Consider the following 57,671-nt stretch of genomic DNA (forward strand, 5'->3'; position numbering starts at 1 on the left):
GAATTACGGCAGAAATATGCCTTTTATGGTATCCTGTTATATATTATATCCACTGTGTTTGTCATAAATCTCATGATTGACAAACCCGAAGAGAAGATCTGGAATGCGCTTTTCTGGGTGGTACAGCTGTTTGTAGCAGTCAATGCCATTGCCAAAAGTTTTATGCAGGAGAACAGGGGGCGTTTATTATATTTTTATTCGCTGGTACATCCACGCAGTTTCATTGCGGCTAAACTGATCTATAATATCATCCTCATGTCGGTTATGACATTGATAACCATGGGATGTTGTATGTTGTTCCTGGGGAATCCGGTCACCAGTTTCTGGTATTTTCTTGGTGTGATCATGCTGGGAGGTGTGAGCTTATCCCTGCTTTTTACGATGCTGGCGGCCATAGCGGCACAGGCAAATCAGAATGCGGCATTGATGGCGGTGATGGGATTTCCTATCATGCTGCCCCTGCTCATGTTGCTGTCAAATATTGCCAAATCCTCCTTCATTACTGTATTCCAGCCGGGATTGCCGAAGATGTTCCTGATGATGGGTAGCATGGATCTACTGATTATTGCCCTTTCCTTAGTATTATTTCCTTTTTTGTGGAAAGACTAGGGACAGTTGTAAACATGACGGGAAACAGGTTACTGAATTTTGTGATTAGTGATAAAACCTGTAGGTTTGCCCCCAATATAGTTGGTAAAAAATGGGAAAACATTGGTGGAAAGCTCTAGCGGTAATAATCCTCGTATACGTCATTATAGCAGGATTTACTATTGAGATACCGATTATCGGCACGAACGGGCAGTCTTCCCGGGGCCTCTTCTTTCACGTTCCTATGTGGATATGCATGTACACCATGTTTACTATCTCCGTAGTCAATTCGTTACTTTATCTCTCCAAATATGATCTCCGCAGAGATGCCTACGCCAGCGCAGCTGCGAGTGTAGGTGTGTTTTACGGTATTCTTGGGTTTGCGACAGGTACACTCTGGGCCACGTATACCTGGGGCGGTTCCTTTACCCGCGATCCTAAACAGATGCTGACTGCTGTGGCGCTCATGATCTATATGGCCTATCTTGTGCTGCGTTTGTCCATTCCTGACATAGACAAGCGTGCGAGGATCTCAGCCGTGTTTAACATTTTTGCATTTGCTTTGTTGATTCCCTTAACGTATATCATCCCGCGTATGGTCGACTCCCTTCATCCGGGAAGCGCCACCACACCAGGATTTGCATCCAGTGACACCGACAACCATATGAAGTGGGTGTTATATCCTGCCTTCCTTGGATGGACACTGCTAAGTGTCTGGATCTACACCCTGCTTGTTCGGTACAAAAAATTAGAGCTCAAAAATATTTTTAAATGATCAACAAAGCGTTTTCTTTCTGCTGTACCTGTATGCTGCTACTCATTTCCCTGTTTGCTAACGCACAGGAAAATCAGAATCAGAACACAGAGACAGGACCTGTTAACGAATTATTCCGGAGTAATGGCAAGATCTATGTGATAGTAGGTGTACTGCTGATCATCTTTATCGGAATTGTTATATTTTTAATAGCACTGGACAGAAAGATCAGCAAGTTGGAGCAGCGGGAGAAAAACTAGGACAGCTAAAAAGTCCAACTACATATATATTACCAAAACAATTGTCTATGGCGCAAGAGCAACATTATGACTTCTTTCAGAGCGTTGAGAGAAGTTTTGACAAAGCCGCAAAATTCACGAAATGGGAAAAAGGCATTCTTGAGCAAATCAAGGCCTGTAACGCTGTGTACCGTATGAAATTCCCGGTACGCGTCGGAGACAGCATTGAGGTGATCGAGGCCTACCGCGTTCAACACTCTCACCACAAGCTGCCTTGTAAGGGCGGTATCCGCTTCAGTGATGCAGTGAACCAGGATGAAGTAATGGCCCTGGCAGCACTCATGACTTACAAATGCGCTATTGTAAACGTACCTTTCGGCGGAGCCAAAGGCGGTATTAAGATCAATCCACGTAACTATTCCCCGTTCCAACTGGAAAACATCACCCGTCGCTATACAGCTGAACTGGTGAAGAAGAACTTTATCGGCCCGGGTGTAGACGTTCCTGCTCCGGACTATGGTACCGGTGAAAGGGAAATGAGCTGGATCCTGGATACTTACATGAGCCTTCGTCCCGGAGAGATAGATGGTTACGGTTGTGTAACCGGTAAACCAGTTTCTCAGGGTGGTGTACGCGGTCGTAAAGAAGCCACCGGTCTTGGTGTATTCTATGGCCTGCAGGAGCTTTGTAATATCAAGGAAGATATGCAGCGCATCGGTCTGGAACCAGGTATCATTGGTAAAAGAGTGATCGTACAGGGTATGGGTAACGTAGGTTACCATGCTGCTAAATATTTCCATGAAGCAGGCGCTGTTATTGTGGGACTCATCGAGTGGGATGGGGCACTGTACAGTGAGAAAGGTATGGACCCGGATGCAGTACTGAAACACAGAAACGAAACCGGTTCCATTACTAATTTCCCTGGTGTAACTACATTGAAAAACAATGAAGAGGGCCTGGAGATGGACTGCGATATCCTTATTCCTGCTGCATTGGAAAATGTGATCCACAAAGATAATGCGGCACGTATCAAGGCTAAGATCATCGGTGAGGCAGCGAATGGTCCAATCACACCGGAAGCTGACGAGATCCTGAATAAAAAAGGTGTAATCGTTGTGCCTGATATGTTCCTGAACGCTGGTGGTGTGACCGTTTCTTACTTCGAATGGTTGAAAAACCTTAGCCACGTACGTTATGGCCGTCTGGGTAAACGCTTTGATGAAAACATGAATATTCACATCCTGAGCGTGATTGAAGATCTGACAGGTAAATCTGTTTCAGATAAGGAAAGAAAGTTCATTGCTCATGGTGCTGATGAGGTGGATCTGGTATATTCCGGGCTGGAAGAAACCATGCACGCCGCATTACATGAAGTACGTGCCATCATGATGAATCATAAAGATATCCATGATATGCGTACCGCTGCTTACGTATGTGCTATTGATAAAGTAGGTGCTGCATACGATCAGCTGGGTATTTTCCCTTGATGTTTATATTCGCATAATAGTTTTAGAAAGGGGACGCCATTATCAGGTGTCCCTTTTTTATTGTAGTATTTTCTCCTTTTGTTTTGTATTTGGCCTGCACCTGATTGCGTCATTCCATGGATTGGCTATTTGCTATTATTCGCCTAAAATAGGCATTTCGTAAGCGACAGGTGCGGGAAGAGAGGCGATTACAGATTGTAAAATTGATATTATACGTGCGTCGGCAAACGGGACATAAACTGCCAGTCCTGTTCGGAGGTCTCGTGCCGGCAGCAATAAGTATTCACACCATTGGTGATAACCAGGTATGTAGCAGGCAGCACCATATGGTATCTCAGGATCTGGGCAAGTGTTGCCTCTGTCAGTGGGATGTCCATTTCCTTACATTCAACTATCATCCATGGCTGCATAGACCGGTTATACACAATAATGTCACAACGCTTCTTCAATTCTCCCAGGTAGATCTCCTTTTCAACTCCTATCAGCGATTGTGGATAACCTAGTGTTTTAACCAGGTAACCTAGGAAATTCTGACGCACCCATTCTTCAGGTGTTAATATAACATACCGCTTCCGGTACCGGTCAAAGATCAGTGTCTTATCATTTTCCTTTACGATCTTGAAGTCAGGGGCGGGAAATTCTATGGAAATCATATCACAAAGATATTTATCCCCGGGGACTATCAGGATACACTGGAATACCTGTATTTACACAAGACTATTCCAGGGTACGGCATGGCACATCGGAGGAATTTCCGTATATTCGTTTGTCAAAAGGCTATGAAGACAAAAGAAGAAATTGTAGCTAACTGGCTTCCCCGCTACACGGGAGAAAAGCTGGAGAATTTCGGCTCCCACATTCTCCTCACCAACTTTAGCAATTATCTTAATTATTTCGCGGAATGGCATAATACCACCATCGTAGGTGAAGGACGACCTATGCAATGCGCTACCGCTGATGATATCACTATTATCAATTTTGGTATGGGAAGCCCGGGTGCGGCGACGGTGATGGACCTGCTGAGTGCTATTCACCCCAAAGCCGTTCTGTTCCTTGGAAAATGCGGTGGACTCAAAAAGAAGAATAACATCGGAGACCTCATTCTGCCGATTGCGGCTATAAGGGGAGAAGGTACTTCCAATGATTATTTTCCCGCTGAAGTACCTGCGCTGCCTTCCTTCGCGCTGCAGAAAGTAATCTCCACGACCATCCGGGAATACGGTTGCGACTACTGGACAGGTACCTGTTACAGTACAAACCGCCGCGTATGGGAGCATGATGTGGATTTCAAACGTTACCTGGAAAAGATCAGGGCAATGGCGATAGATATGGAAACAGCTACTATTTTCTCTGTCGGTTTTTATAACAAGATCCCTACTGGTGCTTTGTTACTGGTATCCGATCAGCCAATGATTCCTGAAGGGGTGAAAACAGAGGACAGCGATCGCCGTGTGACAACAGAATATGTGGAACGGCATATCCGCATCGGTATTGATTCCCTGAAAAATCTGATCAACAGTCACCAGACAGTGAAACACCTGCTGTTTTAAATAAACGATACTCCTCAATATGCAGCAACCGCTATTATCTATCCGGGACCTGAAGGTTTCGTTTGGCAGTACTACTGCTGTCAATGGTATTTCACTGGACATTCAGCCCGGTGAGATCATTGGTATTGTGGGAGAATCGGGATCCGGTAAATCAGTGACCTCCCTGGCACTGATGCGTTTGTTACAGCATCCTGGAAAAATAATGGGTGGACAATTGCTATACCAGTTGTCAGGCAGTAAAATGCCAGTGAAAGACATTGTGCAGTTGCCCGAAAACGAAATGCGTACCTGGCGTGGCAATGAGATTGCCATGATCTTCCAGGAACCAATGACTTCCTTAAATCCACTGCATACCTGCGGGAATCAGGTGATGGAAACGCTGCTGCTGCACAAACGGATGAACAGAGCCGAAGCCCGGCTGCAAACGCTGGCATTATTCCGGCAGGTGCGTCTGCCTGATCCGGAAGGGATGATGGAGCGTTATCCACATCAGTTATCCGGCGGGCAAAAGCAGCGGGTTATGATTGCTATGGCAATCAGTTGCCAGCCACGCCTGTTAATTGCTGACGAGCCAACCACTGCTTTAGATGTGACAGTGCAGAAAACGATCCTGCAACTATTGAAAGACCTGCAGCGGCAAACAGGCATGAGTGTAATATTTATCACACACGATCTGGGCGTGATTGCTGAAATTGCTGACAGGGTAGCTGTCATGTATAAAGGTAATATTGTAGAAGAAGGAACGGTAGCGCAACTGTTTAGTCACCCACAACATCCTTATACCAAAGGGCTGCTGGCCTGTCGCCCGCCACTGGACAAACGGTTATTTCGCTTGCCAGTAACGCGCGACTTCATGGAGGTAGATGCACAGGGTGGGATTGTAGAGAAAGCACAGGAAGTGAAGGCCTTCGTCCGCAGCCTGGAGATCCCACGGGAGATATTGGCTGAGCGGGAAGCCCGTTTAGCGCAGCGACCGGCATTGCTGGAAGTTAAAGATCTACATACCTGGTTTCCTGCAAGAACGAACTTTTTCGGAAAGGTACAATCATGGACGAAGGCGGTGAACGGTGTCAGTTTTGACGTCAGAGAGGGGGAAACTATGGGACTGGTGGGGGAATCCGGATGTGGAAAAACGACCCTGGGCAGGACGTTGTTAAGGCTGGTAGCGCCTACAGCAGGTAGCATATTATATAAAGGGAGAGACATTGCCGGCTTGCCGGCGAGTGAACTGAGAGCATTACGTAAAGATATTCAGATCATCTTTCAGGACCCTTATTCATCTTTGAACCCGAGATTGACCATTGGTAATGCGATTGAGGAGCCAATGAAGGTGCATGGTTTATATAGCAGTAAGAAGGAGCGGAGGGAGAAGGTAAGAGAGCTATTGGAAAAGGTCAACCTGCTGCCGGAGCACTATGACAGGTATCCGCATGAGTTTTCTGGTGGACAGCGGCAGCGGATTGTTATTGCCCGGGCGCTGGCGCTGAATCCTTCCTTTATCATATGTGATGAGTCGGTGGCAGCATTGGATGTGAGTATTCAGGCACAGGTTTTGAACCTGCTGATGCAATTGAGGGAGGAATTTGGGTTTACAAGTATATTTATTTCCCATGACCTGTCAGTCGTTCGTTTCATTAGTGACCGGATGATGGTGATGAGCAGGGGAGAAGTGGTGGAAGCAGGTTCGGCTGCTGAGGTGTATGAAAAACCGAAAAGTGAATATACCAGACAGCTAATTAATTCTATACCGAAAAATAATTATGCGTAAATTCGTGTGTGAGAATGTATCAATAATCTCTTTTGATAGAGTCCATAATAATCAATAATTTTGCAGCCTTAAAATTTATTCATACCGTAATATGAAACTATCACAGTTTAGATTCGATCTTCCTTTAAATCTGATTGCACAGCATCCTTCCAAGACAAGAGACGAAGCACGTTTGATGGTGGTAAATCGTGCCACCGGCAAAATTGAACACAAGGTTTTCCGTGATATCATCAATTACTTCAATGATAAGGACGTAATGGTGGTGAACAATACCAAGGTATTCCCTGCCCGTCTGTATGGTCGTAAGGAGAAGACTGGTGCGAAGATTGAGGTATTCCTGCTGCGTGAGCTGAACAAGCAGAACCGTCTGTGGGATGTAATCGTAGATCCTGCCCGTAAGATCAGGGTTGGTAACAAATTATACTTCGGTGATGATGAATCACTGGTGGCGGAAGTGATTGACAACACCACATCCCGTGGTCGTACAATCCGCTTCCTGTTCGAAGGTAATGATGAAGAATTTAAGGCAGTACTGGATACCCTGGGTGAAACGCCGCTGCCGAAGTACATTAAACGTAAGCCTGAAGAAGAAGACAAGGAGCGTTATCAGACTGTTTACGCGAAATATGAAGGTGCCGTTGCAGCTCCAACTGCTGGTCTGCACTTCAGCCGCGAACTGATCAAACGTCTGGAGATTAAAGGGCTGAAATTTGCAGAAGTAACACTGCACACCGGTTTAGGTACATTCCGTCCTATCGAGGTAGAAGATCTGAGCAAACACAAAATGGATGCTGAGTATTTCAACATTGATGAGTATGCGGTGAAGATTGTAAACAAGGCAAAAGAAGAGAACCGTAAAGTTTGTGCGATCGGTACGACCACTGTGAGAGCAGTAGAGTCTTCCGTAACTGCGCAGAACCTGCTGAAAGCAGCAGAAGGCTGGACAAATACTTTTATCCATCCACCTTACGATTTCGCTATTCCGAATGCACTGGTTACTAACTTCCATCTGCCTAAAACAAGCCTCCTGATCATGGTTTGCGCATTCGCAGGTTATGATCTGGTGATGGAAGCTTATCAACAGGCTATCAAGGAGAAATATCGTTTCTTCAGCTATGGCGATGCAATGCTGATCATCTAATAAGCGAAAAACTATTTGAAAGGGTCCTGTTCCGTGTTTGCGGAACAGGACTGTTTATGTAAGGCCATATGGAACAACGTAAAAAGATTGCGATCATAGTAGCTGGTGGATCAGGCACACGTATGGGGAGTGCTGTTCCCAAGCAGTTTCTGGAGCTTTCGGGTAAGCCTGTATTATGGCATACAGTGAATGCTTTTGCGACAGCATTCCCTGATATACATATAGTGCTGGTACTGCCTGAGCCGCATTTTGACTACGTAAGGCCCTGGTTGCATGAATTTAGTACCGGGGTTGTCGTGACCCTGGTGAAGGGAGGGGAGACCCGTTTCCATTCTGTGAAGAATGGTTTGAGCGAAGTAAAAGAGCCGGCAGTGGTGTTTGTACATGATGGTGTTCGTCCGTTGATCAGTACAGCGCTCATCCGTTCCTGTTATGAAACAGCTTTATCAGCAGGCAGTGCTATCCCGGTTATTGATATGAAAGATAGCATCCGTCAGATAGAAGGAGAGCAGAATAAGGCGGTGGATCGTGAGCAGTTCAAAATAATCCAAACCCCGCAAACGTTTTTATCAGAATGGTTGTTGCCCGCATTTTCATTACCCTATGATCCGTTATTTACGGATGAGGCGACCGTAGTAGAGCGGCAGGGCCACCGTGTACACCTGGTACCGGGAGAGGAAGCCAACATAAAAATAACGCGCCCGCTGGATTTGACCATTGCGAGCGCGCTATTGAAAGAAAGAAGTTAATCTGAATAATTTTATTGTGCTGTGTCGGTAGACAGGCTTTTCTGAATTTTCGCCAGGATCTGGTGAGCAACTTCCATTGCCTGTAAACCATCAATTGCATTCACTGGCACAGGTTTATTATGCAGGATGCTGTCACGGAACAGTTCCAGTTCCATGCGGATCGCATTGGTCTGTTTGATCTCCGGATTATCTATTGCGATGGTCTTCTTGCCAGAATTGGTGTCGATATCCAGTGTGAATAATCCTTCGTCTGCTGGTGTTTTCAGCTTGATAATCTCAGTCTTTTTGTCCAGGAAGTCGATGCCGATATAGGCATCTTTCTGGAAGAGGCGCATTTTACGCATCTTTTTGAGGGAGATACGGCTGGAAGTGAGGTTGGCCACGCATCCGTTATGGAATTCTATACGAACGTTGGCTATATCTGGTGTATCGCTCATGACGGCTACGCCGCTGGCAGATATTCTGTTTACGGTTGACTGTACGATGCTCAGAACAATGTCAATGTCATGGATCATCAGATCGAGTATCACGCTGACATCAGTACCTCTCGGATTGAACTCGGCCAGGCGGTGTACTTCAATGAACATGGGTTTCAGCTCATGTCCTTTCAGTGCAAGGAAGGCGGGGTTGAAACGTTCTACGTGACCTACCTGGAATTTGATATTGGCTTCTTCCACCAGTTTAACCAGTGTTTTGGCCTCTTCCATCGTATTAGTCATCGGCTTTTCCACAAAGATGTGTTTTCCATTGCGGATAGCCTGTTCACATATCTTGAAGTGATGCGTTGTGGGAGCGATGATGTCGATGGCATCAGAAGCCTGTATCAACTCTTCCGCGGAATCGAATCTGGGAATCTGGTACTGGGCTACGCTATCAGCATTGGCATTACTCGGATCGAAAAAACCAACTATTTCTACGTCTTTCATAGTGGCCCATTGGGATAGATGTATCTTGCCCAGGTGCCCAACTCCGAAGATTCCTATTTTGAGCATGTTACTGTTTGATAATAAAATAATTGCGAATGTAAGGAAAAAGAGGTTATTATATCCAAATGTTATATAATGAATCCATCTTCTACCATACTGCAATAGCCGGCTTCTGAGACAATAATGTGATCGAGCACCGTGATATCTAACAGGCGACCTGCGGATTTTAGTTTTTCTGTGAGCTGTATATCAGCATGGCTGGGGCGGAGGTTGCCGGAGGGATGGTTATGGCAAAGGATGATCTGGGTGGCGCCTACCGCAAGCGCTTCCCGGAAGATGACCTTAGGATCGACAACAGTACCGGTGATGCCACCGATACTGATGCATCGGTTTTGTAACACACGGCAGGCATGGTTAAGAAAAAGCACATGAAAAGACTCGAGGCTCGCATCGCCAAGTAATGGTTTAAAGTAGAGAGCGGCATCACGTCCCTGCCGGATGGTTTTCTTTTCAAGCATATAGCCGGCCTGTCTGCGACGTGCGAGTTCCATAAGAGCGACTATCTTGGTCGCTTTAGCAGTACCGATACCTTTGATCTTTGTGAGCTGCTGGATAGTGAGCTTTCCCATTTCGCCCAGATTGTGGGAGGCAGCACGTAACACTTCCTGCGCCAATGTCAGTGCAGATTTTTCTTTGTGTCCTTCATTAAGTAATATGGCTAACAGTTCAGCATCGCTTAATGCATTTGTCCCTTTATTGATTAGTTTTTCGCGTGGCTGGTCGTCTGTGGCCCAGTTTTTAATGGCAACATGTGTGTTAGCCGGGTTAACTGTCCCTTCCATTTTGCTAAAATTATTAGCAAATATATCCCTTCCCATTAGATTTTTTTCCCTTCCCCCGAATTATTTTAAATTACACTTTCTGTTTGTCAAATTTATCGGGAAGTGTGAGTGTAAATAACTGTAAATAATCACGTTATCTATTCTTTAAATAACCAAATCGTTTATTGTCAGGCAGATTACCTAAAAAAATACAGAATACGTACTCCAAAAAGCATAGTTTTGCAACCTCTTTTTAATACTCCATGCAACCATCAGTAAAAATTTTCACAGGGAACAGTAACACAGCTCTTGCAGAAAAAATTGCGAAGCGTTACGGTAATGGTCTGGGTAAACTGACCATACAGAAATTCAGCGATGGCGAGTTCCAGCCAATCTACATGGAAAGTATCCGTGGTGATTATGTTTTCCTGATACAGAGCACCAGCGCTCCGTCAGACAATCTGATGGAACTGTTGATGATGATAGATGCAGCTAAAAGGGCATCTGCAGGATATATCACAGCTGTAATTCCATATTTCGGTTTCGCAAGACAGGACAGGAAGGATAAACCGAGGGTGGCAATTGCCTCCAAACTGGTAGCCAACCTGTTGACCTCTGCCGGTGCTAATCGTGTGATAACCATGGATTTGCATGCTCCGCAGATTCAAGGGTTCTTCGATATCCCGGTAGATCACCTGGACAGCTCCGCAATTTTCATCCCATATATTGAAAATTTGAAGCTGGAAAATCTTACCTTTGCGTCCCCTGATGTGGGTAGCACAAACAGGGTAAGGGAAGTTGCATCCTATTTCAATGCTGAGATGGTGATTTGTGATAAACACCGTAAACGTGCGAATGAGATCGCTTCCATGGTAGTGATCGGTGATGTAAAAGACAGGGATATCGTACTGATCGATGACATCTGTGATACTGCAGGTACATTGACGAAGGCGGCTAACCTGCTGAAAGAAAAAGGTGCAAGAAGTGTGCGTGCATTCTGTACCCACCCTGTATTGAGCGGTAAGGCATTTGAAAACATCAGTAACTCCGTACTGGAAGAACTGGTGATCTGCGATACCATTCCGTTGAAGCAACAGAGCCCAAAGATCAAGGTGATCAGTGTGGCCGACCTATTTGCAGTAGCTATCCGTAACATGCACGAAAACAGGTCTATTACAAACCTGTTCGTTCACAGTCACCGCAGGGGTTAATAATTCAGGATTATTTTTTAAAATATAAATGTTTAATCAATGAAAACGATAACAATCGAAGGACAACTCAGGAGCGAATTTGGTAAAAAAGCCACCCGCCAGGTACGTTCTGAGGGACAAGTGCCTTGTGTTATTTACGGGGGTGCAGAAACCGTAAGTTTTTCAGCTCCAGCAACATCTTTCAAGAACCTGATTTACACTCCTGACTTCCAGGTAGCTGAAATCAAAGTAGGTGGAAAAACCTACAAATGTGTACTGAAAGACAAACAGTTTGACACTGTAACCGACGAGCTGGCACACATCGACTTCCTGGAAATGGTGGAAGATAAGCCTGTAGCAGTTACCCTGCCAATCAGAATTACTGGTCAGTCCGAAGGTGTTAAAGCCGGTGGTAAGCTGGTAGTTAAAATCAAGGCGCTGAAAGTAAAGGCACTGCCTAAACACCTGCGTGAGAACATCGAAGTTAACATCGACAAACTGGAACTGAACGGTAACATCCGTGTAGAAGACGTTGTTGCTGAGAACATCGAAATCCTGAACTCCCCACGTATTCCAATCGCGTCAGTAGTAATGACCCGTCAGTTACGTCAGGAAGAAGCAGCTGAAGGTAAAAAGAAATAATTCTTTCAGAATATTTTGCAAAAAGTCCCATTCCGGCTCGTCCGGGATGGGACTTTTTCTATTTTTGCCCTGCATTGTACTTTGGCTTCGTATATATGGGAGCCTTTGTGATACAAAAGCATGGCAATTAAAACAATAATGCGATGAAATACCTGATAGTAGGATTAGGTAATATAGGGAGTGAATATCAGCAAACCCGGCATAATATAGGCTTTGATATAGCTGACGCATTTGTAAGCAAACATGGCGGTTCCTATAGGGCAGATCGTCTGGCAGATGTCGCTGAGGTGAAATGGAAAGGCCGCATATTTGTGGTGATTAAACCTACCACATACATGAATCTTAGTGGTAAGGCCGTGAAATACTGGATGGACAAGGAGAAAGTGCCTCTTGAAAATATACTGGTATTAGTAGATGATCTGGCATTACCATTGGAAGTCATCCGTCTCCGGGCTGGCGGCAGCGATGCCGGACAGAATGGCCTGAAAAGTATCCAGGAATTGCTTGGAACTAATCAGTATCCACGTTTGCGCTTTGGTATTGGTAATAACTTCCCTCGCGGAAAGCAGGTGGATTTTGTACTTGGCAGATGGACAAATGAAGAATGGGCAGTCGTAATGGCGAAGTTGGGTAAATGTGTGGAAGTGATAGAAAGTTTTGCATCAATTGGCCTGCCACGCACGATGAATGTCTACAATACGCTGAGTTATCCGTACGATAAATAAAATCCGAACAACTGATATGATCCGTTCTTTTAACCTTAAAACCAAGAAACACCTGTCATGAAAATTATTTGTGTTGGAAGAAATTATGCTGATCATGCAAAGGAACTGAAAAATGAGGTGCCAACCGAACCAGTGATTTTCATGAAGCCCAAGAATGCATTGTTGCAGAATAATCACCCATTCTATTACCCGGAGTTCACAGATAACCTCCATTATGAATGTGAACTGGTACTGCGCATCAGTAAGAATGGTAAACATATCCAGGAGAAATTTGCTGATAAATATTACGATCAGATAGGTATTGGAATTGATTTCACCGCACGTGACCTGCAGGATAAACAAAAGCAGAAAGGTTTGCCATGGGAGATTGCAAAAGCATTTGATAATTCAGCTGTAGTAGGACAATTTATGCCTATTACGCCAGAGCTGGACAAGAAGGACATTAACTTTTGTCTGTACAAGAACAAAGAGATCGTACAACAGGGCAACACCAAGGACCTGCTGTTTTCGTTTGATTTCCTGATAGCTTACATTTCCAGGTATTTCACCCTGAACATCGGAGATCTGGTATTTACCGGTACGCCGGCAGGTGTAGGACCGGTGGAAATCGGTGATTCACTGGAAGCATTTATTGAAAATGACAGCATGCTCGAGTTTATGATTAAATAAGGGTATGTGCGCAATACCTGACGCGCCGGATGCTATCATGGCATCCGGCGCGTTTTTATTTCCATGCCTTTATCGCATGAAAGGTATGGGCATGACTTACCAGTCGCAACCCGTGCGAAAGTGCAAAAACCGTATATCCGGAAGAACAGATGAGAAAGGGCGTTAAGCTGGCAGATTGTCTATTTTAATCAGGTGCTTCAGAGGCAGCGTCTCATAGTTGGGAATGATCGGTAAGCGCAAGGCGCGATTGTCAGGGTATGTTATGGTAGATCGCGTCTAATATTCTTGTTAACTCAACATAGTCGTTTTCTGTTAGTCCCGCCCATCCCGTTTTACGCATGTCGAGTACCAGCGGACGGACATCTTTGTATTTATCTGCGCCTTTGGGTGTCAGCTGCAGAAATACCTTTCTGCGGTCCTGTGGAGAACCTTCCCTTACCACCAGTTCTTTTTTTACCAGCAGTTCGATAATACGGGATACCGTAGTAATATCTTTCGAAGTCAGTCGGGCTAGCTCATTATGTGTGATCTTCTTATGCTTATACAGGTTTTCGATAAGTAGCCACTGGTCTACAGTAATGTCCTTTTTGTGAGCATCGAACGTTTTTTGCCAGTAATTCCTTATCCTTTTTAAAGTAGCGTCCAGCTTAAAAAAAGACGGATTGCTTACAAAAGTATCAGTCATAATTATTAATTTGCAATAGCAATAGTTGCAGTAGCAACTAATTTAAGTTAAACATCCAAAACAATCCTTACGTGTTTAAAGATAGTATAAGTGTTCCAACTTTTAAAGCTGCTGTTCCCGGTAAGGAGCGGTCTTCCGGCAAACAGGTGACACTACTCAAAGCATACCGTTTCATGCAACAGGCGGGCCATATGGCGGCCACCTATGAAGCGAACCGCAGTATCTGTAAATATGTACATTCCACTTCCCGCGGTCATGAGGCCATACAGATTGCGACAGGTATGCAACTGCAGTCCTGGGATTATGCCTGCCCTTATTACCGTGATGATAGTATGTTACTTGCCATGGGGTTCACTCCCTACGAACTGATGTTACAGTTGCTGGCTAAACGGGATGATCCTGCATCAGGCGGGCGTTCCTATTATTCTCATCCAAGCAGTCTCGACCCGGAGAAACCAATTATCCCGCATCAGAGTAGTGCTACAGGCATGCAGGTCGTGCCAGCTACTGGTATGGCACAGGGTATCCGGTACCTGGAAAAGGCCGGGTCGCCATTGTTAAAGACCGGACCAAAAGGTGAGTTACCAGTGGTGCTTTGTTCACTCGGAGACGGCAGTGTAACAGAGGGTGAGGTAAGCGAGGCATGGCAAAGTGCCATCTTGTGGGAATTGCCCGTTATTTACCTGGTACAGGATAATGAATGGGGTATTTCCGCCAGTTCGGAGGAAACCCGCGTAATGGACGCATATGAGTACGCCGCGGGCTTTAAAGGCCTGGAACGTATGCGTGTGGATGGTAGTAACTTTGAAGAGTGCTTTCACGCGATGGGGGCTGCCATCAGCTATGTACGGCAGGAGCGTAAGCCGATGCTGGTGCATGCATGTGTACCCTTGTTAGGGCACCATACTTCTGGTGTGAGAAAAGAGTGGTACCGCACAGAACAGGATCTTGCGTTGCATGGTGAGAAAGACCCTCTGCCACGACTGCGTCAGCGGTTGCTGGAAATAGGCGTTGAAGAGAAAGATCTTTTAGCAATAGAGTCAGATACCTCCAAATATATCAATCTCGAATTTGACAGGGCAAAAGAAGCTTTTGAGCCGACCGCTGATACTGTAGCAGACCATATTTTTGCCCCAGCGGCAGTTACCGTCGAAAAAGGTAACAGAATGCCCGCCAACGGTAACAAGGTCATGATGGTGGATGCTGCATTACATGCAGTGGAAGAGATCCTTCATGAGTTTCCGGAAGCCATCTTTTTCGGACAGGATGTAGGGCGCCGCCTTGGTGGTGTATTCCGCGAAGCAGCTACATTGGCTGAAAAATTTGGTGATAACAGGGTATACAATACCGCTATCCAGGAAGCCTATATCGTTGGTTCGACTGCCGGCCTTTCAGCTGTGGGGGTAAAACCCATAGTAGAGATCCAGTTTGCTGACTATCTGTACCCTGGTTTTAATCAGCTGGTGACAGAAATTTCCAAATCCTGTTACCTGAGCAATGGGAAGTTCCCCATACAGACACTCATACGTGTACCTATTGGTGCCTATGGTGGCGGCGGACCTTACCATTCCGGTAGCGTGGAGTCCACTTTGCTGACGATCAAAGGTATCAAAGTAGTATATCCTTCCAATGCTGCTGATATGAAAGGGCTGATGAAAGCGGCTTTCCTTGATCCTAATCCGGTGGTCATGCTGGAACATAAAGGGCTTTACTGGAGTAAAGTGCCGGGTACACAAGGCGCTATTACTGTTGAACCGGATGCGGATTATGTACTGCCTCTCGGCAAAGGAAGAGTTGTACAACAGGCGCACCCCCGTGATGTTAAGAAAGGCGATACTGTCTGTATCATCACTTACGGCATGGGTGTCTACTGGGCACAGGCTGCCGCCGCACAATTCCCCGGACAGATAGAGATCATTGATCTGCGTACACTTTTTCCGCTGGATGAGGAATTGATCTATGCAACCGTGAAGAAACATGGGAAGTGCCTGGTGTTGACCGAGGAACAGCTGAATAATTCCTTTACACAGGCATTGGCTGGCCGTATTCAACGGGCATGCTTTAAGTCGCTCGATGCGCCGGTATTTACACTTGGCGCACTTGATCTGCCAGCGGTTCCGATCAATCTCATTCTGGAGAATGCAATGTTGCCAAACCCGGCAAAGGTGGCGGCTGCGATTGAGGAATTGTTGTCGTATTAAAATATTACTCAAATTTTTTTGGTTATTAAAAATTGTCCATTATCTTTGCACTCCCGTTTTGAGATAACAGACGGGAAATGGCGAGGTAGCTCAGGCGGTTAGAGCGCAGGATTCATAACCCTGAGGTCTCGAGTTCAACTCTCGATCTCGCTACACTGGTAAAAAGGCTTTCATATAGAAAGCCTTTTTTGTTTATATTGGCTTATACTTTTGTTAACATGAGTAATATCTTCGTTACCTCTATAAATATTGATGAAGTCCGCAACATAAAGCAACTTCAGATTCCTCTTTCCAGTGATGAACGAAAACATTTAATTATTACGGGCCGAAATGGTAGCGGTAAAACGTCACTATTAATTGCTATAAAGCTCTATTTGAACGAAATTCTAAGTGAAAATATTACTGCCACAGATATACAAGGTAATTACATAAACTTTAAGGGGGCAATAAATGGAGTTTCCTTAGACTTCAGTGGTCGTCAAAGGAAAATAGTTGAAAGCCTTAGGACAGGTAAATTTATAGTTACATATTTTGATTCCAAAAGATTAACGTCTTTTAATCAACCTGTTGGAATAAATAAGATTACTTTAAAAGATCAATACACTTTTGATGAAAGGGTTGCAAAGGAATTTATTCAGTATATCGTGAACTTAAAAGCCGATATGTCTTTTGCAAGAGATGAAAATGAACTAGAAGAGGTGAAAAAAGTTGATTCGTGGTTTTCTAATTTTGAGAAGGCGCTAGCTGAACTATTTGGTGATCCAAGTATTCAATTATCCTTTGATAGAAAAAACTATAATTTTAATGTAATTGAAAAAGGGAAAGAGCCCTATACCTTGAATCAATTATCAGATGGTTACTCGGCAATTTTAAGCATTATAACTGAGTTGATTCTCAGAATGGATAACAGAGGTACTAGGAACTATGATATCGAAGGAATAGTTTTGATAGATGAAATTGAAACTCACCTTCATATAGAGCTTCAAAAAAAAATACTACCATTTTTAACTTCGTTTTTCCCAAAGATACAATTCATTGTAACAACGCATTCTCCTTTTGTTCTAAGCTCAATAGAGAATACTATTATCTGTGATCTGGAGAAGAAGATTGTTACAGATGATCTATCAGGTTATTCTTATGATACATTGATTGAAAGCTATTTTGAAGCAGATAAATATTCCACTGTTTTAAAGAATAAGATGCAGGAATATGAACGCTTGATGGCCATGAATTCATTGAACGATAGTGAGAAAATTCAATTGCAAGAACTAAAAAGGTATATTGAAGATATCCCCAAATTCTTAGCCGATGAATTAGCTGTAAAAATTCAACAAATTCAATTAAAAAAGCTTAATAATAAGAAGAATCAATGATTTTCGCCGCTAAGTCCCAGCCTGCACCACCTTGTCTAGCACATGAGAAAGCAAAAGCTTCTGGAACATATAGATGTGATGATGTTCTTCATGCTATTAAAAAGGATTTCTATAACAAATGTTATATCTGTGAACAGCGTGAGCCTACAACGATCAATGTAGAACACTTCACTCCACACAAAGGCAATCGCGATTTGGAATTTGATTGGGATAATCTGTTCTATGCTTGTGCACATTGTAATAATATTAAGTTAGCACAAGCTCAGTTCGATAATATCCTCAATGTAACTAACAAATTGCATGAGGTGGATAGAAAAATAAGATATCAGATTAAGCCATATCCGAAGGAAAAAGCAACCTTTGAGCCGATTGATAATACAGAGGCTGTAAGAAATACAATCACCCTTTTAAATGCTGTCTATAATGGTACTACGACATTAAAGACAATAGAAGCGGGAAATCTCCGGAGTCTTTTACTTAAAGAAATCAGGACCTTTAATGATCTGTTGTTTAGGTATTATGATGAAACTTATACAGAAGAGGAAAAAGTAGTTGTAAAGAATGATATTATAAGGCATTTGCGTTCCTCGTCTGCTTTCACTGCATTTAAAAGATGGATAATACTAGATCTTGAGAATATCAGGCCAGATTTTGAACAGTATTGTGAATAGTTATTTGATAGCAACATTTCTCAAATACCAATCCGATACATATTCTGCTCCTGCAAAATTTTTACCTGCTCCAATCTTTGCTATAAATTTTCAGATAAAGGGATAAATTCCTTTTTAATTGCTCGGGTTTGTTAGTTTTTCATTTTGAGGTATAGAAGCCAATAATTTGAGACTTTATAAATATTGCACTATTTTACCCTCTCACTTGAAGATACTTGAATAATTCCACCCTGTAATGCATTGTATCGAATTATGAAAAGAACACTATTCCACCAACTGGCATTAGCATTTTCTTTGCTGCTAATAACATCGATAGTAAAGGCACAAACCGAAACATGTAATTGCCTGGATAATTTGAACAAAACGATTAAGGAAACGGAACTCAATTATGCTGGTTACCCGGCAAAAGTGAATGCCAGTTATAAAAAACTGGTTTCAAACCTACGGTCGAAAGCGCTGGTAGCAAATGACCCTAAGCAATGTTACTATCTTATCCACGAGTATGTAAGATTTTTTAAGGACAAGCATTTTATCATCTCCTATACGAACACAAAGGATTTCGATAGTGCGGTTACCAGTTATTCGGGAAAGCCGGTTTTACCAATTGAAGGAATTTGGATAAGCCCGGACAGTGCTACTAAGATTGCCATTCAAAAAGCCACTGACGGTACTTTCGAAGCGATCAGGTGCGAATCATCCACCGATAGTTTTCCTAAAGGCTTTGTCTATTTCAGGCTTATACCCAATGGAGATCAATATATAGTTAAAAAATATGACGGGTTTGTCAGTACGGACTTTCCAGCTAAACAGACCGGGAATCTATTACGTCTCTGGAACCACACGTTATGGGGTAAAGTATCTCCGCAAAAAATGACGAAGGAAGAGCATGAAGAGCTTTCTGCCTGGAAGAGTAATAATTATGGGCTCGCATTCAAGCAACTAAATACTGAAGTAAGTTATTTAAGGATCCCAAGCTTTTACAACAATGACAGCAAGATTCAGCAACTGGTAACTGCAAGTGATTCCACCATCAGGAATACAAAATATCTTATCGTAGACTTGAGAGGTAATGGTGGCGGCAATACGGGATGGATCTATTTTCTACCCTATATTATGACGAATCCGATCGTTCAACGACCTGCGTTGATACGCGTAACACCTGATAACATTAAACGCAAATTACCCGACCTGGAATACTTTGTTAAAAATCCCATTGATGCTGAATATAAAAAGTATTTTCCTGATGAGGTGTTGAACGCCTATAAAAAAGCCTATACAGAGCTGCCTGTAACAAAGGAAAAGTTCTATCCAATTCCGGCTGTTACCTTTCCCCTTGACGCTGTAGCCAAACGACCAGAAAAAGTGGCCGTGATAGTTGATGGCTTTTGTGGTAGTTCAACCGAGTATTTTATTTCCCTCACCCATCAATGTCCGAGGGTCACCACTTATGGGGCAAATACTATCGGTATGATGGATTATGAAGGAATGTCTAATCCGACAACATTGCCATATAATAAGTTTATTCTGACGATACCTATTATCAAGTCAAGCTGGACTGATACTCAGCCTATTGATCAAACAGGGTTTACTCCGGATGTGCCTATCAGGCTTCCCGAGAGCCAGTGGATAGATTTCATTGTGGAAGATTTGCCTAAAAGATAAGATCAGGCACAAAAGGAGGGATCCACATGAGTTCTATGTTTCCGTCTCCATCCCAGCCGGCATCCAAAAATAGTTCTCTTGCGATGCTGACATTTCTCTGCATTGCGCAAACATTCCGCTGGCTTAATGGTGAAATGCAGGTTGTCTATCCACTCATATGCTTCCATCGTAAAGGTTTTTAAGGTGTCTGGCGGATAGGTGATTTTGTACTCTTCTGTGTTGTTTACTGATTGCAATGAATATAACTTTGGATAAAAGTTATAGCTAAAATAGCTAATCTGGTTGCAACTGGTTGGATAATAGTCTTTCCTCTCTATACGAATAAAGAGGTTGAGTAGTTATTCCTGATGCATCGTATATTTATCCTACTATAAATCTCTTTCTAAAACAATCCCTATGCGTAGTTCATTTTTGCTCCTGTTTGTTTGCTTCTTTTGTACCCGCTCTTACGCCCTGACCTGGGATGAGCCATGGGCTGATCTTGTAATGAAAAAAGCCACTTCGTTCGTGTTGGCTAAAGTTGTATCAGGGGATGATGATATAGTGAAGATCAGCATCATCAAAACCCTTGGAGGTAAAGAAGTTAAAGATAGCGTTCAGATCGCAGGATTTTATCTGCTTGATATCTGCAGCTCTTCTGGTCATGGCCCACATTTCAATATAGAACAGGCCGATAGTTGTTTCTTTTTTCTCAAGGAAGATAGCCTCGGCGTATACTCCATTGCTACGCCCACCAGCGGTTTCGCATATGTGTCCGATGGCAAAGTGATAGCTACTTACCGACACAGTTATCATATGGCTTCTGTTCCGTTTGATGTATATGAGAACACAATGAAAGCGATATTTGATAACTATCACGGTCAGGCATATGATAAGGCGTACATCACGGGACTGGCAAATGAATACCTGGCAAAGAAGCCTGCCGAACTCTCCGACGAAGGCGCTGCCACTTTCTTTATGCAGCATGTAGTAATGGAAAGCATTTATCATCTTCGTTTGCCGGGATATGATGCACAGTTGATCACCTTTCTGAAAGATACGGCTAACCCTCATAACCAGATATCTGCGGCCCGTGCACTGCATGCCAGTGATACCGACAATGCGAAAGAGGCACTTTATCATGTGGTGGCTGACACTACCCAACCAGGGTTTTTGCAGGTGATGTGTCTTTTATCACTGAAGGATCTGCATACGAACAAACTGAAAAAGAAATTAGAAGCGCTGGAAAAAACCGCTTCAGATGAAAAAGTTGGATTTGGAGGTAATATCATGGACCCCAGGATCTGTACACATTTGCCTACCGTTAAGGATGCATTGAAAGCCTTACTGGAAAAGAAATAGTCAGTGAAATATATACTATAAAACAGCAAAGGCTTTGAAGTACTATTTCAAAGCCTTTGCTGTTTTTATAACAACGGAGATTATTTCGCGTAGCCAACCCGCCTCTGCGGATTTATTTTCTCCATTATTATGACAAATATAATACCCAGTGTATACGAGAGTATATCACTCCAGGAAAAGTAATTCCCGAAAACAATATTAGCTACCCGTGAATGTCCGAGTCCTATCAGCTGTACAAAATTCAGATATTGTAGCGCTTCAATAAGGTAGGAAAATGCCAGTACTGCTATTGCTACAGGTAATACAGGTGCCTGCACAAAGCTGCATACAAAACAATATAACAGGATGACAACCAGGAAGTCTCCTACATAGGGACGAACAAAGCCATCATGTACATAAAGAGCAATCAGTACTTCTGTGACGAAGATCAGAATGGTAAGGATAAAATAGAACCAGCTAAAACGGAGTTTCATACAGATGAATTAAAGTGTTTAAATATTAATACCGGCTTGCCGGTTATTAATGGGCCGAAGATAGTGTATAATGTGTGAATCGTTTACTGGTGAATAAAGTATGCAGATACATGTTGAACAATGCTTTCAATATTCGCTTTATAAAAGCCGGCTCCATTCATAGCACCACATTCTACAATGTAATATGCATCGCCACAAAGACAAATATCCATCACAAAGACGTCGTGTATGACAAAGGCTAAAGCCTGGTAATTACTGCGGATATACCGGGCAGACTGCTCCCTGAGTATCTGACATTGGCATACTTTCATTATTTTTATCATCCAACGATATCTGTTGCTATGATAAAAGCCTCCTATCTTATTAAAATCATACTGCTCGCATTACCGGCTCTTTTACTGTTATACGTATTTGTTATCAGGGACAGGATCGACGCTGTATCCGGCATGGGTGGGGGTGGATATGACCTCACTAAAATGTACACGCTTGCTGGTACAGGGTTGTACCTTTTTGTGCTTGATCTGGGGTTACTGATACAGGATGCAGCAGGGAACAAATTCCTGCTACTGGCAGGAACAGCACTGCTGATTATAACAATTGTAATGGCGGTTCGTAGCTTTTAATGACATATTACCATCTGTCATAGATCCCGTTTTCGAATGCCTCGTTATACTTTTTTACATTGAAACTATAAAGGTTCGGCGCCTTATGAGCACCACCTTTTCTAGGCTCATCCAGCTTTTCCAGAATGTCCAGCGCCATGATCTTCCGGTAGAAGTTTCCCCGGTTCAGGGTTCTTCCCAATATCGACTCATATAGCTTCTGCAACTCAGGAAGGGTGAACTCCTGGGGGAGCAGGTTCAATCCGATAGGCTGGTAGTTCACCTGCGTCTGGAGTGTCTTTAATGCTTTGCTGAGAATGGTACTATGGTCCATAGCTAGTGCTGGAAGTTCCTGTAATGGCAGCCATTCACATTTGTCAGATATATCATCAGCCACCGGAATGACCTGGTTAAAGTCAACCATAGCAAAGTAGCCAATGGAAATGAAACGCTGCGCATGCCATAGTGCCGGCGACTGCTTAAAAAAGGCCTGTGAGCGGTCTTTTTTACCAAAGGTGGCAAACTGCTGCAGGTAGACTTTGTCAGCCCCTGTTCTGGCTGTTAATATGCGGATAGCGGCATCGTCTATGTCTTCGTGATTCTCCACGAATCCTCCTGGAAGCATCCAGTGGCGTTTCCCTTTCATGCGTACCAGTAGTACCTTGATAGTGCCATTGTCGAAACCGAATACAACACAGTCAATGGAGATATGTGAGAGATAGGTACTTTTCGCTTCTTCACTCCGGTCTTTTAACAATTCATCAAGTGTCATCGTGTGCCAAATTTACAAGTTTTTCATGTTGAGCAGGTGAGGTTAACCCTTTGCTGACTACAGTCCATACTGATCCCAAATTAAAAAATAGTTGTCTGGTATTTTCCTTTTTCCTATCATTGCTTTGAAATAAAGCAATAGGAGGACAAGTGTCATATTAACGCTTATATCCTTTGTAGTAAAGAGACGTTAGACTTATTCCACATATCGAAATAGTGAACAATGAAAAGATATTTTCCCCATCCGGAAAATACTGTCAGCACGCCTTATAATGAGATTCACCTGGTATCCTGCCAGACATATTACCAATAGGGATGTATTGGCTGACAGTACACGTTAATGATAGAAATACCGTAACATGACAGCTCGAATCTTTGCTGTAGTGCGGGTGATGCCAATAGGGGGCCTACCACAAATGCCGAATTTATTCAACCCTAAACAGCTAAAAATGAAAAGGAGATTTCTTACGATAGTCTCTCTGACCTGCCTGTTACAGGTGCAGGCGCAAACAACTGAAAATCATATTATTGTAAAGAATGCCAACGGGGCATCGCTTGGTTATTCTCCTGCGTCCGGTATCAAGATCATCACTGCAAATGGTCTGAAATTCAAGGATCTGAACCGTAATGGCCGGCTAGACCGGTATGAGGACTGGCGTTTGTCTCCAAAGGAGCGGGCCAGGGACCTGACAACAAAAATGAGTGTGGAGCAGATCGCCGGATTGATGCTATATAGTGCCCATCAAATGATCCCTGCAGCAGAAAATGGCTTCAGGATGGGGACGTATAATGGCGTCACCTTTGCCAATAGCAGGACGGCAAGGCCTTATGACCTTACCGATCAGCAAAAGAAATTTCTGAAAGAAGATAATCTTCGCCATGTACTGATAACAAGGGTGCAGGACGCAGAAGTGGCTGCACGATGGAATAACAATGTACAGGCATATGTAGAGGGAATTGGACTGGGTATACCGGCCAATAACTGTACTGATCCGCGCCATACCGCTGCTGCTACAACTGAATTTAATGAAGGCGCCGGAGGAGAAATATCTATGTGGCCTGACGGACTGGCCATGGCAGCAACCTTCGACGCTGAAACGGTCAGGCAGTTTGGGAATATTGCAGCAAGGGAATACCGGGCATTGGGCCTGACCACAGCACTATCGCCACAGGTGGACCTGGGTACTGAACCCCGCTGGTACCGCATCGCATATACCCTGGGTGAAAGTCCGGCGCTTGCTACCGATATGGCCAGGGCTTATATCGACGGATTTCAGACTTCATCAGGGCTGGATGAGATCAGTGACGGTTGGGGATATCAAAGCGTGAATTGTATGGTCAAACACTGGCCGGGTGGTGGACCGGAAGAGGGTGGACGGGACGGACACTGGGCCTATGGTAAGTTTGCAGTTTATCCGGGTAATAATCTGAATACACATATTTCCGTATTTACTGAAGGGGCTTTCAAACTACAGGGTAAAACCAGCAAGGCGGCTGCTGTAATGCCTTATTACACCATCTCTTACGGACAGGATCCTAACGGACAGAACGTAGCAAATGCCTATAGTCAATATCTGATCACAGAACAGCTAAGGAAAAAGTATAATTATAATGGGGTGGTTTGTACCGACTGGATGGTGACACACGACGAAGGGCCGACCCCCGATATCTTTGCCGGTAAACCATGGGGTGCGGAAGCGATCAGTGTTAATCAGCGGCATTATAATGTGTTGATGGCGGGAGTAGATCAGTTTGGTGGCAACAATGATATCAAACCTGTACTCGCCGCTTATGAGATAGGTGTGAAGGAACATGGTAAGAAGTTCATGCGTGACCGGTTTGAATTGTCAGCTGCACGCATTCTTGAGAATATATTCCGTGTAGGATTATTTGAGAATCCTTACCTGGTTCCTTCGCAAAGTAAGGCGGTGGTAGGCAATGCTGACTTTATGAAAGCAGGTTATGACGCACAGGTACGGTCTGTCATACTACTGAAAAATCAGCAACATGTGCTTCCTGTAACAGCGCGTAAAATAGTATATGTCCCTAAAATATACACGCCTGCAGGAAAGGACTGGTGGGGCAATATGACGCAACCCAGACTGGATTACCCTGTAGATACGAACCTTGTAAAGAAATATTACGACATCACAGAAGATCCTGCAAAGGCGGATCTCGCTATTGTGTTTGTGAATAGCCCTGTTAGTGCAGATGGAGGATATAGTCTGTCAGACAGAAGAGCTGGTGGAAACGGATACATTCCCGTAACCCTGCAGTATGGCACCTATACAGCGACAGATGCGCGTGCACAAAGTATCGCAGCCGGTGATCCTGTAATTGATCCGACTATTACCAATCGTTCCTATAAAGGGAAGTCTGTGACAGCAGCCAATACTATGGATCTGCGTACTATACTCGATACGAAAGCTATGATGAGAGGTAAGCCGGTGATAGTAGTTGTGAACGCGACAAAGCCAATGGTATTTGCAGAATTTGAGAGAGAGGTGAACGGGATTGTGCTGCATTTCGGCGTGTCTAATCAGGCTGCTCTAGATATCATATCAGGTAAAAAGGAACCCTCAGGGTTACTGCCTGTGCAAATGCCTGCAAATATGAGCACTGTGGAGAAGCAACAGGAGGATGTGCCGTTTGATATGGAGTGTTATAGAGACAGTGAAGGGAACGTCTACAACTTTGGCTTCGGATTAAGCTGGAAGGGAGTGATCAAAGATGCAAGAAATGAAAAGTATAACGTTAAGTGAACATGTAGAGATTGTTATGTAAAAAGTTCATGACTTAATTCCTGTGTAAACGGGATATTCTGGAGGGAATGGGGGGCGTTCACTATAACGCCCCCTTTATTTTTAAGCATAGCTGAGTAGAACAGCCATGCTGCCTATAATTGTACAATACCATGTTTGACTGCATACATCGCCATTGTAACCCTTGTCTTTACATTTAACTTCTGAAATAATGCCTCTCTGTAACCATCAATAGTTTTAGGGCTCAGATTCATTTTATCCGCAATCTGCTGATATGTCATTTCTGTAGTAGACAGTTTCAGGAATTCCCTTTCATTTTCCGACAGATACAAGGCGGAAGCATTCGACTTTGTGTTGCCCATAAGATTCTGATTCAGTACTTCCGTAGCTATTTCCGAGTAGTAAAAACCGTTACTGGCAATTGCTTCCAATGCCTGGTTCATATCTTCCACCTCGATATCTTTTGACAGATATCCTTTCACACCTAACCGCAACATACGCAGAATGGATTTCTCCGATTCTACCATTGAAACGATGAGCACCTTTATGGAAGGGTGTGTGCGCTGTAGCCAGTCCACCGCCTCATATCCATCCATATCGGGCATATCAATGTCCATGAGAATGATATCCGGAAAAGGGGGCTGCATCATTTTTTCTTTCAGGTCGTTTCCGTTCTCTGCTTCAAAGAGGATATGATACTTCTGCTGCGGGTCTCCCATACTAATGAGTTTAATGAGACCTTTCCGGAATAGATTATGGTCATCGACGAGGGCGATATTTATTTTAGGGCTGGCATTTTTCATACAGCAAATGTTTTAAGTATTTGTGGATGCGGGATATTGATGGTAACGGTTGTGCCATTGCCAGTACGACTGGAAATATCAAATTCAGCATTGATCAGCATTGCTCTTTTGCGCATATTCAGCAGACCTGTGCTTTGTTTTTCACCGCTTTGTTTCACTGCTTTATCTACATCAAATCCTTCTCCATTGTCGGAGATGGTAAGGATAAAGTTATCGGCAGAGAATGACAGGTTAGATATTACTTTTGAAGCCTTTGCATATTTTACAACATTGTTCAATACCTCCTGGCAAAGGCGGAACAGGATGATCTCATGTTCGGGCTGCATTCTGTATTCTTCTCCTGTTTTCGTGATGCTGACATCATATCGGCCGGTTTTGGCGAGCCTGTTCAATTCGTTTTGTAGTGCCTGTACAAATCCGATGTGAATGATATGATCCGTATTCAGGTTAGCACTTAATGCTTTCAGTTCACTCATCAGCTGTTTGGCCAGCGACTTGGTTTCAAGAATGTTCTCACGCTGTTCGACAGGGCTCTTAGGCAATATCTCTGACAGGTTAATGTTGATGAGTGATACCAGGTGACTGAAGTTTGCATGTAGCTCTTTCGAAATGTGATTGAGTGTTTGTTCCTGAATAGCTAGTTTCGACTGTAACAATACATGGTTAAATGCTTCTCTCATTTCGATCAGCTCCTGTTGATGTCGGAATTTTTTCTTCTGATAGAGAAACAAGAAATAAATAATGGCTGCACTGAGACTTAACACCAGTATAGTTGATATAATGATCGTCAGAGCGGTTGCGGATGTTGAGGCTTGCATAAAAAACTGATTAAGTAACAGATGCACATTAAGAAATTAAAGGTGTCGTTGATAAATAGGAATGAAAGGGCCAGCGGGGAGTGGTACATATTCAGGAAGCCGAACATGACCAGGAACGGCAGTGATGCTGTCTGGTACAGGAATGTGCCCAGCGTCATCCATATCATGGGCTCCTTATGCAGCACAATGATATAGGGGTCCTGCAGCAATTGTCTGAAATAATAAAGGCATAGTGTAATGATAGTTACATGTGATGTGATCACGGTGTAAGTGTTGGATTGAAACGGACCCTGAATGAAGAAGTAGTTAATTAGGCCAAACAGTATTAATATGGGTGCAGAAACTGCTATCATTCTTTTTATCCGCGGATTATGTAATAGTAGATAATAGATCGCCTGTAGTAACACAAGACGCACTGTTATAAAAAGATTGTAGATCCATAAGTTATTCTTTGAATAGTCCCAGCCAAATAGATTATGCAGCCTGATGATCCAGAAGTTGGCCAGGGCTTCTGTCAGCAGGGATACCATGACCAGTACCCCAAATAACTTATATTGCTTAGGCCATTTAGGCCCGAAAGTTTTCAGGCTTAAAATGGCGCTAAGCAATAAAGGGTACAAATAGAGATATTCATATCTCAGGAATCGCTGCATTCAATAGAATTAGGTGACGTTATTGGGAAAACTCTTCATCACAGCGCGGCGGACAAGGGATACCCATATTGAAATCCCGGATATCCTCACCCGGATCTTCACCAGGGAATAAAATGATCTCTTTTTCAACAGATGAACGCTCAGAAAAGTTTGGTTCTTTCTCAAGTATCACATTCGCATGGGTAGTCACATTGCCTATTTGTTTTTCTCTTGTGGTGACAAATAACAAACAGGTTTGTCCTGCGAACTGATGTCCTTCCTCATAGGTACCGAAATATACCCTGATACCATCTCCGCCGGCAAATTCGATTTCTTCCAGCAGCTTTGTGAAGTGTTCTTTTGAATACCAGATAGAACGGGTGTCGGGTTTACCTGCAGACTGACTTAACAGGGAGTGTTTGTTCTTCTGAAATCTCGAAATTCTTTCTGCGGTGGTTTTTTGACCTACATAAAAAAATGGTAGAGGTTTTACAGTAACGTGCTGTTGCATAATTAGATTTTTAGGTGTAGTGAAAAAAGGGGCGTAAACTGTTTACACTACGAAACTATCACATCGGCAGTCATAAAAAATCAATCTAAGACAAATACCGGAAAAATCCTGCCTTGCCTGGGGAATTATCCGGAAGATAGTCAAAAAGGGGATTTTTCCCCCTTATAACAGGTTTTTTCCGCCAAATCTGCAAGGCATCTTTGTCTGGTCAACCAAAGACACCCTGACAAATCCCAATGAAAATATATAGGCATGAGAAAAGCATTAGTAGTCGGCATTGATGACTATCCCGGAAGTGCAAAGCTGAAAGGCTGCATTAATGACGCAAGAACAGTAGCAGAACTGTTGGATAAGAATGCGGACGGCTCTCCGAATTTCGAAGTAAAACTCTTTATTACTGTTAAGACAAAGGCGGAACTGAAGGCTGTCATCCTGGACACCTTCAACGACAGCGATGACGACGTCAGTCTTTTTTATTTCTCGGGCCACGGTAATATCAATGACACTGGTGGTTATATAGTGACGCCTGATTATTCCCGTCACGATGTTGGTATTTCTATGGATGAGCTGTTGAAAATGGTTGGCTTGTCCAGGGCGCGGCATAAGATAGTGATCCTTGACTGTTGTCATGCCGGTGCTATGGGAACCCCGGCCTTACTGGGTAACAGTGCGGCCTTTCTCGAACAGGGTATTATTATTCTGGCTTCAAGCCGTAGTACAGAATCTTCTGTAGAGAGTAACGGGCAGGGGGTGTTTACCAGTCTGCTGATAGATGCGTTGAGGGGTGGGGCTGCGGATATAGGCGGAGAGGTGACGCCGGGCAATATATATAGTTATATTGACAGGGCACTGGGTAGCTGGAAACAGCGGCCGGTGTTTAAGGCGAATATTGTACGTTCTGTTAATCTGCGCAAAGTTAACCCGCCAGTTTCACTTTATGAGCTCAGAAAGATCAGGGAATATTTTCCGGACGTAGATGAAGATTTTCCACTGGACCCCAGTTATGAATACACAACGCAAACACCCAACGAAGAGAATATCAATACGTTCAAGATATTAAGAAGAATGCAGCTGATAGGACTGATAGAACCGGTAGGGGAGGAATACATGTACTGGGCAGCTGTGAGAAGTAAAAGTTGCCGGTTGACTGCGCTGGGTGCTTACTACTGGAAATTGGTCAGAGACGGAAGGATATAATACCAGCATACACCAAATCCCATACACCATGAACCGGGCGTTTAAATATGATGTAGCCATTTCTGTTGCAGAGGAAGACAAACCTGTCGCTGATCTGATAGCGGCGGAATTAAAGAAAAGGCGTGTCCGTTATTACTACTATGTTGAGAATAAAGCAGAAAGCTGGGGGAGGCATATCATTGATCTTACTATAGATACCTATGGCCGGCAGGCAAGGTTTGTCCTGATGATTACCAGTGCTGTGTTTGTGCATAAGTACTGGTCCAACCTGGAGAAACTTATCGCACTGGCGAAAACAAGAGAAGGCCTTCCGCATATTCTTCAGTTAAGGCTGGATGATACATCCATTGATGGTATATCAAAGCATGTGGTGTACCAGGATTGGAAAAATAATCCAGCGGAGATTGCGGATATGCTAAAAGAGAAGATCAGGGTACAGAAGAGGATTGTGCATCGTAAGAGGGGATTTATGACCGCAGGGATAGGAAGTACATTAGCAATGACATTGGGTTTATATGGTTTTTTAACTCCAGGTATACGTCGGCAAGTATTCCCTCTGCGTCCGATAGAACAACGATTAGTGACGGGGCCGGGCATTGATTCCTTCTATATCAGTAATACTGAAGTGACCATTGGGGAGTACCGAAAGTATTGTGATAGCAGCAGGCAGCAATTTCCCGTTCAGTCGCCCGGTGTGAAGGATAACGCTCCGGTAAGTAATGTTACATGGAACGAAGCCATGGCATTTTGTAAATCCAGGGGCGGCCGCCTACCCACGGAAAAGGAATGGGAATATGCGGCAGGAGCCGGCCTTGCAGTCAAGTACAGTGGTGGGAACAGCGCGAAGGATGTAGCGAACTATGGCGCGAAAAAACAGAATACAGTCGGTCTGAGGGCCCCCAACGCCTTTAACATTTATGATATGACCGGCAATGTGGCCGAATGGTGTGATGACTGGTCCGATTCCTCACGTCAATGTAAGATAGTCAAAGGAGGCGCTTACAATAGCCGTATTTCTCCTGTAAATGAATTACTGATCACATCCCGCTCCATGGTGAATCCTGACGAAAGGCAACCTACGATCGGCTTTAGAGTGGCCTGGAGCAAATAATAAAACTCCAATAATATGAAGAATCCCAAATTTGAACTTTTCTCCGGCATTGGAAAGCATGATTTCTTCTTCAATCTGAAAGCGGGTAATGGAGAAAAAATCCTGGGGAGTGAAAGCTATACTTCAAAGCATGCTGCTGTGCATAGCATTGCCGCTGTCAAGAGAAATGCCCCCTACTACAAGCAATATGAAAGACGATTTAATATTGACAGAGACAGTTACACTTTTGTATTGAAAGCTGAAAATGGAGAAATCGTTGGTCGCAGTGAGACCTATCCCTCTGCCTATAGCCGTGATGAGGGGATTGAAGCCGTAAGACGGAATGCCCCTGAGGCACCTACTGAAGATCTGACCTGATTGGTGAATAAGAGAATGCAATACCGGCAAAGTCAGATCTTGATGTTTTGTTTGTGGTGCTTTGCCGGTCCTATTTATCCCTTATCCTGGTATTTGTGAATGTCTTATTATCCTTTCGTCCATTGTTTGATCCCAATAAGTGGCTTACTGGGCTTTCTCCGCAATCATCTTCGCCAACACTCCATCTTCCGGCGCCGCATACCGCTCTCCCAGAAACGCCTTCACTACCTCGATCTTCCCATTAATATGCTCGTTGAACAACGACAGTTCTTCCGCCGGTACCCATAATTCATTATGCATGCCGCTTCCTACATGCTGGATCTCATATCTTTCCAGGAATGCACTATCTACTGCGAATCGTGTCACGATACCACAATAACCGGATGCTTCATCATTGGTATTCCATTCCAATGCGATCTGCTCCGCATATGGCTGATTCAACACCGGATAAAATATAGGCTGCCATGACAATCTGGGAGGAAACTGTGTAAAGCCCGTCGCTGCAATGAGTGCCAGTTCTTTCAAGCCGGTCGGACGGTAAACAAGAGTTGTATTCATATGTAAATTCAATGTATAGTAAAGGGTTGAATACAAGTTACAGCATCTAAATAAAATTCTCTATTTTAGTATAGAGCATATAAAATAGCTACAAATGAAAGAGAAAGTGTCAGTTACGGATACGGGGATCCAATCTTCCGGCCTCCCGAAAGACTACATGGAGGCTGTGGCGGAATATATCTGGAACGGCTTTGATGCAGCCGCGTCTATGATAGATATACATTTTGAATCTAATGAGATCGATACTATTCATAATTTATCCATAACTGATAATGGTTCCGGTATAGACTATGAGCTTTTAAAAGAAACTTTCGGCCATTTTAATGATTCCATTAAAAAGGCCTCTTTTCAGAAATCATCTTCCTTCATTAAGGGGAACAAGGGCCGTGGGCGTTTTTCTTTCTCCGCATTCAGTGGAAAAGCTGTCTGGCATACTGTGTATAGGAACAGTCATACAGGCAATATAATGGAATATGGGATTACCATCACCGGTAATTCGAAAGACTTCTACGAGCCGGAAGGCATGAAGAAAACAGTCAAAAAGTCAACAGGTACAACGGTCACTTTTTACGATCTTTTTGAGGTCTCCGGATTCTCTTTCCAGTCCGATGAATTTAAGAGCTTCCTCATCCGGGAATTTGGCTGGTTCCTGATGCTGAACAGAGAGAAGGACTATCAGATCCGTATCAATGGTATAGCACTGGATTATACCGAAGCTATTGCTGAAAATGATACGACTACCCTTCACCTGAAAGATGCGGACGGTACGGACTACTATTTCAGGGTGACCTTTGTAAGGTGGGCAGAAAGGATAGGAGATAAGTTCTTCTTTTATTTCCTTAACTCCGGGCAGTCAGAGGTATTTAAGGAACTGACATCTTTCAACAATAATGCGATCGGCTTCTATCATAGTGTATACGTAGAATCAAGGTATTTTGATGCATTCAATCCCGGTGATACAGAACTGACGCAGAATATGTTTGAGAGAACAAAACAGCATGCCGTGTTCCGTGAGCTAACAGAGCAGCTGCATATCGAAGTCCGGGATAAACAGAAAGCATTCCTGAAAGGAGAAGCCGCAGCCCGGCTACTGAATGTCTATGAAAAGAATGGCATCCTGCCGGACACCGGTAATAGAAAGGAGCTAAAGCGATTCCTGAAAACAATCTTCTCTGCGGAACCCAGGCTATTCCAAAGCCTGAATAAAGAACAACAGCGGGTATATATAGGGATGATAGATATTTTATTGCAAGCCGGTAAAAAAGAAGAAATACAAACACTGATCAACCAGCAAACGGAAGTTAGCTGATCAGTTTAGCGATCGTGTAAGCAGCCGCTGCCGCGAGGATACCGGTAAAGGCCACTTTTAGTGTACCTTTGAGCAGTGGTTGCGCTGTTACCCGGGATTTGAAATAACCGAATACCACAAGTGCGAGGATCGTAATGATACAAGACCAGTAAAACCCAAGCTGGTTATCAGTAAAGATGAGATAGGGCGCCAATGGTATCACCCCGCCTGCCATGTAAGCCAGTGCAATGGTAATAGCAGATTGATAAGCCCTGTTTTTATCTGGTTTATCCAGTCCCAGCTCAAAGCGCATCATGAAATCAACCCATTTATCCTTATCCTGACTGATCTGTGCTGTCACCTGCCTGCTTAGTGCCGCATCTACACCCATTGACATAAATATCTCCTCCACTTCTTTTCGTTCGATATCAGGCACTTTTTCTATCTCATCATATTCCCGCTTCAGCTCCGCATCATAGTGCTCTATTTCGGTCTGTCCCGCGAGGAACCCACCTAATCCCATAGAAATACAGCCAGCAGCTATTTCGGATAATCCGGATACAATGATCAGGTGATTCGTATCCAGCACTCCACTCAGGCCAGCAGTGAGGGCAAAAGGCACTGTCAGTCCGTCAGACATACCAATGATAATATCCCTCACAATATTTGAACTGGTAACGTGTGTTTCCTGATGCATAGATTTCTCTTTTATCTAAAAATATTAAATTTCATTACTCCATTTAAACTCTTCTTTCTTGATCTTCCAGATGAAGCCGTCCAGAATATAGTGCGTGATCTGTGGCAATGCCAGCAGGGGAACGATAATATTAAGCAGCTGCTGACTCACATCTAAAGCAGGCAGATGCGCTGTGCCAAAAACTGTTGCATGTTCCTGCCATACGGTCATATCCCAGAGGCCTTCTTCAATAAAGGCAAACAGGAATATCAGCAGCAAAAATATCACCACGCCGTAACGGCTGAATACCATTCGCAAAAAGGTACCGCTCTTCTGTGGGTCTTTATATTGTTTCTGACCATACAGCCAGATCAGAGCCATATAGGGAATACCATGACTTACTACATTCAACAGGGTGAAAGCCATGTCTCCGTTGAAGTATACAATACCAAAATACCAGGATAACAATGTGCCTGCTATCACCGCATTTTTCGGAATATTGAAGTGCCGTAGTGTACGGGCATTATATATCTCTTTGGTAATGTAAACCGCTACAATTAAAAAATATACACCTCCCAATACATTCCGTAACGCAGCAGAGGGAAAGAATACAAAGTCATTCTCAACAAACCAGTTAAAATTACGTGGACCGCTAAGATGCCAATAAGCCATCGGGTATATAGCAGCCGTGTATACAGTGATCGTATCGATTAACTTACTGATCCTGCTGGCGTTTTCCCGCCGGCTGTAAACACGCATAAAGCCATACTGCTGCCTGATAAAATGATAGACTGCGACATATGCCAATATACGCCAGAATAGTAAGCTACTCATTGAATAGACCACGATACCGCCAATAAAACTGAGTGCTGGTATGATCCACAGCAGGAACCGCTGGTTACTGAGCGCCTGCTTGTCAAAATATGTACGGTACAACGTGCTGTATACATGTGCTACGTCTACCAGCAGTACAAGTATCACCCATCCCGCGTCAGGCATGTTCCTGTCATTCTGAAAGAGGGAGGGGAAGAGCATGATTACCAGCAGACTGAAAAACGGAGGCAACAGTATAAATACACTGTCCGTCCATGGTTTGCCTATCCAGGGTTGTGTGTTCATATCTTACCGGATAATTGTGTCATCACTTTTTTAGCAGCGTTTAATCCCTGGTAAAAGGCCTCTTCAAAGAGACTGTTACCTGCCAGGTCAGTATGTGCGAAGTGTATACGGTCATTGACAGATGCGCCGAGCTCGTGCCTGATATTGCCATGAGCAAGGCCAGGTAGCGGCTTCACCATTGCATGCCCCCAGATCATTATATTGACTTCTTCAATGGACTCTGCCACATCTGGATGCACTTTATTCAGGTCAGCGACGATCATTTTCACCCAGTCCGCATGTGTTCTTTCCAGCGCAGCTTTGCGTTCTTCTACCGGACTTTTATCAGTCAGTGGCAGGTAGTAGGTCAGATTCGTTTTTGTTTTAGCTTGTTCCACCTGTTGATGAGGTGCCTCAACGTAGCCTAGAGAAGGACTGTTATACAGCACATTATCCCAACTGAGGGCATAGCCTGTACGTTCATCCAATTCTTCCGTGCAGATGTTGGCTACCATCCATGGACTATATTGCAGATGCTCATGTACTTTACGGATGCGTGCGTCGTCCTGCAATATTCTTCCTGCTACAAACTGTGGTACAGCAAGTATACACTGGTCCGCATTTATTCTTTTCAGTCTGCTCTCTTTCACATCGAAGTAATCTATAGACAGTTTCCCGTTTTCTTCCTGTATGCGTGCCGCCAGCGCTTCATTCCGGAAGTAGGGTTGTATTTCTTTTTTCAGATGTCCGGCCAGCCAGCCATTACCTTCGGGCCAGGTCAGCACGTCATGATGTTCTGCATTCGTTCCTTTACCTTTTCTGCTGGCGAAGTATTGAATACCCACCCAGGCACTGATCTGGTCATAGGTGGTACCATAGTCATCACGCGTACAGTAATTTACATACCATTGCAAATAGGTAGAATCCCATCCCTGCTGGTTCAACCAGTCCTTCATGGTAATGTTATCCAATGCTGTGAATACCGGATCTTTGCTGGACTTATCCAGTGGTATAGTAAAAGCGTCCTTTCCGTCTGCACCTTTGGCCAGACGGAATGCCTGCATCTTATCAAGGAATTCCTGTATCTGTTTCTTTTCCGGATCGGGCACACCAAATACCGGTACTAACCCTTCCTGCCATTGCCCGTTGATATAAAGTCTTTCTTCAGGATCAAAGCAGATATGGTAGTCATTATAGGTAGGTAATGGAGCGTCGGGAGCACTGGTGATAACACCACATTCCCGCATGAAGTCCGCGTATTCGGTCAGGTCGTTATTGGGAATAGGCACATAGTGTGCACCCCAGGGATAACCGGAAATATCATTCTTTCCACAGGCAGCATTGCCCCCCATTTCTTTTTCAAGGTCCAGTATCACTATATCCGTAACACCCTGCCGATGCAGGTAACGGGCTGCTGATAATCCGCTGATCCCACCGCCTATGATCACAACCGCATGTTCCGATGTGACTGCAGGCGCCGCAAATTTCTTGTCGCGTAACAGGTGTCCCGTATGTGAACTGGCTCCTATCACACGGCCCTTTATAACCCGCTGCTGCTGGCAGGCCGGTAAAAAACTGCTCACTACCGTGAGTCCTGCTATAGATTGTATAAATGATCTTCTCCGCATCTCTCAACGTTCAAGATATTTTCCCCACTCTTCTTCAAAGTATTTAACCAGTGCCTGGTTATTAAGCTTATTAATATCGAGCAACTGATGTGCTTTCATATCTTCAGGAAAGGTCAGCATCTGTTGCAGCGTAGTAGGATTAAGATATTTCAGGGGAGCCGGAATATGGCTGAACCATTGGTGAGGTTTTTCGGGAGTCGCCATAATGTATCCCCATTCACCGAAGGAAGGAACATAGTTATGGTAAGCGATAGTATGTAAGCCTACTGCTCTCAGCGTAGTATCTACACACCAGAAACTTTTAGGGGCAACATATGGAGAGGTACTCTGGATAACGGCAATACCATCAGGACGCAATGCATGCTTCAGTAGCTGATAGAAAGAAGTACTGTATAACTTTCCTATGGAGAAATTTGAAGGATCCGGAAAGTCAACGACGATCGCATCAAATTTTGTCTTGTTATTGCGTAGCCAGGTAAAGGCATCTGCATTCCTGACATGTACTTTCGGGTTCAGCAGGGAAGAATCGTTTAACATGGTCAGCATACGCTGCCTGGAGAAAAGCCGGGTCATGGCAGGGTCAAGATCAACCAGGGTGACCTGCTTAACCGATGGATATTTCAGTATCTCCCTTACAGCCAGTCCATCTCCGCCTCCCAGTACCAATACCTGCTCAGGGTTACTGAGCGAAGAAAAGGTGGGATGTACCAATGCCTCGTGGTACCGGTATTCGTCTGCGGTGCTGAACTGCAGGTTCCCGTTCAGGAAAAGCCGGAGCTCATGTTTGTTCTTGGTAATAACGATTCGCTGATATGGTGTGGAAGTTGAATACACCACATTGTCGTCATAGGTCATCGCTTCACTGTAGCTCATGATCTTTTCAGAAAAAAAGAAGCATACGATTTGCGCAATTAGCAGCAGGATAGCCGTGATCTTAAGCATTCCACCCTGGCGTATCTCTTTAGAAAATTTATAAGCCAGGTACCAGCCTACGCCTACATTCAGAATGCCAAAGAACAGAGAGGTCCTGATCAGTCCGAGGTGAGGTACGAGCAATAGCGGGAATATCAGTGAGGCCAGCAGGGCGCCGATGTAATCAAAGGTAAATACCCGGCTAACAAGTTCCTTAAATTCAACTTTATTCTCCAGGATACGCATGAGCAGTGGTATCTCCAGTCCCACCAGTACGCCCGTGATCAGTACGATGGCATACAGGATGATCCGGAAGGACGCTGCCAGCGGAAATACAATGAATAGCAGGGCGGAACTGAACCCTCCCACCAGTCCTACCAGCAATTCTATCCTGATGAACCACGCCAGCAGGTTTTTGCTGAAGTACTTTGACAGGAAGGAACCTATTCCCATGGAAAACAGGTACACACCGATAATAGTACTGAACTGTGTAATACTGTCACCAAGCAGGTAAGATGCCAGGGTGCCTGCTACCAGTTCATAAATCAATCCACAGGTGGCAATAACAAATACTGCCGTCAATAGCAGCCACTGTGCGCTGTTCTCTTTTCTAGACATTGTTTCTTTTACTTAATGAATAGCCGATGCAATGATGATTGCCATTGCCAGCATAAAGAAGCCGGCGAATACGGCTACCGCCATGTTCTGATTGTCCATGATCTCTTTACGGAGGTTGTGTCGCGGTGTGAGAATTTCAACAAGTACGAAGACAATTACAAGGATACCAATACCGATAAAGGAATACAGAATAGAGTTAGTAAGTGCGTTTTGCATATTAAGTGGTTTGATAGATTATTTATGATAACCGCGTTGACCGGAAGGATTCCATTGTTCCTGTCCGGAGTTAGAAAAGAGGCGCATTCCACGCCTGTCTGAGTACATCAGCAGACCGCCCAGGAATACAACAATGAGAATGAACCAGCGGAACGGATGAAACACGGATTCTTCCTTAAAAGGATTGAATCTGCTCATATCGTTCAGCATGTTAAACCGACCACCGTCGCCCTGCTGGCTAGCCTGCCTGCTGTCCTTCGACAGATTGAACCTTTCAAAAGGTTTATTGTCGTCTAAGTTATTCTGATCCATAATTGAATTTTGAGTAATCACTATTTGCCCAGCGCTTCTTTTCACTGTAATAGGAGGTGATATATTTAAATATTGGCCATAATAACAACAGGCCAATACAAATAAACAGGTTACGCATACTGGTGGCACCAGCGTACGCCGTCACATGATAGGAGCCTACCGGATAAAATCCGCCTTCTCTGGTAGCTGTTAATTTTAACGTATAGTTACCACCGGGCACACTACTTAGATACATTTCTCCGTTCAGGTTACCTTCTGACCAACTTTCTCCGTCTTCCATACCGCTGTAATATTCGATGCCTTTGCTGACCGTGTATTCTGAACCATCGTCCTTATTAACGAGCGTGGCTTCTACTTCTACCCAGGTATTGTTAAGTGAGGAGTTAATGAGCAGTTTGACGGAACTGCTGCTTTGTTCCAGGCGTACATCTTCTATTACCGTTGTTTGTGTATTACTGGAATCAGCGAAATATATCTGTGTGTCGACAAGTTGTTTCTCGGTGGTGCTGCCTGTAGTGAAAAGATGTATCACGATCAGTAGTCCGATAGCAATAAGTACATACTTCAGCATCTGTTTCAGGTTCACATACCCGTTCGGTTGTAATGTGCCGATACCCGTTGACATAGGCATTTTCACATTGTCGCTGAAGGTTGCGGCTATGTCCCTGGCAGGTATATGATGCCCTTTGAACCACGCAATACCTTCTTCCGGACTCTGTTCCCTTGCCCACATAATGGGAGGGGATATAAACTCCCAGCACTGAACGCTGCCGTCATTGAATGGATTCGCAGCAAATTCGCCTACGGCTGATATAACATTATATGAATACTTGTTGAACAGATCGTAGTCTTTTCCTTCATACCGGAATCCTTCGGTATACATATCAGTTGGTACTGGCGTCTTTCCATGTTCTCTCAGGTAGATCCAGTGGCCCTCAAATTCACTCAGAAAAGCGTATCCTTCTGTTTCATGGAATAAGGTATATTCCGTCCAGCGGGCTTTATACTGATTACGTTCCTCCTTCATGATATATCCGAGTACCTTATAAGGAATACCCTTGATCGTACCCACTGATCCCAGTTTGATCACCGGCTTTGGTGTCATGATATTGTGGCCGGCAACTTTTGAGAAGTTGTTTCCATTCTTATATGCATACCTGGTGCCGCAATGGGAGCATGCTACGCTCTGTGCGTAAGGAAAGGAGACGATATGTATACCCTTGCCACATGTACAGTTAAGCATCACACCACGGTTTTCATAGGTGCGTGTATGCGTAAGTGCCAGGGAAGTGAAATCGGTATAATGGACTTCGAATGCAGGTCTTACCTGCGGCCAGTATTCTATAATATGTACAACCTGTCCATTAGGGCTGGAGAAGTCATATGTGATAAAGGTATTGCCACATTCCGGTATATACAGTTCTCCTTCTACATCCCATTTTTTACAATGGTTCTTTCGCAGCAGCATGTACGTCTGCCCATAGAACTGTTTATTATGTCCGGTAGCCAGGTTTTTAATAACGTCGCCGGTAAGTTCCGCAGGCGGCTCTTTGGGCAGGTAGATGGCATACATCCCATATCCCTCTACGAGATAGCCGCCAAGACTCTCCTCCTGGAAGATGATCGTCCAGTAGCTGACCAGTGTTTCTTCCTGCCATACCCTGAAGCGGCCCGTAACCGTAAATTTCTTTCCCTTCCATTGTCCTGCAGTACCTGGTGCAATGACAGTAGCGTTATCTGCAGCTACGATGGTCGGGAATGGCCTTGGCAGGAATGTACCGTTATTCATTCTGTTAATAACAGTACCGCATACACATTCCTTTACGGTTGTGTACGGAGAGGTAAAGTTAACCGCACGGCTACAGTTAGGGCATTGATAGATCGATGAATGCACAGTAATAGGTTTAGCGTTTGAGGTATTGTTCCTGTTCAACAGTCGCGCTGAAATGCTCCTTAATAGCGCTGTAGATCTTATTTACTGTACCATCATTGTTCCGGAGATAATTACTCAGGTATATATCAACGTTAACTTTACCATGCTCTGGCCAGGTATGTATGGAAAGATGACTTTCACTCAGACATACCACACCGGTATAACCGGCAGGGAGAAAATTATGATATACTTCCCCGAGCTTTTGCAGCTGGTGGGTCTCAATTAGGTTTTCTGTCAGCGTTCTGAATGCTTCAAAAGTGTTAAGTAGTTGATGCTCAGTGGTATGCAGGGTCGCAATCAAATGGGTTCCCTTGTTGTAGTGCATAAGTATCCTGGATAATTCACTGCCAAAATACGGAATCCTGACGATTTATACCTGAAAACCGCTATTCCCGGCATTTACATTTTGATCTACTTTTGAGTCCGTAATCAGTACACAACATCACACATGAAACAAAAACCGTCACTTGCCTTTATCGCCACATCATGGCTCGCCTTATTGATAGGAGTGGTTGGGTATATCGTCGGCCTGTGGAATGCAGAGATGTTGCTGGATGAGAAAGGGTATTACTTCACCATACTAATGTATGGGTTATTTGCAGGCGTCTCTGTACAGAAATGTGTAAGGGACCGTCTTGAAGGTGTGCCGGTGACAGATATCTATTATGGTATCAGCTGGGTATCCACCTTACTTTGTATCATTCTGCTGACAGTAGGTTTATGGAATGCGACCTTATTGCCAAGTGAAAAAGGATTCTACGCCTTCGCTTTCCTGTTGAGCATCTTCGGCGCTATCAGCGTGCAGAAGAATACCCGTGATACGCAGGCATTCAAGGCCGGTACCGGAACCATAGACACAACTTCTGAAAGGTAACCCACCCTGATATTGATGGCACGGAAGGACGATGCAGTAATGCCGTACCTGTTCCGGAAAAATTTAAACCATATCTTTTATGAAAAACCAAACGTTGGCTATTATTGCCTACATCACGTTGATTGGATGGATATATAGTTATGTCCGGTACAGGAACAGTCAGCAGAAAAGCCGACTGGTACAATACCACCTTAATCAGGCATTGGGCATTTTTATATTCGCTGGGGTTTTATGGATTGGTATTCAGATCATCTCAGCAATCATCCCTTCAATAGGGGCAATATTAGCGGTTGCCGGCCTTCTTCCATTGGTCTTAATGACCTTTGGTGCTGTTGCAGCATCAAAGGATGTATTGAGCCCTGTCCCCGGAGTTGGAAAATTGTTTGAGAACAGGTTTAGTTTTCTGAACTGATCTGTTGTGGAGTCTATAGCCGTTAAAAGAACTTGACTATATCCTAATACCCTATACTAACTGAAGACGTAAACCGGGAATCCCCGTCCTGGGGGTTCCCGGACTCAGTGTTATTTGTAGATCTCTATTATGATCTTACCATCAGCGGTCACCAGGCCTCTGTACATCCCCTCCGTATTAAAGGGAAGTGCTGCATGCCCCTCTTTGTCCAATGCGATCAATCCACCATTACCACCTAATTTACCTACTTTCTCTATCACAGCCTTCCCTGCTTCCTGTACAGATAAACCTTTATATGCCATCAATGCAGACAGGTCATAGGCAACAACACTGCGAATAAAGAATTCGCCCCAGCCAGTACAGGATACTGCTACCGTATTGTTATTTGCATATGTACCCGCACCAATAATCGGTGCGTCTCCGACACGGCCGTATTTTTTGTTTGTCATACCGCCGGTAGAAGTACCTGCTGCCAGGTTCCCGGCTTTGTCCAGGGCTACCGCACCTACCGTACCGAACTTGTTGTCAATGTTTTCTATACCGAGTTTACCTGCCGGCTGATAGCTATGATCCAGCTTACTCTTAACAGAATCTTCCCGCAGGGCTTTCTGTAATCCATCCCAACGTTCCTGTGTGCGGAAATAAGAGGGATCTACTATTTCCAGTCCTGCCTCTTTGGCAAACTGCTCTGCGCCCCGGCCAACCAGCATCACATGTTCTGATTTTTGCATTACTGCTCTTGCTGCAGTGATCGGATTGCGGATAGTTGAGACACCAGCTACTGATCCCGCTTCCAGTGTTTTGCCATTCATAATGGCAGCATCCATTTCATTGCGGCCGTCATGTGTAAACACGGCCCCTTTACCTGCATTAAAAAGCGGATTATCTTCCAGTACCCTGATAGTTGCTTCTACCGCATCCAGACTGCTCTTCCCTGCCTGAATGGCCTTATATCCTGCCTTCAGGGCATCTTCCAGTCCTGCTTTGTAGGCGGCTTCTTTCTGTGGTGTCATATTCTTTTTCAGGATAGTGCCTGCGCCGCCGTGTATCACCAGTACATATTTTTCCAGGTGGAGGCTGTCTTCACTGTTGATAATTGGGCTGGCCGCTGCCTGTAAGCCACTGCACAGCATCAGTAGCCAGGTGGCTGATCGGAGAAAGGAGATTGTCTTCATGTGGACTAAATTAAAAAATCTGTTTCAGTTGTCAGTGGGACAGTATGGGATACTTTGTTAACGTAGATATTGCAAATTAATAATCCGTTTTTGCGCAAACGTTTCCATACATTTATCGAAATGTGATCCACGATGATGAATAAAAGAATAGCTGTACGGCTTATCGCGCGTTCAATGTTTGTTTGTCTGCTATTGCTCAGTTCCGCTGCACGGAGCCAGGAACGTATTGACCGTTTTTCGCTCGTAGAAAGACATAATGTTGTCAACAGGCAATTCGATTCCCTCTCAGCGCTGACCCTGGGAAATGGTGGTTTTGCCTATACGGTGGATATTACGGGTATGCAGTCATTTCCTGAAGCTTATGGTCAGGGTATTCCATTGGGCACCCAGTCTGAATGGGGATGGCATAGCTTTACGGACACTGCCGGTTATCGCTTTGAGGAAAGTCTGAAGAACTATCATCTGGATAATCGTGACAGGTCCTACGCTGTGCAATGGAATGCGCCGGAAAGAAATAAACAGGCATCTGACTGGTTCCGTCAGAATGTGCACCGTCTGCAGCTGGGCAATATCGGTATGCTTATTACACTAAAAAATGGTCAGACCTGTGGCTTATCAGATATCAAAGAAATTAACCAGACCCTCGACCTCTGGAGTGGTATCATTAAAAGTCATTTTACGGTAGAAGGGCAACCTGTAGACGTATTGACTGTCGTACATCCTGAAGAGGATGTAGTATCAGTTAAAATCTCATCATCGCTGTTGAAAGAAGGCCGCCTTAAGCTACGGGTCCGTTTTCCCTACCCCACCGGTACATTTACGGATGCCGGTGTGAACAGGCAGTTCCCTGAGAAACATTCTTCCCGTATTATAGATTACGACCAGCGTACCTTTACCATGGAACACACGCTGGATAAATACCGCTACTTCCTGAAAGTGTCCGGAACAGAGGCGCTCACTGTCACTCAGCAGCAAAGACATGATCATGTGCTGACGCCCACGACCGCCAATAGTGTCCTTGAATGCAGTTTCCGCTTCAGCGAGCAGCTACCTGCATATCGTAATGTACCTAACTTCGGTACAGTACGCACTTTCAGTGAAGAGCACTGGCAGCATTTCTGGCAGGAGGGGGGCGCTGTTGATTTTTCCGGTAGTACAGATCTCCGGGCCACCGAACTGGAAAGAAGGATCATACTGTCTCAATATCTTATGGCGGTACAATGTGCTGGCAACATACCTCCGCAGGAAACAGGTCTGACATACAACAGCTGGTTTGGAAAACCTCACCTGGAAATGCACTGGTGGCATGCCGTTCATTTTGCGTTGTGGAACCGTCCGGATATGCTGGAGAAGAGTTTACAATGGTACTCCACCGTCGCCGGCAAAGCCGCGGCCATTGCTCAACGACAAGGCTATGAAGGGCTGCGCTGGCAAAAAATGACTGATCCTGCCGGCAATGAAAGCCCCTCTTCCGTAGGAGCATTCCTGCTCTGGCAACAGCCACATTTTATTTACATGACTGAACTGCTTTATCGTCACTATCACGATAAAGGCACCCTTAATAAATATAAAGACCTGGTTTTCGCCACGGCAGATTTCATGGCTTCCTATCCTACCTATGACAGTGTGAAACATCGCTATACACTTGGCCCCGGCATGATTCCCGCCCAGGAACGTTTTAAGCCTGAAAGTACCTTTAACGCTACATTCGAACTGGCTTACTGGCGCTGGGGATTATCCACTGCTCAGGAATGGCGCGTGCGCCTCGGGCTTCCCCGTAACCAGCGCTGGGACAATATACTAGACAGCCTGTCCGTCCTTCCTCAGCAACAGGGCCTCTACATGGCTGCTGAAAGCGCACCGGATTCTTATACTCATCCACCTTACATGACGGACCATCCTGCCGTATTCGGCGCACTGGGTATGCTACCTGCTCGTCCCTATGTAGACTCAGCTGTGATGCGTCAGACCTTTGATAAGATATGGAAGTCCTGGAACTGGCAGGAAACATGGGGTTGGGATTTCCCACTCACCGCGATGACTGCCACCCGCCTCGGTTTGCCCGACAAGGCAATGGACGCCCTCTTCATGCCAGTACAAACTAATACCTGGCTGGCCAACGGTCATAACTATCAGGACAACAGGTTACGTCTGTACCTGCCTGGTAACGGCGGACTCCTGACTGCTATCGCACTGATGTGTGCTGGCTATGATGGATGTAGCCAGGCATTACCCGGCATCCCCGAAAACGGGAAGTGGCGTGTAATGTGGGAAGGATTAAACCCACTGCCATAATAAGATCCTACAGATCATCCACGTATAAAAACTATAAAAAATGAAGATGCATCTTTTTGTAGCTGGGGCCTTGCTGAGTATTGGCAGTTATCTGCCGGTACAGGCACAGCAATCACTACCACCTAAAAAGGAAGTACTGAAAACCCTGACCCTCGCTAACCGTTATTTCATGGAGAAGTGGCCGGATGCCGGCAAACAGATCGTCCTGCATAAGACCTGGCCTTCCAACATCTGGACACGTGCTGTCTATTATGAGGGGCTGATAGAGCTTTATAAGATTGATCCGCAGAAAAGCTACTATGACTATGCAGTGCAATGGGGTGAAAAGCATAACTGGGGCCTCCGTGGGGGAATCATGACGCGCAATGCTGATAATCAGGCCTGCGGCCAGACCTATATCGATCTCTACCTCATCGATAAAAAGAGGGAAGAAAAACGCATCCATGATATCAAAGCGTCCATCGATACCATGATGCATACCGACATGGTAGATGACTGGGACTGGATCGACGCTATTCAGATGGCCATGCCAGTCATGGCACGCCTTGGCAAAATATACAATGACACTGCTTACTTCCGTCGTATGTATGAGATGTATGCATATGCAAAGTTCAAACATGGTACAGCAGGTCTCTATAATACGCAGGAATATCTCTGGTGGCGTGACAAGGACTTTGTTCCCCCCTATAAGGAACCTAATGGTAGCAACTGTTACTGGAGCCGTGGTAACGGTTGGGTATTGGCTGCGCTTGTCAGGACAATGGAACAGCTGCCACAAAGTTCTCCCTACTATAATATCTTCCTGCAGGATTTTAAAGACATGTCTGCTGCTCTCCTGAAGATCCAGCGTCCTGATGGGTTCTGGAATGTGAGTCTGCATGATGCGGATCATTTCGGTGGTAAGGAGCTAACTGGGACCTCGCTGTTTGTATATGGGATGGCATGGGGCGTACGTAAAGGATATCTGGATAAAAAAACTTATCAGCCTGTGATAGCAAAGGCCTGGAATGCGCTGGAGAAAGAGTGTGTACATGATAATGGGATGTTAGGGTATGTGCAAAGTACAGGGAAGCAGCCTTCTGATGGGCAGCCGGTGACGTTTGATAAGATCCCTGATTTTGAGGATTATGGGTTGGGATGTTTCCTTTTGGCAGGAACGGAAGTGTATAAGAGTAAATAATTTCTTTGTATAATGTTGAACGGCCGGGTGTCATAGCCTGGCCGATTATTTTTGGAATGCCTGACATTGTGATAGCCGCGATGATACAGAACTGGTGGATGGACAGAAAAATTCCCGTTTCGAGCAAACAATCCCTGCTATTTATTGCATCTTTAAGCCATTAGCAACCTTCGAAGGAATGCAATTGCGTATGACTGTAAAAAAACTCATCGGTAAAGCTCACCTCTGGCTTGGGTTTGTTTCTGGCCTTGGTGTTTTCATCATCGCCATCACTGGCTGTATCCTGGCGTTTCAACAGGAAATTGAATCTGTTACAAAGCCTTATATGCATACCGCCAGCAAGCCCGGCGTTACTCCATTGCCACCTTCCACGCTCAAAGCGATTGCCGTAAAAGAAGTGACTGACAAGCTGCCCAACGGGATCAACTATCCCGGAACGGACAAGAGTGTCTCCGTTATGTTCTATGGCTCCGATCCCGATTATTACTACCAGGTTTTCATGGACCCCTATACTGGTAAGGTGATTAAGGTATGGAGCGAGGAAGGGGACTTCTTCCACTTCATATTACATGGACATTATTATTTATGGCTGCCGCCTAAGGTCGGACAACCAGTAGTAGCCTCCGTTACACTTGTCTTCGTAGTGATGCTCATCTCCGGACTGATATTATGGTGGCCAAAAAACAAAGCAGCAGCTAAACAAAGATTTACAGTGAAGTGGGATGCCAGGTGGAAAAGAGTGAACTATGACCTGCATAATGTGTTCGGTTTTTATATCATCGCCATTGGACTATTGCTGGCTACCACGGGACTGGTTTGGGGGTTCGAATGGTTCAGTAAGGGCCTTTATTTTGCGACGTCGGGAGGAACAACACTGCCTGCATATGCACCGCCATTATCCGATTCTACTAAAGCAGCTAAATACAGCGAACCGGAAGATCAGGTATGGCAGCAACTGGCTACCAGGGCGCCACAGGGTGCTGCTATCAGTGTAAGTTTTGTGACCGGGAATACGGAAGCGATCGCAGCTTCTGTGAATTACAGACCCGGTACGTACTATAAAATGGATAACTATCACTTCGACCGGAATACGCTGGCAGTATTGCCTGCAGAAGGGCCTTATATGGGAGAATATGCCAAAACTAAGTTTGGAGATAAACTGCGGCAGATGAACTACGATATACATGTGGGTGCAATCCTGGGATTGCCAGGTAAGATCATCGTATTTCTGGCCAGTCTGATTTGTGCAAGCCTGCCTGTAACAGGTATCTGTATCTGGTGGGGCAGAAGGCACAAGAAAATTAAAAAGAGTCCCGTTACTAATGTAAAAGTCAGCATGAGCGCCTGATTCAATCCTCTTCAAAAAAATAAGCGTAAAAACTACATTTCAAGAGAAATAATTTCTATTTTTCAGCAGTGAGGATGTCACTGTGCTGTTGTTTTAATCCACGGGTATCATTATAACACAGGTCTATGAGTCTCAATTATTCTGCTTACTGCAGAGGGAGCCTTCTATTTCCACGTCTTTTACAATTATCATATAAAGCTCCACAAAATCATGAAGAGAATTTTTGGTATCGCCGCCGTACTGCTGTCACAACAGCTCTATGCGCAGCAACAACGGGCGCCCGCTTATCCGCTGATCACACACGATCCCTATTTCAGTGTATGGTCGCCGACGGACAATCTGAATGCCGCTACTACCCGCCATTGGACAGGAACTGAACAGTCTCTGACCGGGTTTGTGAAAGTAGATGGTGTCACATACCGCATATTAGGCGCTCCCGGACATTTGTACCGTGCACTCGCTGCTACTGCCGATGCAACACCTTACAGTGTACAGTATACAGAGAAGGCACCAGCAAAAGGATGGGAAGATCCGGCATTTAGTGATGCAGACTGGAAAACAGGCACTGCGCCATTTGAAAAAGAGCAGAAAACTACAGGCACACCCTGGTTTTCAGATGATATATGGGTACGCAGAACATTCACGGTAGAAGATACCAATGTGGATAACCTGCTGTTGAAGATCAATCATGATGACAACGCAGAAGTTTACCTGAACGGTGAACTGATATATAGCTATGTCGGATGGTTGAATCATATGTCTTACTTCCCGATCAAGGATGAAATAGCAAAGAAACTGCGTAAAGGCACTAATGTACTGGCCATGCATTGTACCAATACCAGGGGTGGCGCTTACCTGGATGGTGGTATAGTTACAGAAATAAAAGATAAATGGGGCGATAAGGTCCAGCTCGCAGAACAAAAGAGTGTGGACTTGTCAGCGACACAGACGGCCTACAATTTCACCTGTGGAAAAATAGATGTAAAACTTACGTTTACATCTCCGTTGCTGCTAAAGGATCTTGATCTGATGTCACGCCCTGTGTCTTACATATCCTATAAAGTGAAGGCCAATGATGGTCATAAACACAAGGTGGAAGTATACTTCGGGGCATCTACCGATCTGGCCGTGAATACAGGAGCACAGGAGGTGACCACCCAGCAATATAATAGTGAAGGATTGTCCATATTGAAAGCTGGCACCGTTGCGCAGCCTATACTCGCTAAGAGAGGAGATGACCTGCGTATTGACTGGGGATATATGTACGTTGCAGTACCTCAGTCAGCCGGTGCAAAACAGTATGTGACCCGGGATGGTCTGGCAGTAGGCACCTTCGCAGGTAAAGGTAAAGCAGAGAAAGTGGACAGAGGCACGCAGCTGGTGCTGAATACCTCTGTATCACTCGGTAAGGTAGATGGTACAGAGAAAGAACAGCTGTTCCTGCTGGGATATGATGACCTCTATGCGATCCAGTATTTTGAGACTAATCTGAAACCGTGGTGGAAAAAAGACGAGAGCTATACCATCGAAAAAGAACTGAAGAAAGCGCAGGATGAATATGCATCTATCATCAGCAGATGTAATGCTTTTGACAGGCAATTGTTTGAAGATACAAAAAAGGCCGGTGGAGAAAACTATGCAAAACTATGTGTACTGGGGTATCGTCAGAGTATCTCTGCGCACAAGCTGGTAAAGAGTCCGCAGGGAGAGATCCTGTTCCTGTCAAAAGAAAACTTCAGTAATGGTTGTATCAACACGGTAGATGTAACCTATCCTTCTGCCCCGTTATATTTAATATACAATCCTGACCTGATGAAGGGCATGCTGACCGGTATTTTCTATTTTAGTGAAAGTGGAAAATATACAAAGCCGTATGCAGCACATGACCTGGGAACTTATCCGCTGGCTAATGGCCAGGCGTATGGTGAAGGCATGCCTGTGGAAGAATCCGGCAACATGATCATTCTGACAGCTGCAATTGCAAAAGCAGAAGGCAATGCTAATTATGCAAAGCAACACTGGAAAACACTCACTACCTGGGCAGAATATCTGTTAAAGGAAGGTTTTGATCCGGCAAACCAGCTTTGTACAGATGACTTTGCAGGGCACATGGCAAGAAATGCAAACCTGTCTGTTAAAGCCATTGTTGGACTGGGTGCCTATGCAATGCTGGCGGACATGCTGGGCGATAAGGTATCGGCGGAGAAATACAGGGCTGCCGCAAAAGGAATGGTACCGAAGTGGATGCAGCTGGCAGACGATGGTGACCACTATACACTGGCATTTGAGCACAAAGGTAGCTGGAGCCAGAAATATAACCTGGTATGGGATAAAGTGCTGGGACTGGACCTGTTCCCCAAGGCAGTTTATGAGAAAGAGATTAAGTATTACCTGGGACGCCAGAAACAATATGGTCTGCCGCTGGATAGCCGTAAAAATTACACTAAATCCGATTGGATAGTATGGACGGCAACGCTGACTGACAAGCCATCTGAGTTCGCTGCACTTATTGATCCGGTGTATAAATATGCACAGGAAACAACCTCCCGTGTACCGATTAGTGACTGGCATGAAACAGAGGATGGTAAAATGGTCGGATTTCAGGCAAGAAGTGTAGTTGGAGGGTATTTTATGCCGCTACTGAACGCGACTATAAAAAAATAATCAAAGAGCCGTATGGCTGAAAGTGAGTGGGGTGGCCTGTCTACAATGGGTCGCCCCATCCTTATTTAAGTGTAGTAATACTACTACAAAAGAATTTCCGGAGCGGTCATATATTTGTATCAGCAACGAAAGAAGCAATACTCCTACTGTCCTAGATAATAAAAAAGGCCCCACCTTTCCCTATAAGAAATTTACTGATGAAACATCTTATTTAAAATATTTATCGCTGTATGTTATTATGACATGCAGTGTCAAGAACTTGGTTTTTATTAGGATATGGTTAGAAAGGGTTGTCATTCTTGACGACCTTTACTTTTTTATACCCCCGTCAGTTCCTGACAAATTTCCCATGATAGTATCAAATAAAAGAGCCCGCAAATATGACTTTGCGAGCTGCTTACTTTTTTGGGTAATGGATGTATGAGGTTCAATAACATGGATGCTTGCCTTGGGTACAATGAATGCCATGGGAGTACAATGAATGAAATTCCGGGGGCAGACAATGAATGTATGGAGTCAAATGGATGAAATCAACAATGGATGATGGGGTAATGGATGAATGGGGTAATGGATGAATGGGGAATGAATAATTCTGGGGGCAAATGGATGAAAAATTAGTTCTCACTGAATTCACTGAAGAAGCGACGCGCAACATGTTTAAATCTGCTCACTGCTTCTTCGTCTTCCAGTTTTATTTCCGGATGATTTGTTGTAGACTGATAATATTTTAAAGCAGCTGAAGCGATGTCCAGACTACCATTTGCATCTGCGGTAGCTTTGATATAACGGCTGTTGCTATGCAGGTAGTGCAGTGCTTTAATGTCAAAGTTTAGAGTGATAATACCGTTTATCATAGTTGTATTCGTTTTATGCTGACTGATATAAAAATTTCGTGCCAAAATAAATTCCTGTAGTGAAATAGCCATTAAAAGCCGTTATATAGGATACTTTATACAGAAGGTGTTGTGCATCTATTCCCCATTTTGTATCTTGACGAGGGAAAAAAAACTATTTCATGCAACTGACCACGTTATTAAAACCCTTACTCACAGGTGTATTGTCATGCACCTTTGTCCTCCATAGCTTTGCCGATGTTCGTTTACCCGCTTTGGTCGGTAGTAACATGGTATTACAGCGTAATAAACCGCTGAATATCTGGGGATGGGCTGATAAGGGAGAAAAGGTAACCGTCTCTTTCCGGAACGGTACCTATAAAACTGTTACCACTGCTGATGGTAAATGGAAAGTACAGCTGCCCGCCCAGACGGCAGGAGGCCCATATTCAATGACAGTTTCCGGGCACAATACAATACAACTGAATAATATCCTGGTAGGAGAGGTCTGGATAGCTTCCGGGCAGTCAAATATGGAAATGCCATTGAATGGTTGGGGAAAAGTACTGAATCATGAACAGGAAGTGAAAGCAGCTGATTATCCGGATATCCGTTTGTTTCAGTTAAAACATACCACCAGTACCAAGCCGCTGGATGATGTCAATCCATGGGATGGTGGCTGGCAGGCATGCTCTCCGCAGAATATTTCTGAGTTCTCCGCAGTAGGTTATTTTTTCGCCCGGGAAATACAGGGACACGAACATATACCCGTGGGGGTAATCCACACATCATGGGGAGGAACTGTGGCTGAAGCGTGGACAAGTGGGGAATCTATTAAAAAGATCCCGGCTTTCGCAGATACAGTAAAGGCATTTGAAAGTCTGCCCTCTCCACAGTCTCCTGCTAACCCCAATAAACCCACACTGCTCTATAACGCGATGATCCATCCATTACTGCCGCTCGCATTCAGAGGCGTGATCTGGTACCAGGGTGAAGGTAATGCAGGAAGAGCTTATCAATACCGGGAAGTATTCCCTACAATGATCAAAGACTGGCGTAAACAATGGCATAATGGCGACTTCCCGTTCTTCTTCGTACAACTGGCCAACTTTACAGAAAAGAAATCACAACCTGGGGAATCTGACTGGGCAGAACTGAGAGAAGCGCAACTGATGACCCTTTCTTTACCTAATACAGGAATGGCTTCTGCTGTAGATATTGGTGATGACAAAGATATTCACCCAAAGAATAAACAGGAAGTAGGCCGCCGTCTCTCTCTTATTGCCAGGGCGAAAGTTTATGGTGAGAAAATACCTTATTCAGGCCCTATCTACCAGTCGAAGCTGATATCTGGTAATAAGGTAATACTGACCTTCAAACATACAGATAATGGCCTTGTAATGAAGAATGGAACTACTTTGAAAGGGTTTGAGGTAGCTGGTGCAGATAAGAAGTTCCATTGGGCACAGGCAACGATCAGTGGTAACCGTGTAATCGTGTCGTGCAGCGAGGTGGCGAAGCCTGTTGCAGTACGTTACAGCTGGGCAAATAATCCTGATGGCAACCTGTATAACGGAGCCGGACTTCCCGCTAGTCCATTCCGTACAGATGACTACCAGGGAATGACCTACGGTAAAAATTAGTCTAATGGCTATTAACATAAAAAGAGCAGGCATCTGGTGAAGATGCCTGCTCTTTTTATGTACGCTATTCAAAATTGATAGCAGGAATATCTACATTTACAGTTACTACAAACCGTTAGGTATAATGATACGTCAGCTCGTCATAGGATTACTCTTCGCAATGTTATGGGCTTCCGCAGCAGTAGCCACTAAATTCGGTATACAGGCTGCTGATCCGCTGGTACTGGGGAACGTGAGGTTTCTCGTTGCAGGCGGAGGAATGTTGCTTTTTGCTTACCTCGGTCAGTCAGCCAAACATCGGCTGCCACAAGGGAAGGAATGGACACAGTTGCTGATCTTCGGCGGACTCAATACAACAGTATACCTCGGGTGTTTCGTCATGGCTATGAAATACGTTTCTGCCGGTATAGGCAGCTTATCCGTAGCAACCAGTCCTTTGTTCATCATGGGTATCTCAGCCTACTGGCTGAAAAGAAGCCTGAAATGGTATGAGATAGTCGGTATGCTACTCGGTTTACTGGGAGTAGGCATAGCTACCTGGCCCCTGTTGCAGAACAGTCATGCTACCCTGGGGGGGATTGCTATTCTGCTATTCGGGATGCTGGCCGTTTCAGTGGCCACTGTCTATTATGCCCGTGTCGAGTGGCAGCTGTCCAAACTTGTCATCAACGGTTGGCAGGTTTTTCTGGGTGGACTGTTATTTATTCCCATCACCGCTATATTTGCCAACTTTAGTGAAACACGGCTGAACACCACCTTCTGGTTGTCCGTGGGGTGGCTGATCCTACCCGTATCCGTAGTGGCCCTGCAACTATGGTTCTACCTCGTCAGCAAAGACGCGGTACGAGCTTCCCTCTGGTTATTTCTTTGTCCTGTTTTCGGATTCTTCTATTCCTGGATGCTGATGGATGAACCAGTGACCGGATTCACATTTGCAGGCACATTCCTGGTAATAGGTGGACTCTATCTGGCACAGAAGGAGAAGTTCCGTCAGCAGACAACATTGGAAAAATAGCAGGCCACTCAGCACTTACTCCTCAAAGTCAATTGATTTAATCTTATTTGCCAGATTATCAATACTCTGTAACTCAATCTCTGCCATTTTTCTTTTTAGCATGGTCGCCTCTTCAGGTGAGATAATGCCGTTCTGTAAGGCAGTTTCGATCTTCTTTTGTAACAGTTTTTTCGACCGTTCTACTTTCTTGACTTTGAAATATGCATTGGACTTACGGGAAATAAATTTCCAGAACAGGGACAATACAATAGATACGCTGGGTGCGATGATCACCAGCCATGACTTAAGTGGATATGTTTCAGGAAGATTACTTGCAAGCAGCACCAGTAGTGTACCACCTCCTGCGCCGGCTATACTGGCGGATGTTGAATTCGGTTGCTGGGTATTGGAAGCTTGCTGGGATGGGTTAGCAACCAGTGAATTATCTTGTTCCAACAAAAAAATGGTTTATAGGATAATAGTATAATTGATATAGTGGATGATGGTAATGGACCAGGCGATAGTAATAAAAAAAGAAAAAATGAGGTGAAAACTAGTTCCCTAATAATACATCGAGGGTACGGAGTATCTGTTGTGTATCATTCTGTTTTTCGAGATCAAGCACTACAACATGTCCTGATTTGTCCTCTACTACCAGCGCTTTAGGCGGATATCTGCGGATTCTCTTCAGCCTTGCTGTCTCTTTGGAGGCATTCAGTAAAGTGATAGCCAGAGATGACAGGGATGCGAATACCGCGATAATCACTAATATCGTTGTGAAAGTAGCTGACATCATAATAGATTATAGTTTCTGGTTTTAGTCATAGCTATTAAATTTACACATTTTTTGTCAGAAAAACACTTATCATATCTTTCATATATAGCATGTGGCTGATTTAAAATTATTCCTAATCCGACACTTCCCAAATATTTTTTTTGTTCCTGTAAGTAGTTCCTTCTTTTTTCCTGTCCTTGTACATATACCGGTCTAAAATCCGGGCCAGCCAGAACGAGACTGGGCAGGCACTTGATAACATAAAGGGGGATACACACGTAGAAAACTGATTCTAAAGCCATAATGAGTACTATGCCGCCCGGAACCGGAAAGAAGACCACTTAACAACGTTATGTAAAGTGATAATATATTGATGAGTCAGAAACTTTTTCCACTATTTGGGGTTAATTTAGGACTATACCGAAATTGACGCTGGGATAAATTCCGCGATAATGATGATTATATTTACCTCCCGGGGCGACATTCCGTATGTAAATGAGGGCTCAGTGCAGCATACAGTATGAGTAACAGTGAAAACATCAGGTATTGGCAGCAGCAGATTGCTTGTGAAAATGATGAGAAGGCTTTTTCAGAGCTGTTCCGGCATTTCTATGACCGGCTGCTATATTTTGCGGTCCAGTACGTCTATGCCCGTGAAGCTGCAGAAGAGATCGTTTCCGACGTGTTCGTTAAAATATGGAACCGCCGGCAAGAACTTGATAAAATTGCCAATCTCGAAGTGTACCTCTTCGTCGCCGTAAAAAATCATTCACTCAATTACCTTGAACAATATTCCTCGCTCCGTATCTCACCGCTTAGTGACGATTCCGGAATAGCGCAACTTACCAACTCAGTTGATCCCGAGAGGACAATGGAATGGAAAGAGATCCTTTTTAAAATGGATCAGGAAGTAGGCCGCCTGCCCGACCAGTGCCGCCGGGTCTTTAAACTGATCAAGGAAGAAGGATTTAAATATAAAGACGTTGCCGAGATACTCAATATTTCTCCCCGTACAGTAGAAACTCAGTTGTTTCGCGCTATGAAACGCCTCAACGAAGTTATAGGACCTTATATCACCAACAGATTAAAGGAAAAAAATAAAAATCAGGATTCGCTGTAAGTAGTTTTTTAATTCTGTCTGTCCTTCTACTACTACCACATATGATAAACGACGAATTATTTACCACGTTGGCCGCCAGGAAACTGGCAGGAGAAGCTACCACAGCAGAGTTGATGGAGCTGGACGCCATGCTGCAGGAATACCCTGAGCTGCGCGAACGCTACCAGCTGTTGCAACAGTACTTCACAATATCTTCCTATCATACATCTGCCGAAACAGAACAGGCTTTGCAGCGCACCATGTCACGGATCAACATTCCCGCAGCCGTTTCGCCCGTGAGGATGTTTCCATGGAAATGGCTGGGAGCTGCCGCTGCTGCAATACTGATAGGCATTGTTTCGCTTGTGGTACTCAGGTCTAAAGATCATCCTGTTGAAATGGTCAAACTGATGGAAAGGCAGAATGGTAAAGCCACCAGGGCTTCTATCGAATTGGCTGATGGCAGTAAGATATGGCTCAATGCTGAAAGCAGGCTGTCCTATCCGGATGTATTCGACGGGAATACACGTGAGGTATATCTTACAGGGGAAGCCTTTTTCGACATTGCTCCTAATCCTAAGAAACCTTTCATTGTGCATTTCAGTGCCGGTAGCATCCACGTACTTGGCACTTCTTTCAATGTACGCGCTTATGAAAATGAAGCCGTAGAAACTTCCGTGAGAACAGGTAAAGTAGCCCTCATCCGTAATGGCAGATTGGGCGAGAACCCTGATACTATCTACATCACACCGGATGAGAAAGTAACATTGCAAACAGCTGTTGTCAATAGCGATAGTAACACGATCGTGAAAGAAGTGACTTCTTCAGAAGATGATAAGGCATGGACTGAAGGAAGACTCGTATTCCGCGATAAAACCCTTGAAGAGATCGCATCAGAACTGGAAAGAACATTCGGAAAGAAAGTGACATTCACCAGTGATGTACCACGTTATTACAGACTGACAGGCGCTTTTCAGGATAATAGCCTGCAGGATATCATGTATTATCTCGCAAGGTCAAAAGCATTTCACTATACCATTACCGACAGTACGTTAGTAATCACAGAATAATAGTTCACGTTCACATTAATCAATCAAATCAATTCATTCACAAACAGCTGCGTTATGAAAGAAAGACCGCTACCCATGCGTTTTTCGCGAATTTTCCGCTCGTTGTTCCTCCCGCTGCTCGTCTGCATGGCTCTTCTGAACATGCTGGACCTGAGAGCACAGAGTGCATTTGCTGCTGACGCAAATCCCCGTGCCTACAGTCAGGGACAACAGGTAAAAACCACTGAACACCCTTTTGAAAGTCGTATCAGTTTGCAGGTAAGCAATGAGCGACTGGGACAGGTGCTGGAAAAGATCGAAAAGCAAACTTCTTATGTATTTGTCTATTCAAATGATGAAATCGGGGCTGCTCAGAAGATCTCCCTTTCCGTACAGGACAGAAAACTGGGCGAAGTACTTGAGATGGTACTGTCACCACTGGATATTAAGTTCGAAATGATCAATAACAAGATCATTCTCCGCCAGCAGGGTGCTACTACCACAATTGCTCAACAGAACGATATCACGATCAATGGCCGGGTCGTTAATAATAAGGGAGAAGGTATCCCTGGAGTGAACATTCGTTTGCAGGGTACCAGCACCGGTACTTCTTCAAATGATCAGGGTTTTTTTACGTTAAAGATCCCGAATGGGCAAGCCAATGGTACCTTAGTTTGCTCTTCCGTTGGTTACATCCCATCGGAAATAGGGATCAGCGGAAGGACCAATATCACCGTAATGCTCACTGAAGACTCTAAGGACCTGGGAGAGATAGTGGTTACTGCTTACGGTTCACAGAAGAGAACACAGGTAACAGCAGCTATCAATACCATCTCCACTAAAGATATTGAAAGCCGCCCTGTTACCAATAT

At 44.5% G+C, this 57,671-nt stretch carries 57 protein-coding genes and 1 tRNA gene (2 of these 58 only partly in view); 35 read left to right on the top strand and 23 right to left on the bottom strand.

Translation table 11 applies throughout. The features are described from left to right. The 4 genes from GWR21_RS23085 to GWR21_RS23100 all read left to right on the top strand — a co-directional run. Positions 1–609, top strand: partial view of a heme exporter protein CcmB gene (locus GWR21_RS23085; protein WP_162334009.1) — the 3' portion only. Its footprint begins 57 nt before the window's first position; the window shows 609 of its 666 coding nt (coding positions 58–666); the start codon falls outside the window, past its left edge; the stop codon is at positions 607–609. 91 nt (positions 610–700) lie between these two features. Beyond that, positions 701–1,363 carry a cytochrome c biogenesis protein CcsA gene (ccsA, locus tag GWR21_RS23090; protein WP_162334010.1) on the top strand — a complete coding sequence of 221 codons (663 nt, stop codon included), beginning with the start codon at positions 701–703 and terminating at the stop codon, positions 1,361–1,363. Then, a complete protein-coding gene (locus tag GWR21_RS23095; RefSeq protein ID WP_162334011.1) occupies positions 1,360–1,602 on the top strand; it encodes a CcmD family protein in 243 nt (80 codons plus the stop codon). The genes ccsA and GWR21_RS23095 overlap by 4 nt, the downstream gene beginning before the upstream one ends. A 47-nt stretch (positions 1,603–1,649) precedes the next feature. Then, positions 1,650–3,068 (top strand): Glu/Leu/Phe/Val family dehydrogenase, encoded by a 1,419-nt coding sequence (locus tag GWR21_RS23100; protein WP_162334012.1) that lies wholly within the window; start codon positions 1,650–1,652, stop codon positions 3,066–3,068. Between the two features lie 209 nt (positions 3,069–3,277). On the opposite strand, the gene GWR21_RS23105 is transcribed toward GWR21_RS23100, so the two are convergent. Next, on the bottom strand, positions 3,278–3,721 hold the full coding sequence (locus GWR21_RS23105; protein WP_162334013.1) for a type I restriction enzyme HsdR N-terminal domain-containing protein: 444 nt from the start codon (positions 3,719–3,721) through the stop codon (positions 3,278–3,280). 126 nt (positions 3,722–3,847) lie between these two features. Between GWR21_RS23105 and GWR21_RS23110 the strand changes: the two genes are divergently transcribed. The 4 genes from GWR21_RS23110 (at position 3,848) to GWR21_RS23125 (ending at position 8,276) form a co-directional block, all read left to right on the top strand. Continuing rightward, a complete protein-coding gene (locus tag GWR21_RS23110) occupies positions 3,848–4,618 on the top strand; it encodes an AMP nucleosidase (protein ID WP_162334014.1) in 771 nt (256 codons plus the stop codon). Positions 4,619–4,637: 19 nt separating this feature from the next. Then, complete coding sequence (locus tag GWR21_RS23115; RefSeq protein ID WP_162334015.1) at positions 4,638–6,386, top strand: ABC transporter ATP-binding protein; 1,749 nt, start codon at positions 4,638–4,640, stop codon at positions 6,384–6,386. A gap of 91 nt (positions 6,387–6,477) precedes the next feature. Further along, a complete protein-coding gene (gene queA, locus GWR21_RS23120; protein ID WP_162334016.1) occupies positions 6,478–7,527 on the top strand; it encodes a tRNA preQ1(34) S-adenosylmethionine ribosyltransferase-isomerase QueA in 1,050 nt (349 codons plus the stop codon). Between the two features lie 68 nt (positions 7,528–7,595). Continuing rightward, on the top strand, positions 7,596–8,276 hold the full coding sequence (locus tag GWR21_RS23125) for a 2-C-methyl-D-erythritol 4-phosphate cytidylyltransferase (RefSeq protein WP_162334017.1): 681 nt from the start codon (positions 7,596–7,598) through the stop codon (positions 8,274–8,276). An 11-nt stretch (positions 8,277–8,287) separates the two neighbouring features. Here the strand turns inward: GWR21_RS23125 and GWR21_RS23130 are convergent, their stop codons facing one another. Together GWR21_RS23130 and radC are read right to left on the bottom strand one after the other, a co-directional pair. Beyond that, positions 8,288–9,268 carry a Gfo/Idh/MocA family protein gene (locus GWR21_RS23130; RefSeq protein ID WP_162334018.1) on the bottom strand — a complete coding sequence of 327 codons (981 nt, stop codon included), beginning with the start codon at positions 9,266–9,268 and terminating at the stop codon, positions 8,288–8,290. 62 nt (positions 9,269–9,330) lie between these two features. Next, on the bottom strand, positions 9,331–10,044 hold the full coding sequence (gene radC, locus GWR21_RS23135) for a RadC family protein (RefSeq protein ID WP_162334019.1): 714 nt from the start codon (positions 10,042–10,044) through the stop codon (positions 9,331–9,333). 242 nt (positions 10,045–10,286) lie between these two features. Here radC and GWR21_RS23140 point away from each other — a divergent pair, with 242 nt between their 5' ends. The 4 genes from GWR21_RS23140 (at position 10,287) to GWR21_RS23155 (ending at position 13,249) form a co-directional block, all read left to right on the top strand. Next, positions 10,287–11,234 (top strand): ribose-phosphate pyrophosphokinase, encoded by a 948-nt coding sequence (locus GWR21_RS23140; RefSeq protein WP_162334020.1) that lies wholly within the window; start codon positions 10,287–10,289, stop codon positions 11,232–11,234. Positions 11,235–11,273: 39 nt separating this feature from the next. Beyond that, positions 11,274–11,855 (top strand): 50S ribosomal protein L25, encoded by a 582-nt coding sequence (locus tag GWR21_RS23145; protein WP_162334021.1) that lies wholly within the window; start codon positions 11,274–11,276, stop codon positions 11,853–11,855. Positions 11,856–11,998: 143 nt separating this feature from the next. Continuing rightward, positions 11,999–12,580: an aminoacyl-tRNA hydrolase gene (pth, locus tag GWR21_RS23150; protein ID WP_162334022.1), complete on the top strand. Its 582-nt coding sequence runs from the start codon at positions 11,999–12,001 to the stop codon at positions 12,578–12,580. Positions 12,581–12,637: 57 nt separating this feature from the next. Next, a complete protein-coding gene (locus GWR21_RS23155) occupies positions 12,638–13,249 on the top strand; it encodes a fumarylacetoacetate hydrolase family protein (RefSeq protein WP_162334023.1) in 612 nt (203 codons plus the stop codon). A 250-nt stretch (positions 13,250–13,499) separates the two neighbouring features. Here GWR21_RS23155 and GWR21_RS23160 read toward each other — a convergent pair whose 3' ends face one another. Then, the gene (locus tag GWR21_RS23160) at positions 13,500–13,934 is read right to left on the bottom strand and encodes a MarR family winged helix-turn-helix transcriptional regulator (RefSeq protein ID WP_162334024.1); all 435 of its coding nucleotides are present in this window, start codon (positions 13,932–13,934) and stop codon (positions 13,500–13,502) included. Between the two features lie 71 nt (positions 13,935–14,005). On the opposite strand from GWR21_RS23160, the gene GWR21_RS23165 reads away from it, so the two are divergent. The 6 genes from GWR21_RS23165 (at position 14,006) to GWR21_RS23190 (ending at position 21,182) form a co-directional block, all read left to right on the top strand. Next, positions 14,006–16,135, top strand: a complete 2,130-nt coding sequence (locus tag GWR21_RS23165) for an alpha-ketoacid dehydrogenase subunit alpha/beta (RefSeq protein ID WP_238429963.1) — start codon at positions 14,006–14,008, stop codon at positions 16,133–16,135. Between the two features lie 79 nt (positions 16,136–16,214). Next, positions 16,215–16,288, top strand: a tRNA-Met gene (locus GWR21_RS23170). Between the two features lie 65 nt (positions 16,289–16,353). Then, complete coding sequence (locus GWR21_RS23175; protein ID WP_162334025.1) at positions 16,354–17,508, top strand: AAA family ATPase; 1,155 nt, start codon at positions 16,354–16,356, stop codon at positions 17,506–17,508. Next, positions 17,505–18,179 carry an HNH endonuclease gene (locus GWR21_RS23180; protein WP_162334026.1) on the top strand — a complete coding sequence of 225 codons (675 nt, stop codon included), beginning with the start codon at positions 17,505–17,507 and terminating at the stop codon, positions 18,177–18,179. Before GWR21_RS23175 ends, GWR21_RS23180 begins: the two co-directional genes overlap by 4 nt. A gap of 252 nt (positions 18,180–18,431) precedes the next feature. After that, positions 18,432–19,841, top strand: a complete 1,410-nt coding sequence (locus GWR21_RS23185; protein ID WP_162334027.1) for a S41 family peptidase — start codon at positions 18,432–18,434, stop codon at positions 19,839–19,841. A gap of 396 nt (positions 19,842–20,237) precedes the next feature. Then, positions 20,238–21,182: a hypothetical protein gene (locus GWR21_RS23190; RefSeq protein WP_162334028.1), complete on the top strand. Its 945-nt coding sequence runs from the start codon at positions 20,238–20,240 to the stop codon at positions 21,180–21,182. An 80-nt stretch (positions 21,183–21,262) separates the two neighbouring features. On the opposite strand, the gene GWR21_RS23195 is transcribed toward GWR21_RS23190, so the two are convergent. Next, positions 21,263–21,655 carry a ribosomal maturation YjgA family protein gene (locus GWR21_RS23195; RefSeq protein WP_162334029.1) on the bottom strand — a complete coding sequence of 131 codons (393 nt, stop codon included), beginning with the start codon at positions 21,653–21,655 and terminating at the stop codon, positions 21,263–21,265. A 341-nt stretch (positions 21,656–21,996) separates the two neighbouring features. Between GWR21_RS23195 and GWR21_RS23200 the strand changes: the two genes are divergently transcribed. Next, positions 21,997–22,278, top strand: coding sequence for a hypothetical protein (locus tag GWR21_RS23200; RefSeq protein ID WP_162334030.1), 282 nt, complete (start codon positions 21,997–21,999; stop codon positions 22,276–22,278). Positions 22,279–22,285: 7 nt separating this feature from the next. Here the strand turns inward: GWR21_RS23200 and GWR21_RS23205 are convergent, their stop codons facing one another. Then, entirely contained in the window at positions 22,286–23,029 is a 744-nt protein-coding gene (locus GWR21_RS23205) for an NUDIX hydrolase (RefSeq protein ID WP_162334031.1), read from the bottom strand. A 448-nt stretch (positions 23,030–23,477) separates the two neighbouring features. Between GWR21_RS23205 and GWR21_RS23210 the strand changes: the two genes are divergently transcribed. Further along, on the top strand, positions 23,478–25,790 hold the full coding sequence (locus GWR21_RS23210; protein ID WP_162334032.1) for a glycoside hydrolase family 3 N-terminal domain-containing protein: 2,313 nt from the start codon (positions 23,478–23,480) through the stop codon (positions 25,788–25,790). A 134-nt stretch (positions 25,791–25,924) separates the two neighbouring features. On the opposite strand, the gene GWR21_RS23215 is transcribed toward GWR21_RS23210, so the two are convergent. Genes GWR21_RS23215 through GWR21_RS23230 form a run of 4 tightly spaced genes read right to left on the bottom strand, consistent with a single transcriptional unit; the run spans position 25,925 to position 28,554 of the window. Next, the gene (locus tag GWR21_RS23215) at positions 25,925–26,593 is read right to left on the bottom strand and encodes a response regulator (protein ID WP_162334033.1); all 669 of its coding nucleotides are present in this window, start codon (positions 26,591–26,593) and stop codon (positions 25,925–25,927) included. Continuing rightward, positions 26,590–27,411, bottom strand: a complete 822-nt coding sequence (locus GWR21_RS23220) for a sensor histidine kinase (protein WP_162334034.1) — start codon at positions 27,409–27,411, stop codon at positions 26,590–26,592. Before GWR21_RS23220 ends, GWR21_RS23215 begins: the two co-directional genes overlap by 4 nt. Beyond that, positions 27,381–28,064: a hypothetical protein gene (locus tag GWR21_RS23225; RefSeq protein ID WP_162334035.1), complete on the bottom strand. Its 684-nt coding sequence runs from the start codon at positions 28,062–28,064 to the stop codon at positions 27,381–27,383. Before GWR21_RS23225 ends, GWR21_RS23220 begins: the two co-directional genes overlap by 31 nt. 19 nt (positions 28,065–28,083) lie before the next feature. Then, positions 28,084–28,554, bottom strand: coding sequence for a hypothetical protein (locus GWR21_RS23230; RefSeq protein WP_162334036.1), 471 nt, complete (start codon positions 28,552–28,554; stop codon positions 28,084–28,086). Positions 28,555–28,806: 252 nt separating this feature from the next. On the opposite strand from GWR21_RS23230, the gene GWR21_RS23235 reads away from it, so the two are divergent. The 3 genes from GWR21_RS23235 to GWR21_RS23245 are packed head-to-tail and all read left to right on the top strand — an operon-like array spanning position 28,807 to position 31,219. After that, positions 28,807–29,751 (top strand): caspase family protein, encoded by a 945-nt coding sequence (locus tag GWR21_RS23235; protein ID WP_162334037.1) that lies wholly within the window; start codon positions 28,807–28,809, stop codon positions 29,749–29,751. Between the two features lie 28 nt (positions 29,752–29,779). Continuing rightward, positions 29,780–30,862, top strand: coding sequence for an SUMF1/EgtB/PvdO family nonheme iron enzyme (locus GWR21_RS23240; RefSeq protein ID WP_162334038.1), 1,083 nt, complete (start codon positions 29,780–29,782; stop codon positions 30,860–30,862). Between the two features lie 15 nt (positions 30,863–30,877). Next, entirely contained in the window at positions 30,878–31,219 is a 342-nt protein-coding gene (locus GWR21_RS23245; RefSeq protein ID WP_162334039.1) for a YegP family protein, read from the top strand. A gap of 144 nt (positions 31,220–31,363) precedes the next feature. Here GWR21_RS23245 and GWR21_RS23250 read toward each other — a convergent pair whose 3' ends face one another. Then, positions 31,364–31,777 (bottom strand): ADP-ribosylation/crystallin J1, encoded by a 414-nt coding sequence (locus GWR21_RS23250; protein WP_162334040.1) that lies wholly within the window; start codon positions 31,775–31,777, stop codon positions 31,364–31,366. Between the two features lie 94 nt (positions 31,778–31,871). Here GWR21_RS23250 and GWR21_RS23255 point away from each other — a divergent pair, with 94 nt between their 5' ends. Continuing rightward, complete coding sequence (locus GWR21_RS23255; protein ID WP_162334041.1) at positions 31,872–33,086, top strand: ATP-binding protein; 1,215 nt, start codon at positions 31,872–31,874, stop codon at positions 33,084–33,086. On the opposite strand, the gene GWR21_RS23260 is transcribed toward GWR21_RS23255, so the two are convergent. From GWR21_RS23260 to GWR21_RS23295, 8 genes are read right to left on the bottom strand one after another with little or no spacing between them, the layout of a single operon-like run. Then, positions 33,079–33,762 (bottom strand): VIT1/CCC1 transporter family protein, encoded by a 684-nt coding sequence (locus tag GWR21_RS23260; protein ID WP_162334042.1) that lies wholly within the window; start codon positions 33,760–33,762, stop codon positions 33,079–33,081. The two genes, GWR21_RS23255 and GWR21_RS23260, sit on opposite strands and share 8 nt — an antisense overlap. A 24-nt stretch (positions 33,763–33,786) precedes the next feature. Then, positions 33,787–34,860: a hypothetical protein gene (locus tag GWR21_RS23265; protein ID WP_162334043.1), complete on the bottom strand. Its 1,074-nt coding sequence runs from the start codon at positions 34,858–34,860 to the stop codon at positions 33,787–33,789. Then, positions 34,857–36,467 carry an NAD(P)-binding protein gene (locus tag GWR21_RS23270; RefSeq protein ID WP_162334044.1) on the bottom strand — a complete coding sequence of 537 codons (1,611 nt, stop codon included), beginning with the start codon at positions 36,465–36,467 and terminating at the stop codon, positions 34,857–34,859. The genes GWR21_RS23265 and GWR21_RS23270 overlap by 4 nt, the downstream gene beginning before the upstream one ends. 3 nt (positions 36,468–36,470) lie before the next feature. Beyond that, positions 36,471–37,997, bottom strand: coding sequence for a polyamine aminopropyltransferase (locus GWR21_RS23275; protein WP_162334045.1), 1,527 nt, complete (start codon positions 37,995–37,997; stop codon positions 36,471–36,473). A 12-nt stretch (positions 37,998–38,009) separates the two neighbouring features. After that, positions 38,010–38,213, bottom strand: coding sequence for a DUF350 domain-containing protein (locus tag GWR21_RS23280; protein WP_162334046.1), 204 nt, complete (start codon positions 38,211–38,213; stop codon positions 38,010–38,012). Between the two features lie 18 nt (positions 38,214–38,231). After that, the gene (locus GWR21_RS23285) at positions 38,232–38,525 is read right to left on the bottom strand and encodes a hypothetical protein (protein ID WP_162334047.1); all 294 of its coding nucleotides are present in this window, start codon (positions 38,523–38,525) and stop codon (positions 38,232–38,234) included. After that, positions 38,512–40,419 (bottom strand): DUF4178 domain-containing protein, encoded by a 1,908-nt coding sequence (locus GWR21_RS23290; RefSeq protein ID WP_162334048.1) that lies wholly within the window; start codon positions 40,417–40,419, stop codon positions 38,512–38,514. The genes GWR21_RS23285 and GWR21_RS23290 overlap by 14 nt, the downstream gene beginning before the upstream one ends. Positions 40,420–40,429: 10 nt before the next feature. After that, positions 40,430–40,783 (bottom strand): S-adenosylmethionine decarboxylase family protein, encoded by a 354-nt coding sequence (locus GWR21_RS23295; RefSeq protein WP_162334049.1) that lies wholly within the window; start codon positions 40,781–40,783, stop codon positions 40,430–40,432. Between the two features lie 123 nt (positions 40,784–40,906). Between GWR21_RS23295 and yiaA the strand changes: the two genes are divergently transcribed. After that, complete coding sequence (gene yiaA / locus GWR21_RS23300) at positions 40,907–41,332, top strand: inner membrane protein YiaA (protein ID WP_162334050.1); 426 nt, start codon at positions 40,907–40,909, stop codon at positions 41,330–41,332. A 79-nt stretch (positions 41,333–41,411) separates the two neighbouring features. After that, positions 41,412–41,744 carry a DUF4870 domain-containing protein gene (locus tag GWR21_RS23305; protein ID WP_162334051.1) on the top strand — a complete coding sequence of 111 codons (333 nt, stop codon included), beginning with the start codon at positions 41,412–41,414 and terminating at the stop codon, positions 41,742–41,744. Positions 41,745–41,854: 110 nt separating this feature from the next. On the opposite strand, the gene GWR21_RS23310 is transcribed toward GWR21_RS23305, so the two are convergent. Beyond that, positions 41,855–42,919 carry an isoaspartyl peptidase/L-asparaginase family protein gene (locus tag GWR21_RS23310; RefSeq protein ID WP_162334052.1) on the bottom strand — a complete coding sequence of 355 codons (1,065 nt, stop codon included), beginning with the start codon at positions 42,917–42,919 and terminating at the stop codon, positions 41,855–41,857. A 132-nt stretch (positions 42,920–43,051) separates the two neighbouring features. Between GWR21_RS23310 and GWR21_RS23315 the strand changes: the two genes are divergently transcribed. From GWR21_RS23315 to GWR21_RS23330, 4 genes are all read left to right on the top strand, one after another. Next, positions 43,052–45,214 carry a hypothetical protein gene (locus GWR21_RS23315; RefSeq protein WP_162334053.1) on the top strand — a complete coding sequence of 721 codons (2,163 nt, stop codon included), beginning with the start codon at positions 43,052–43,054 and terminating at the stop codon, positions 45,212–45,214. 40 nt (positions 45,215–45,254) lie between these two features. Next, entirely contained in the window at positions 45,255–46,394 is a 1,140-nt protein-coding gene (locus GWR21_RS23320; RefSeq protein WP_162334054.1) for a glycoside hydrolase family 88/105 protein, read from the top strand. A gap of 190 nt (positions 46,395–46,584) precedes the next feature. Then, on the top strand, positions 46,585–47,742 hold the full coding sequence (locus GWR21_RS23325) for a PepSY-associated TM helix domain-containing protein (RefSeq protein WP_162334055.1): 1,158 nt from the start codon (positions 46,585–46,587) through the stop codon (positions 47,740–47,742). Positions 47,743–47,952: 210 nt separating this feature from the next. Then, the gene (locus tag GWR21_RS23330; protein WP_162334056.1) at positions 47,953–50,406 is read left to right on the top strand and encodes a glutaminase family protein; all 2,454 of its coding nucleotides are present in this window, start codon (positions 47,953–47,955) and stop codon (positions 50,404–50,406) included. Positions 50,407–51,020: 614 nt separating this feature from the next. Here the strand turns inward: GWR21_RS23330 and GWR21_RS23335 are convergent. Continuing rightward, complete coding sequence (locus GWR21_RS23335) at positions 51,021–51,260, bottom strand: hypothetical protein (protein WP_162334057.1); 240 nt, start codon at positions 51,258–51,260, stop codon at positions 51,021–51,023. Between the two features lie 161 nt (positions 51,261–51,421). On the opposite strand from GWR21_RS23335, the gene GWR21_RS23340 reads away from it, so the two are divergent. Together GWR21_RS23340 and GWR21_RS23345 are read left to right on the top strand one after the other, a co-directional pair. After that, on the top strand, positions 51,422–52,882 hold the full coding sequence (locus tag GWR21_RS23340) for a sialate O-acetylesterase (RefSeq protein WP_162334058.1): 1,461 nt from the start codon (positions 51,422–51,424) through the stop codon (positions 52,880–52,882). 124 nt (positions 52,883–53,006) lie between these two features. Then, on the top strand, positions 53,007–53,897 hold the full coding sequence (locus GWR21_RS23345) for a DMT family transporter (protein ID WP_202928985.1): 891 nt from the start codon (positions 53,007–53,009) through the stop codon (positions 53,895–53,897). A 15-nt stretch (positions 53,898–53,912) separates the two neighbouring features. On the opposite strand, the gene GWR21_RS23350 is transcribed toward GWR21_RS23345, so the two are convergent. Together GWR21_RS23350 and GWR21_RS23355 are read right to left on the bottom strand one after the other, a co-directional pair. After that, positions 53,913–54,332 (bottom strand): hypothetical protein, encoded by a 420-nt coding sequence (locus GWR21_RS23350; protein WP_162334059.1) that lies wholly within the window; start codon positions 54,330–54,332, stop codon positions 53,913–53,915. Positions 54,333–54,429: 97 nt separating this feature from the next. Next, positions 54,430–54,672: a hypothetical protein gene (locus tag GWR21_RS23355; RefSeq protein WP_162334060.1), complete on the bottom strand. Its 243-nt coding sequence runs from the start codon at positions 54,670–54,672 to the stop codon at positions 54,430–54,432. Between the two features lie 499 nt (positions 54,673–55,171). On the opposite strand from GWR21_RS23355, the gene GWR21_RS23360 reads away from it, so the two are divergent. The 3 genes in view from GWR21_RS23360 to GWR21_RS23370 are tightly spaced (at most 54 nt apart) and all read left to right on the top strand, a layout consistent with a single transcriptional unit that may run on beyond the window. Further along, entirely contained in the window at positions 55,172–55,771 is a 600-nt protein-coding gene (locus GWR21_RS23360) for an RNA polymerase sigma-70 factor (RefSeq protein ID WP_162334061.1), read from the top strand. A gap of 41 nt (positions 55,772–55,812) precedes the next feature. Beyond that, positions 55,813–56,820, top strand: coding sequence for a FecR family protein (locus GWR21_RS23365; RefSeq protein WP_162334062.1), 1,008 nt, complete (start codon positions 55,813–55,815; stop codon positions 56,818–56,820). A 54-nt stretch (positions 56,821–56,874) separates the two neighbouring features. Then, positions 56,875–57,671 carry the 5' end (the start) of a TonB-dependent receptor gene (locus GWR21_RS23370; RefSeq protein ID WP_162334063.1) on the top strand. It continues 2,698 nt past the right edge of the window, so the window shows 797 of its 3,495 coding nt (coding positions 1–797); the start codon lies at positions 56,875–56,877; its stop codon lies beyond the right edge, outside the window.

This window comes from Chitinophaga agri (genome assembly GCF_010093065.1).
Classification (GTDB): Bacteria; Bacteroidota; Bacteroidia; order Chitinophagales; family Chitinophagaceae; genus Chitinophaga; species Chitinophaga agri.

Excerpts from the sequence above, each read along its gene's own strand:
- ccsA (WP_162334010.1), top strand. The coding sequence starts at position 701 with ATGGGAAAACATTGGTGGAAAGCTCTAGCGGTAATAATCCTCGTATAC.
- GWR21_RS23095 (WP_162334011.1), top strand. The coding sequence starts at position 1,360 with ATGATCAACAAAGCGTTTTCTTTCTGCTGTACCTGTATGCTGCTACTC.
- GWR21_RS23100 (WP_162334012.1), top strand. The coding sequence starts at position 1,650 with ATGGCGCAAGAGCAACATTATGACTTCTTTCAGAGCGTTGAGAGAAGT.
- GWR21_RS23105 (WP_162334013.1), bottom strand. The coding sequence starts at position 3,721 with ATGATTTCCATAGAATTTCCCGCCCCTGACTTCAAGATCGTAAAGGAA.
- GWR21_RS23110 (WP_162334014.1), top strand. The coding sequence starts at position 3,848 with ATGAAGACAAAAGAAGAAATTGTAGCTAACTGGCTTCCCCGCTACACG.
- GWR21_RS23115 (WP_162334015.1), top strand. The coding sequence starts at position 4,638 with ATGCAGCAACCGCTATTATCTATCCGGGACCTGAAGGTTTCGTTTGGC.
- queA (WP_162334016.1), top strand. The coding sequence starts at position 6,478 with ATGAAACTATCACAGTTTAGATTCGATCTTCCTTTAAATCTGATTGCA.
- GWR21_RS23125 (WP_162334017.1), top strand. The coding sequence starts at position 7,596 with ATGGAACAACGTAAAAAGATTGCGATCATAGTAGCTGGTGGATCAGGC.
- GWR21_RS23130 (WP_162334018.1), bottom strand. The coding sequence starts at position 9,268 with ATGCTCAAAATAGGAATCTTCGGAGTTGGGCACCTGGGCAAGATACAT.
- radC (WP_162334019.1), bottom strand. The coding sequence starts at position 10,044 with ATGGAAGGGACAGTTAACCCGGCTAACACACATGTTGCCATTAAAAAC.
- GWR21_RS23140 (WP_162334020.1), top strand. The coding sequence starts at position 10,287 with ATGCAACCATCAGTAAAAATTTTCACAGGGAACAGTAACACAGCTCTT.
- GWR21_RS23145 (WP_162334021.1), top strand. The coding sequence starts at position 11,274 with ATGAAAACGATAACAATCGAAGGACAACTCAGGAGCGAATTTGGTAAA.
- pth (WP_162334022.1), top strand. The coding sequence starts at position 11,999 with ATGAAATACCTGATAGTAGGATTAGGTAATATAGGGAGTGAATATCAG.
- GWR21_RS23155 (WP_162334023.1), top strand. The coding sequence starts at position 12,638 with ATGAAAATTATTTGTGTTGGAAGAAATTATGCTGATCATGCAAAGGAA.
- GWR21_RS23160 (WP_162334024.1), bottom strand. The coding sequence starts at position 13,934 with ATGACTGATACTTTTGTAAGCAATCCGTCTTTTTTTAAGCTGGACGCT.
- GWR21_RS23175 (WP_162334025.1), top strand. The coding sequence starts at position 16,354 with ATGAGTAATATCTTCGTTACCTCTATAAATATTGATGAAGTCCGCAAC.
- GWR21_RS23180 (WP_162334026.1), top strand. The coding sequence starts at position 17,505 with ATGATTTTCGCCGCTAAGTCCCAGCCTGCACCACCTTGTCTAGCACAT.
- GWR21_RS23185 (WP_162334027.1), top strand. The coding sequence starts at position 18,432 with ATGAAAAGAACACTATTCCACCAACTGGCATTAGCATTTTCTTTGCTG.
- GWR21_RS23190 (WP_162334028.1), top strand. The coding sequence starts at position 20,238 with ATGCGTAGTTCATTTTTGCTCCTGTTTGTTTGCTTCTTTTGTACCCGC.
- GWR21_RS23195 (WP_162334029.1), bottom strand. The coding sequence starts at position 21,655 with ATGAAACTCCGTTTTAGCTGGTTCTATTTTATCCTTACCATTCTGATC.
- GWR21_RS23200 (WP_162334030.1), top strand. The coding sequence starts at position 21,997 with ATGATAAAAGCCTCCTATCTTATTAAAATCATACTGCTCGCATTACCG.
- GWR21_RS23205 (WP_162334031.1), bottom strand. The coding sequence starts at position 23,029 with ATGACACTTGATGAATTGTTAAAAGACCGGAGTGAAGAAGCGAAAAGT.
- GWR21_RS23210 (WP_162334032.1), top strand. The coding sequence starts at position 23,478 with ATGAAAAGGAGATTTCTTACGATAGTCTCTCTGACCTGCCTGTTACAG.
- GWR21_RS23215 (WP_162334033.1), bottom strand. The coding sequence starts at position 26,593 with ATGAAAAATGCCAGCCCTAAAATAAATATCGCCCTCGTCGATGACCAT.
- GWR21_RS23220 (WP_162334034.1), bottom strand. The coding sequence starts at position 27,411 with ATGCAAGCCTCAACATCCGCAACCGCTCTGACGATCATTATATCAACT.
- GWR21_RS23225 (WP_162334035.1), bottom strand. The coding sequence starts at position 28,064 with ATGCAGCGATTCCTGAGATATGAATATCTCTATTTGTACCCTTTATTG.
- GWR21_RS23230 (WP_162334036.1), bottom strand. The coding sequence starts at position 28,554 with ATGCAACAGCACGTTACTGTAAAACCTCTACCATTTTTTTATGTAGGT.
- GWR21_RS23235 (WP_162334037.1), top strand. The coding sequence starts at position 28,807 with ATGAGAAAAGCATTAGTAGTCGGCATTGATGACTATCCCGGAAGTGCA.
- GWR21_RS23240 (WP_162334038.1), top strand. The coding sequence starts at position 29,780 with ATGAACCGGGCGTTTAAATATGATGTAGCCATTTCTGTTGCAGAGGAA.
- GWR21_RS23245 (WP_162334039.1), top strand. The coding sequence starts at position 30,878 with ATGAAGAATCCCAAATTTGAACTTTTCTCCGGCATTGGAAAGCATGAT.
- GWR21_RS23250 (WP_162334040.1), bottom strand. The coding sequence starts at position 31,777 with ATGAATACAACTCTTGTTTACCGTCCGACCGGCTTGAAAGAACTGGCA.
- GWR21_RS23255 (WP_162334041.1), top strand. The coding sequence starts at position 31,872 with ATGAAAGAGAAAGTGTCAGTTACGGATACGGGGATCCAATCTTCCGGC.
- GWR21_RS23260 (WP_162334042.1), bottom strand. The coding sequence starts at position 33,762 with ATGCATCAGGAAACACACGTTACCAGTTCAAATATTGTGAGGGATATT.
- GWR21_RS23265 (WP_162334043.1), bottom strand. The coding sequence starts at position 34,860 with ATGAACACACAACCCTGGATAGGCAAACCATGGACGGACAGTGTATTT.
- GWR21_RS23270 (WP_162334044.1), bottom strand. The coding sequence starts at position 36,467 with ATGCGGAGAAGATCATTTATACAATCTATAGCAGGACTCACGGTAGTG.
- GWR21_RS23275 (WP_162334045.1), bottom strand. The coding sequence starts at position 37,997 with ATGTCTAGAAAAGAGAACAGCGCACAGTGGCTGCTATTGACGGCAGTA.
- GWR21_RS23280 (WP_162334046.1), bottom strand. The coding sequence starts at position 38,213 with ATGCAAAACGCACTTACTAACTCTATTCTGTATTCCTTTATCGGTATT.
- GWR21_RS23285 (WP_162334047.1), bottom strand. The coding sequence starts at position 38,525 with ATGGATCAGAATAACTTAGACGACAATAAACCTTTTGAAAGGTTCAAT.
- GWR21_RS23295 (WP_162334049.1), bottom strand. The coding sequence starts at position 40,783 with ATGCACTACAACAAGGGAACCCATTTGATTGCGACCCTGCATACCACT.
- yiaA (WP_162334050.1), top strand. The coding sequence starts at position 40,907 with ATGAAACAAAAACCGTCACTTGCCTTTATCGCCACATCATGGCTCGCC.
- GWR21_RS23305 (WP_162334051.1), top strand. The coding sequence starts at position 41,412 with ATGAAAAACCAAACGTTGGCTATTATTGCCTACATCACGTTGATTGGA.
- GWR21_RS23310 (WP_162334052.1), bottom strand. The coding sequence starts at position 42,919 with ATGAAGACAATCTCCTTTCTCCGATCAGCCACCTGGCTACTGATGCTG.
- GWR21_RS23315 (WP_162334053.1), top strand. The coding sequence starts at position 43,052 with ATGATGAATAAAAGAATAGCTGTACGGCTTATCGCGCGTTCAATGTTT.
- GWR21_RS23320 (WP_162334054.1), top strand. The coding sequence starts at position 45,255 with ATGAAGATGCATCTTTTTGTAGCTGGGGCCTTGCTGAGTATTGGCAGT.
- GWR21_RS23325 (WP_162334055.1), top strand. The coding sequence starts at position 46,585 with ATGACTGTAAAAAAACTCATCGGTAAAGCTCACCTCTGGCTTGGGTTT.
- GWR21_RS23330 (WP_162334056.1), top strand. The coding sequence starts at position 47,953 with ATGAAGAGAATTTTTGGTATCGCCGCCGTACTGCTGTCACAACAGCTC.
- GWR21_RS23335 (WP_162334057.1), bottom strand. The coding sequence starts at position 51,260 with ATGATAAACGGTATTATCACTCTAAACTTTGACATTAAAGCACTGCAC.
- GWR21_RS23340 (WP_162334058.1), top strand. The coding sequence starts at position 51,422 with ATGCAACTGACCACGTTATTAAAACCCTTACTCACAGGTGTATTGTCA.
- GWR21_RS23345 (WP_202928985.1), top strand. The coding sequence starts at position 53,007 with ATGATACGTCAGCTCGTCATAGGATTACTCTTCGCAATGTTATGGGCT.
- GWR21_RS23355 (WP_162334060.1), bottom strand. The coding sequence starts at position 54,672 with ATGATGTCAGCTACTTTCACAACGATATTAGTGATTATCGCGGTATTC.
- GWR21_RS23360 (WP_162334061.1), top strand. The coding sequence starts at position 55,172 with ATGAGTAACAGTGAAAACATCAGGTATTGGCAGCAGCAGATTGCTTGT.
- GWR21_RS23365 (WP_162334062.1), top strand. The coding sequence starts at position 55,813 with ATGATAAACGACGAATTATTTACCACGTTGGCCGCCAGGAAACTGGCA.